43 protein-coding genes and 3 pseudogenes are annotated in these 43,642 nt (G+C 29.7%); 31 read left to right on the top strand and 15 right to left on the bottom strand.

What is annotated here, in order from left to right; translation table 11 throughout:
• Window positions 1-304 precede the first annotated feature (304 nt).
• The gene (rplT, locus tag ACOTU8_RS08065; protein WP_422342459.1) at window positions 305-658 is read right to left on the bottom strand and encodes a 50S ribosomal protein L20; all 354 of its coding nucleotides are present in this window, start codon (window positions 656-658) and stop codon (window positions 305-307) included.
• A 93-nt stretch (window positions 659-751) separates the two neighbouring features.
• Complete coding sequence (gene rpmI / locus ACOTU8_RS08060) at window positions 752-943, bottom strand: 50S ribosomal protein L35 (protein WP_002862434.1); 192 nt, start codon at window positions 941-943, stop codon at window positions 752-754.
• A gap of 155 nt (window positions 944-1,098) precedes the next feature.
• On the opposite strand from rpmI, the gene ACOTU8_RS08055 reads away from it, so the two are divergent.
• The 4 genes from ACOTU8_RS08055 (at window position 1,099) to ACOTU8_RS08040 (ending at window position 5,142) form a co-directional block, all read left to right on the top strand.
• A complete protein-coding gene (locus ACOTU8_RS08055; RefSeq protein ID WP_422342458.1) occupies window positions 1,099-2,265 on the top strand; it encodes a hypothetical protein in 1,167 nt (388 codons plus the stop codon).
• A gap of 161 nt (window positions 2,266-2,426) precedes the next feature.
• A complete protein-coding gene (locus tag ACOTU8_RS08050) occupies window positions 2,427-2,795 on the top strand; it encodes a hemerythrin domain-containing protein (protein WP_422342457.1) in 369 nt (122 codons plus the stop codon).
• Between the two features lie 184 nt (window positions 2,796-2,979).
• Window positions 2,980-4,161, top strand: a complete 1,182-nt coding sequence (gene iscS, locus ACOTU8_RS08045) for a NifS family cysteine desulfurase (protein ID WP_422342456.1) — start codon at window positions 2,980-2,982, stop codon at window positions 4,159-4,161.
• A gap of 9 nt (window positions 4,162-4,170) precedes the next feature.
• A complete protein-coding gene (locus ACOTU8_RS08040; RefSeq protein ID WP_422342455.1) occupies window positions 4,171-5,142 on the top strand; it encodes an iron-sulfur cluster assembly scaffold protein in 972 nt (323 codons plus the stop codon).
• Between the two features lie 20 nt (window positions 5,143-5,162).
• Here the strand turns inward: ACOTU8_RS08040 and ACOTU8_RS08035 are convergent, their stop codons facing one another.
• Together ACOTU8_RS08035 and cynT are read right to left on the bottom strand one after the other, a co-directional pair.
• Entirely contained in the window at window positions 5,163-7,040 is a 1,878-nt protein-coding gene (locus tag ACOTU8_RS08035) for a mechanosensitive ion channel family protein (RefSeq protein WP_422342454.1), read from the bottom strand.
• Window positions 7,037-7,672, bottom strand: a complete 636-nt coding sequence (gene cynT / locus ACOTU8_RS08030) for a carbonic anhydrase (protein ID WP_422342453.1) — start codon at window positions 7,670-7,672, stop codon at window positions 7,037-7,039. Before cynT ends, ACOTU8_RS08035 begins: the two co-directional genes overlap by 4 nt.
• 159 nt (window positions 7,673-7,831) lie before the next feature.
• On the opposite strand from cynT, the gene ACOTU8_RS08025 reads away from it, so the two are divergent.
• From ACOTU8_RS08025 to ACOTU8_RS07995, 7 genes are all read left to right on the top strand, one after another.
• Complete coding sequence (locus tag ACOTU8_RS08025) at window positions 7,832-8,527, top strand: Bax inhibitor-1/YccA family protein (RefSeq protein ID WP_422342452.1); 696 nt, start codon at window positions 7,832-7,834, stop codon at window positions 8,525-8,527.
• 102 nt (window positions 8,528-8,629) lie between these two features.
• Window positions 8,630-8,998, top strand: a complete 369-nt coding sequence (gene secG / locus ACOTU8_RS08020; protein WP_422342451.1) for a preprotein translocase subunit SecG — start codon at window positions 8,630-8,632, stop codon at window positions 8,996-8,998.
• Between the two features lie 10 nt (window positions 8,999-9,008).
• A complete protein-coding gene (gene frr, locus ACOTU8_RS08015; RefSeq protein WP_422342450.1) occupies window positions 9,009-9,572 on the top strand; it encodes a ribosome recycling factor in 564 nt (187 codons plus the stop codon).
• Between the two features lie 2 nt (window positions 9,573-9,574).
• The gene (gene pyrE, locus ACOTU8_RS08010) at window positions 9,575-10,183 is read left to right on the top strand and encodes an orotate phosphoribosyltransferase (RefSeq protein ID WP_422342449.1); all 609 of its coding nucleotides are present in this window, start codon (window positions 9,575-9,577) and stop codon (window positions 10,181-10,183) included.
• Window positions 10,184-10,594 carry an RDD family protein gene (locus tag ACOTU8_RS08005; protein ID WP_422342448.1) on the top strand — a complete coding sequence of 137 codons (411 nt, stop codon included), beginning with the start codon at window positions 10,184-10,186 and terminating at the stop codon, window positions 10,592-10,594.
• Between the two features lie 13 nt (window positions 10,595-10,607).
• Window positions 10,608-11,630: a ribonucleotide-diphosphate reductase subunit beta gene (gene nrdB, locus ACOTU8_RS08000; protein WP_422342447.1), complete on the top strand. Its 1,023-nt coding sequence runs from the start codon at window positions 10,608-10,610 to the stop codon at window positions 11,628-11,630.
• The gene (locus tag ACOTU8_RS07995) at window positions 11,617-12,990 is read left to right on the top strand and encodes a nicotinate phosphoribosyltransferase (RefSeq protein WP_422342446.1); all 1,374 of its coding nucleotides are present in this window, start codon (window positions 11,617-11,619) and stop codon (window positions 12,988-12,990) included. The genes nrdB and ACOTU8_RS07995 overlap by 14 nt, the downstream gene beginning before the upstream one ends.
• Here ACOTU8_RS07995 and ACOTU8_RS07990 read toward each other — a convergent pair.
• The gene (locus ACOTU8_RS07990) at window positions 12,959-13,507 is read right to left on the bottom strand and encodes a gamma carbonic anhydrase family protein (RefSeq protein ID WP_422342445.1); all 549 of its coding nucleotides are present in this window, start codon (window positions 13,505-13,507) and stop codon (window positions 12,959-12,961) included. The genes ACOTU8_RS07995 and ACOTU8_RS07990 overlap by 32 nt on opposite strands.
• 88 nt (window positions 13,508-13,595) lie before the next feature.
• Between ACOTU8_RS07990 and pcm the strand changes: the two genes are divergently transcribed.
• Window positions 13,596-14,225, top strand: coding sequence for a protein-L-isoaspartate(D-aspartate) O-methyltransferase (gene pcm, locus ACOTU8_RS07985; RefSeq protein WP_422342444.1), 630 nt, complete (start codon window positions 13,596-13,598; stop codon window positions 14,223-14,225).
• 296 nt (window positions 14,226-14,521) lie between these two features.
• Here pcm and ACOTU8_RS07980 read toward each other — a convergent pair whose 3' ends face one another.
• From ACOTU8_RS07980 to ACOTU8_RS07955, 6 genes and pseudogenes are all read right to left on the bottom strand, one after another.
• Window positions 14,522-15,613: a DNA adenine methylase gene (locus ACOTU8_RS07980; protein WP_422342443.1), complete on the bottom strand. Its 1,092-nt coding sequence runs from the start codon at window positions 15,611-15,613 to the stop codon at window positions 14,522-14,524.
• Between the two features lie 38 nt (window positions 15,614-15,651).
• Complete coding sequence (gene infC / locus ACOTU8_RS07975; RefSeq protein WP_422342442.1) at window positions 15,652-16,170, bottom strand: translation initiation factor IF-3; 519 nt, start codon at window positions 16,168-16,170, stop codon at window positions 15,652-15,654.
• The gene (gene thrS, locus ACOTU8_RS07970; RefSeq protein WP_422342441.1) at window positions 16,167-17,975 is read right to left on the bottom strand and encodes a threonine--tRNA ligase; all 1,809 of its coding nucleotides are present in this window, start codon (window positions 17,973-17,975) and stop codon (window positions 16,167-16,169) included. Before thrS ends, infC begins: the two co-directional genes overlap by 4 nt.
• A gap of 130 nt (window positions 17,976-18,105) precedes the next feature.
• A complete protein-coding gene (gene uppP / locus ACOTU8_RS07965) occupies window positions 18,106-18,909 on the bottom strand; it encodes an undecaprenyl-diphosphate phosphatase (RefSeq protein ID WP_422342440.1) in 804 nt (267 codons plus the stop codon).
• Between the two features lie 70 nt (window positions 18,910-18,979).
• Complete coding sequence (locus ACOTU8_RS07960; RefSeq protein WP_422342461.1) at window positions 18,980-20,977, bottom strand: OPT family oligopeptide transporter; 1,998 nt, start codon at window positions 20,975-20,977, stop codon at window positions 18,980-18,982.
• A 183-nt stretch (window positions 20,978-21,160) separates the two neighbouring features.
• Window positions 21,161-22,512 (bottom strand): annotated as a pseudogene (locus tag ACOTU8_RS07955) (CitMHS family transporter).
• A gap of 237 nt (window positions 22,513-22,749) precedes the next feature.
• On the opposite strand from ACOTU8_RS07955, the gene ACOTU8_RS07950 reads away from it, so the two are divergent.
• From ACOTU8_RS07950 to purF, 7 genes are all read left to right on the top strand, one after another.
• Window positions 22,750-23,091: a DUF4878 domain-containing protein gene (locus ACOTU8_RS07950; protein ID WP_422342460.1), complete on the top strand. Its 342-nt coding sequence runs from the start codon at window positions 22,750-22,752 to the stop codon at window positions 23,089-23,091.
• The gene (locus ACOTU8_RS07945; protein ID WP_422342439.1) at window positions 23,075-23,680 is read left to right on the top strand and encodes a YiiX/YebB-like N1pC/P60 family cysteine hydrolase; all 606 of its coding nucleotides are present in this window, start codon (window positions 23,075-23,077) and stop codon (window positions 23,678-23,680) included. Before ACOTU8_RS07950 ends, ACOTU8_RS07945 begins: the two co-directional genes overlap by 17 nt.
• Before the next feature lie 63 nt (window positions 23,681-23,743).
• A complete protein-coding gene (locus tag ACOTU8_RS07940; RefSeq protein ID WP_126222246.1) occupies window positions 23,744-24,091 on the top strand; it encodes a hypothetical protein in 348 nt (115 codons plus the stop codon).
• A 133-nt stretch (window positions 24,092-24,224) separates the two neighbouring features.
• On the top strand, window positions 24,225-25,352 hold the full coding sequence (locus tag ACOTU8_RS07935) for a hypothetical protein (protein ID WP_422342438.1): 1,128 nt from the start codon (window positions 24,225-24,227) through the stop codon (window positions 25,350-25,352).
• A complete protein-coding gene (locus ACOTU8_RS07930) occupies window positions 25,352-26,533 on the top strand; it encodes a replication-associated recombination protein A (RefSeq protein WP_422342437.1) in 1,182 nt (393 codons plus the stop codon). The genes ACOTU8_RS07935 and ACOTU8_RS07930 overlap by 1 nt, the downstream gene beginning before the upstream one ends.
• Window positions 26,534-26,595: 62 nt before the next feature.
• The gene (dapB, locus tag ACOTU8_RS07925) at window positions 26,596-27,324 is read left to right on the top strand and encodes a 4-hydroxy-tetrahydrodipicolinate reductase (protein ID WP_422342436.1); all 729 of its coding nucleotides are present in this window, start codon (window positions 26,596-26,598) and stop codon (window positions 27,322-27,324) included.
• A complete protein-coding gene (purF, locus tag ACOTU8_RS07920) occupies window positions 27,325-28,662 on the top strand; it encodes an amidophosphoribosyltransferase (RefSeq protein ID WP_422342435.1) in 1,338 nt (445 codons plus the stop codon).
• 2 nt (window positions 28,663-28,664) lie between these two features.
• Here purF and fliI read toward each other — a convergent pair whose 3' ends face one another.
• Window positions 28,665-30,044: a flagellar protein export ATPase FliI gene (fliI, locus tag ACOTU8_RS07915; protein ID WP_422342434.1), complete on the bottom strand. Its 1,380-nt coding sequence runs from the start codon at window positions 30,042-30,044 to the stop codon at window positions 28,665-28,667.
• Window positions 30,044-30,616 (bottom strand): GTP cyclohydrolase I FolE, encoded by a 573-nt coding sequence (folE, locus tag ACOTU8_RS07910; RefSeq protein WP_422342433.1) that lies wholly within the window; start codon window positions 30,614-30,616, stop codon window positions 30,044-30,046. Before folE ends, fliI begins: the two co-directional genes overlap by 1 nt.
• Before the next feature lie 142 nt (window positions 30,617-30,758).
• Here folE and tig point away from each other — a divergent pair, with 142 nt between their 5' ends.
• From tig to ACOTU8_RS07860, 10 genes are all read left to right on the top strand, one after another.
• Window positions 30,759-32,084, top strand: coding sequence for a trigger factor (gene tig, locus ACOTU8_RS07905; RefSeq protein ID WP_422342432.1), 1,326 nt, complete (start codon window positions 30,759-30,761; stop codon window positions 32,082-32,084).
• Window positions 32,084-32,668: an ATP-dependent Clp endopeptidase proteolytic subunit ClpP gene (gene clpP, locus ACOTU8_RS07900; protein ID WP_002806309.1), complete on the top strand. Its 585-nt coding sequence runs from the start codon at window positions 32,084-32,086 to the stop codon at window positions 32,666-32,668. Before tig ends, clpP begins: the two co-directional genes overlap by 1 nt.
• A 35-nt stretch (window positions 32,669-32,703) precedes the next feature.
• On the top strand, window positions 32,704-33,231 hold the full coding sequence (gene def / locus ACOTU8_RS07895) for a peptide deformylase (RefSeq protein WP_002861002.1): 528 nt from the start codon (window positions 32,704-32,706) through the stop codon (window positions 33,229-33,231).
• Window positions 33,228-34,733, top strand: a complete 1,506-nt coding sequence (locus tag ACOTU8_RS07890; protein WP_422342431.1) for a YifB family Mg chelatase-like AAA ATPase — start codon at window positions 33,228-33,230, stop codon at window positions 34,731-34,733. The genes def and ACOTU8_RS07890 overlap by 4 nt, the downstream gene beginning before the upstream one ends.
• A gap of 1 nt (window position 34,734) precedes the next feature.
• Complete coding sequence (locus ACOTU8_RS07885; protein WP_422342430.1) at window positions 34,735-35,433, top strand: NYN domain-containing protein; 699 nt, start codon at window positions 34,735-34,737, stop codon at window positions 35,431-35,433.
• Entirely contained in the window at window positions 35,417-36,787 is a 1,371-nt protein-coding gene (locus tag ACOTU8_RS07880; protein WP_422342429.1) for an NAD(P)H-hydrate dehydratase, read from the top strand. The genes ACOTU8_RS07885 and ACOTU8_RS07880 overlap by 17 nt, the downstream gene beginning before the upstream one ends.
• On the top strand, window positions 36,778-37,344 hold the full coding sequence (purN, locus tag ACOTU8_RS07875) for a phosphoribosylglycinamide formyltransferase (RefSeq protein WP_422342428.1): 567 nt from the start codon (window positions 36,778-36,780) through the stop codon (window positions 37,342-37,344). The genes ACOTU8_RS07880 and purN overlap by 10 nt, the downstream gene beginning before the upstream one ends.
• A 71-nt stretch (window positions 37,345-37,415) precedes the next feature.
• Complete coding sequence (locus tag ACOTU8_RS07870; protein ID WP_422342427.1) at window positions 37,416-38,135, top strand: TerC family protein; 720 nt, start codon at window positions 37,416-37,418, stop codon at window positions 38,133-38,135.
• Window positions 38,128-38,337 carry an alkylphosphonate utilization protein gene (locus tag ACOTU8_RS07865; protein ID WP_422342426.1) on the top strand — a complete coding sequence of 70 codons (210 nt, stop codon included), beginning with the start codon at window positions 38,128-38,130 and terminating at the stop codon, window positions 38,335-38,337. Before ACOTU8_RS07870 ends, ACOTU8_RS07865 begins: the two co-directional genes overlap by 8 nt.
• Window positions 38,338-38,346: 9 nt before the next feature.
• Complete coding sequence (locus ACOTU8_RS07860) at window positions 38,347-39,531, top strand: metallophosphoesterase (protein ID WP_422342425.1); 1,185 nt, start codon at window positions 38,347-38,349, stop codon at window positions 39,529-39,531.
• A 12-nt stretch (window positions 39,532-39,543) separates the two neighbouring features.
• Here the strand turns inward: ACOTU8_RS07860 and ACOTU8_RS07855 are convergent, their stop codons facing one another.
• Both ACOTU8_RS07855 and ACOTU8_RS07850 read right to left on the bottom strand, forming a co-directional pair.
• A complete protein-coding gene (locus ACOTU8_RS07855) occupies window positions 39,544-40,902 on the bottom strand; it encodes a hemolysin family protein (protein WP_422342424.1) in 1,359 nt (452 codons plus the stop codon).
• Between the two features lie 100 nt (window positions 40,903-41,002).
• The gene (locus ACOTU8_RS07850) at window positions 41,003-42,202 is read right to left on the bottom strand and encodes a putative transporter (protein ID WP_422342423.1); all 1,200 of its coding nucleotides are present in this window, start codon (window positions 42,200-42,202) and stop codon (window positions 41,003-41,005) included.
• A 186-nt stretch (window positions 42,203-42,388) separates the two neighbouring features.
• Here ACOTU8_RS07850 and ACOTU8_RS07845 point away from each other — a divergent pair.
• Window positions 42,389-42,516 (top strand): annotated as a pseudogene (locus tag ACOTU8_RS07845) (hypothetical protein).
• Window positions 42,517-42,537: 21 nt separating this feature from the next.
• A pseudogene (gene cfbpA, locus ACOTU8_RS07840) lies at window positions 42,538-43,498 on the top strand (Fe(3+) ABC transporter substrate-binding protein).
• Window positions 43,499-43,642 lie beyond the last annotated feature (144 nt).

The raw sequence follows: 43,642 nt of genomic DNA, 5'->3' as shown, positions 1-43,642 counted from the left end.
ATTATCTTTGGTAATATCAAAAAAGATAATACTTAGTTTAATTTAGTTTACTCTCCTACTTGTTAAAAATTTCATCCTGATAATTTTAAAATTATTGGGATGGATGTTTTTTTGGATAATTTAAAATTTAACCGTTTTAAAAATTTCAAGACATAATAAATGTGTTTTTATTGCTTCAAATTTATAAATTCAATTAATGGATAAAATAACATTAAGAAAGATTTTAAAAATAAAAATTGATATTACAGGATTTTTAGAATTTTAAGAATTTCAAGGTAAAATCTTGAAATTCTTATTTTAAAAATCAAAGTGCTTTTTTTGCAGCCTCTACAATTTTTGCAAAAGCAGCAGCATCATTCATAGCTAAATCTGCTAGAATTTTTCTATCAAGTTCAATACCTGCTTTTTTAAGTCCACTGATAAATCTTGAATAACTTAAATCATTAAGCCTACAAGCAGCATTGATACGCACAATCCAAAGACGGCGGAAGTCTCTTTTTTTGCGGCGTCTATCACGATAAGCATAGACTAGACTTCTTTCTAATTGTTCTTTCGCTTTTCTAAAATGTTTGTGGCGTCCACTATAAAAACCACGTGCTAATTTTAAAACTTTTTTGTGTCTGCGGCGTCTAACAACACCTGTTTTTACTCTTGCCATTTTTATTTCCTTTCATAAAGTGGCGTCCAAATTTGGAGCTTGCCCTTGAAATTTTATTTCAGAGGGGAGTTTGAATGACTTTTAGTCAAAAACTTAAATTCCTAGCATTTTTTCAACAGCTTTTATATTTGTGCTATGCACATATTTAGCTGTGCGAAGATCACGCATTCTTTTTGCAGGTTTTTTAGTCAAAATATGACTTCTAAAAGCTGAGCCTCTTTTGATTTTATTTTTACCTACTTTGAAGCGTTTAACTGCGCTTTTAACGCTTTTCATCTTTGGCATACGCTTTCCTTATTTAGATAAATTTTTATTTTCAAATTAAAAGAAAAGCTAAATACTATCAAATTTTTTCTAATTTTTGACTGAATTTAATTTTTAAAAAACTTGGCACACCTTTTGCTTATAAAAAAATCAGCAATATTTTGGAAAGATTTAAAATGACTATAAATTCGGCAAATCCGTATCAAAATTTTACCTTATCTAATCCTTTACAGAATAGCTCTGCTCTAAATTTGATTAAAGATAGCAAAGCTTTAGAACAAGAAGGAAATGAAAATAGCTTAGAACAATTAAGTTATATTTTTAATAATACCACTTATGCTAGTGAATTTGGATTTAGAATCAATGAAGAAGGTTTTTTTGATAAAGATTTAAATAAAATTGCCAATATACCGCAATCTTATGATATCAACATTAAAAGCATTAGAAGTATAGCAAAAGAACTCGCGAAGCAAGATGAAAATTTAAACTATAATAAAATTGATCTACCTTATCTTTTAAATAGCTATTATAGTTCATTAAAATCTATAAATTCAAAATTTTTACAAGATGATAATGCTTATTTAAGTCGCGATCTTATTTCAAAACTATCATCAGGTTTTTCAACAGATAATGGAGAATTTTTAGGCCAAATTTCAAGAATTTACAACAATCAAGAAGAAATTGATTTGGCATTAAGCAATATCACAAATTTAAATACTTTAATGTTAGATAATAAAATAACTAATTTTCATTTTGATAAAGCCATAGAAAATACTTCTTCTAATGAAATTTTAAAACCTTATTTAACTAAAAATGCAGAAGTATCAAAATCTGGTCTTTTAATGAATTTTATCTACCATGATATAAAAACTCAAAACGAAAAAGAATTTAACTTTTTTATGAAACCTGCCACTTTAGAACTAAGCTCTCATCAAAATTTGCAAAAAATTCTCAAGGGCGAAATGGATATAGAAGATTACATTAAAAAAGAAAATGAAAAAAAGATGAGTTTTGATCTTTATCTTTATGTTAATGGTATAGATAAAAAAACAAGTACTCAAGACAAACTATCTGTATTTTTTCAACAATACATTAACTACCAAAAAGATATGGATTTAAGAGAATTTGCAAATTCAAGTTCAATATTTCAAATTTATATCGATCAAAATCGCAATGATTTTGATGCTCTTAAAAAACAATATCAAAACCAAAGTCAAGACACACAAAGATTAGAAGAAGCAAATCAACTACGTTCTAGCTCTATAGAAAATTTTTTAAATCGTCGTCAAAAACAAGCAAATATAAATAAAATTTTAAACTCTTATATGTCTGTGATGATTTAAAATAATTTTTTAAAAAATATATAAATTATAAATACTTTAATAATAATTTTTATATAATTAATTAATAAAATTTTAAGTATTATAGCATTATAATCCGCTCTCAAAAAATATAAATATAAAAGTACTCAAAACCATGACTTATTAATGAAAAAATTATTTCAATGAATAATGATCTTTTAGATCATCAACATAAAGAACTTTTTGAAATTTCTAAAAAACTCTCTTTAATGAACCAACGTCATGTTGGAACAAAAGAATTAAAAATTGTTTTAAGAGAGTTGTTGATAATGATCAATAGACATTTTTCAGATGAAGAAGCCTTTATGAGAGAAATAAAATATCCTTATATCAACCATCATACAAGAATGCACAGAAAAATTATCTTAGAAATTGAAGAAATTATCATCAGTGAAGCTAAATTTATAAATGTAATGACCGAAAAATTAAATCTCGTTGTTCAAGATTTTATCTTTAAACATACAGCCAAAGAAGATTCAAAAATAGTAAAGTATTACGAAGAAAAATTCTAAGAAATAGTATTTCTCATTTTTACTATATAAAATTCACAAAATATTTCACTTTAAAATTTTACTTTAGCATTTTATTTTTGTTATAATTTTTAACCTAATTTTTATAAATTTTTGCTATTATCCGTTTTCAAATAAAGATAAAAAATATCTTAATTAAAATTAAGGATAAATTAAGGATTTTAAAGTGAAAGTATATTTAGATAACAACGCAACAACGATGCTTGATCCTAATGCTTATGAGTTGATGCTACCTTTTTTAAAGGATATGTATGGAAATCCAAATAGCCTTCATCAATATGGAAGTGCAACGCATCCTGCTTTAAGAGAAGCTTTGGACAAACTTTATGCAGGACTTGGAGCAAATGACTTAGATGATATAGTTATAACCTCCTGTGCAACAGAAAGCATTAACTGGGTACTTAAGGGTGTATATTTTGATCATATTTTAGATAAGGAACGCAATGAAGTGATTATTTCTAGCGTAGAACACCCTGCCGTTATTGCTGCTGCTTATTTTTTAAAAAGTCTTGGAGTAAAAGTTATAGAACTTCCTGTAAACGAAGAAGGGGTTTCTACTGTAAAAGATTTGCGTAAAGTGATTAGCGATAAAACGGCACTTGTAAGTGTTATGTGGGCAAATAATGAAACAGGGATGATTTTTGATATTAAAGCTATGGCAGAACTTGCGCATGAATTTGGTGCTCTTTTTCATACAGATGCTACTCAAGCAGTAGGTAAAATAAAGGTTAATTTAACTCAAGTAGGAGTTGATTTTGCTTCATTTTCGGCACATAAATTTCATGGACCAAAGGGTGTGGGTGGACTTTTTATAAAAAAAGGACTTAAACTTACTCCGCTTTTACATGGTGGAGAACACATGAGTGGTCGTAGAAGTGGAACTTTAAATGTACCTTATATAGTGGCTATGGGCGAGGCTTTGCGTATTGCAAATACTATGCTTGATTTTGAAGATTCTCATATACGCCGTTTAAGAGATAAACTAGAAGATCAAATTTTAGCTTTACCTGATACAACAGTGGTTGGAAAAAGAGAACACCGTGTGCCTAATACAATCTTAGCAAGTATTAAAGGTGTTGAAGGCGAAGCAATGCTTTGGGATTTGAACAAAAATGGTATAGCTGCAAGCACGGGTTCAGCCTGTGCAAGTGAAGCTTTAGAAAGCAATCCTATTATGGAAGCTATCGGTGCGGAGCATGATTTAGCACATACAGCTTTAAGACTTTCTTTGTCACGTTTTAACACTGAAGAAGAAATTGATTATGCAGCAAAACAAATTAAAAATGCAACTGAAAGATTAAGAGCAATTTCTTGTACTTATGCTTATAATCCAAATAATTACAAATAAGGATGAAAAATGGGAAAAAATAGTTTAATTGGTGGATCCATTTGGGATGAGTATTCACAAAAAGTTCAAGATAGAATGAATAATCCTCAACATATGGGAGAATTTAGCGAAGAAGATGCTAAAGCACGCAATGCAAAATTGATCGTAGCTGATTTTGGTGCAGAAAGTTGCGGCGATGCGGTAAGACTTTTTTGGCTTGTAGATGAAAAAACCGATAAAATTATCGATGCAAAATTTAAAAGTTTTGGTTGTGGCACGGCTATAGCAAGTAGTGACACTATGGTAGATCTTTGCATAGGAAAAACTGTAGATGAAGCGGTAAAAATCACAAATATAGATGTAGAATTTGCTATGCGTGATAATCCAGAAACTCCAGCTGTTCCACCTCAAAAAATGCACTGTTCGGTTATGGCTTATGACGTGATTAAACAAGCAGCAGCGCATTATAAAGGCATAAGTCCTGAAGATTTTGAAGATCAAATTATAGTTTGTGAATGTGCTAGGGTAAGTCTTGGAACTATCAAGGAAGTAATTAAACTTAATGATTTGCATAGCGTAGAAGAAATTACACAATATACCAAAGCGGGTGCTTTTTGTAAATCCTGTATCAAACCAGGAGGACATGAAAAAAGAGATTATTACCTTGTAGATATTTTAGCTGAAACTAGAGCTGAAATGGACAGAGAAAAACTTAAAAATACAATGAAAAACGATGTAGCTTTTGATGAAATGACTATAGTGGGACAATTAAAAGCAGTTGAAAGTGTTTTAGATACTGAAATTCGTCCTATGCTTCATAATGATGGTGGGGATTTAGAAGTGATAGATATACAAAAAGCCGAAGGTGCGGCAATTGATGTATATATCCGTTATCTTGGTGCTTGTAGTGGTTGTTCTAGTGGAAGTGGTGCAACACTTTATGCCATTGAGACTATTTTACAAGAAGAATTAAGTCCAAATATACGTGTTATGCCAGTTTAAAATAGCAAGAATTTATCTTGCTATTTTATAGTTTTTGTTTCAAGGGGTGGTAAATTTTCTATATAAATACTACGACTTGGGAAAGCAAAGGTTAAACCATTTTTTTCGATTATACGCATAAACTCAAGCATTAAGCTTTGTCTAGCTTCTCTAAAATCTTTTCCACCTATTTCTTTGGTATAAAAATAAAGCTCTATGTTAATACTACTATCTGCAAATTCACTTAAAGCGACATAACAAGCATTTTTATAACCTTCTAAATCATTGATAGATACAAGGTTTTGACGATATTTTGTTGTATGATCGCCGTATTTTAATGCACTATCTTCTTCGTGAGCTACTAAATCACTTGTATGCAAAAATTCCCTTAAATCTTTTACACATTGTTCTAATTTTTCAGGGGTAGCATCATAACCAACACCTAAATACATTCTAACATGACGACCCATGCGTCTTTTACTCCAATTTTTAATATTAGCTCCCATGATAGTTGAATTTGGTAAAAATACAAGACAATTATCAAAAGTTCTAATAGTAGTTTTTCTAAGTCCTGTTTCAACCACAGTTCCTTCTATACCTGAAACCTCTACCCAATCTCCTTGATTAAAACTATTATCAAAAAGTAAAAGTATAGAAGCAAAGAAATTTGCAATAATATCTTTTGCTGCCAAAGCAACAGCCAAACCCCCAATTCCTAAAGATGCAATAATAGCTGAAATATTAAAGCCAAGTTGAGCAAGAATATATAATAAAGCTATGATAATAATAACAAAATATAAAATTTTAATAATTAAATTTACAACTTCTTTTTTTCCACTTTTTTGAGCAAGTTTAGAAACTAATACCACTCCATAGCCATCAAGCATTCTTAAAACAAGCCATGCAATCAAAACTGCATAAATTATATGAAAAAAATTACTCAAACTTATACTTAAAGGTGCAGGATAAGTTGCTATAGTAAGACAAAGAGAAATAGCATAAATAATTAATAAAAAACCTACAGGTTTTTTAATATTTTCAATAAAAATAACTTTAATATCATCTACATCATTTTTATTTCTATAAAAAATCTGAACAAGAAAAAAGTATACTATATTAGAAAAAAAACGTCTTAAAGATACAAAAAATGCCAAAACTAAAACAGAAATTACTATTTTTCCGATATTAACAAAACTTACCCCAATTACCTCATTTATACGATCTATCCAAACTTGAAGCTCGAGTAATGAAAAAATATAATTACTTTCAAGCAAATCTGCATTTGAGCGTAAATACTTAAGAATTTCAGAATAAGAATCCACAGCATTGCTAATATATTCTTCCTTTAAAGAAATTTTTTCTAATTCTTCTGGATTTGTAATTTTGCTTTTAAAACTATCTAAATTAACATTAGAAGAATTTTGTAAATTTTCCATTGCCTTATCAACAGTAGCAATCAAATCTTCGCTGCTTGCTGTATTTTTAAAAAGTTTTTCCACTTCAAACAAAGAAGAATAAAAACTTTCCACAATATTAAAATAAACTAGATTAAGAGTGGCATCTGTATAAATATAAGGCTTATTAATATTCTTTTTTTGAACATCTAGTAATTTTTCTTTTGCTTTTAAAAATCTAGCCACTGCCTCCTCATTAATCTTTTGTCCTACTATCATATCGGGTATTTTTACTAAAATAGCCTTTTTGTCTTTTTCAAATTCACTTAAAATGCCATTAAAAGTGCTTGAATTTTCATCATTGTTTTTCTTAAATTCTTTAATTTGATTGTTAAGATCAACATATTTTTCAACTAAAGTATAAATTCCTTCATCCTCTTTACTAATATTTGCATCAATAAATTTAAATTCTTGTGCTCCAAGGTATAAAATAAAAAAACATAAACTAAAAATAATTTTTTTCATTGAACTTTCCTATCCTGTATTAAAGTAAAAATTTTTGCTTTAAAATCATACTCATAAATTTCACCTGTCTCTATAATATAATACCAAGCATGCACTTCAAGTTTTCCTTTATCCAAAGCTTCTTGCACGCCTGGATAAGTAAGTATATTTTGCAAAGAATTTACTAAATTTAATTTTTCTGTAAGCCATGAACGCATAGCTAAATCATCTCTTGTAAAAATCATCACATCTTTTTTTATCGGATCTAACATAGTAAGCCATTTTTTCACATTAGGAATTTTATTCAACTCTTCATCAGAATAATAAAGAGCATTACAACCTCCACAATTACTATGGCCACAAACGACGATATTTTTAATATGTAATGAATTTAAAGCATACTCTATTGCTGAAGTTGTCGCCAAGTAATCTTCTCCAACGCGATAAGGTGGAACTATATTTGCAATATTTCGTATTACAAAAAGCTCACCTGGACCCGTATTAGTGATCAAATTTGGAATTACTCTAGAATCAGAACAACCTATGAAAAGAGTATGGGGATTTTGCTTATTTTTTAGACTTTCAAAAAGTTCTTCATGCTCCTTAAAGTCTTCTTGCATAAACTTAATCGCACCGCTAATAAGATTATCCATAAAACCAACCTGAAACTAAAATCTTGAAATTATAACAAAATTTCAGCAAAGATTTCATTATAAGCATAAGATATTATATAAATTAACTTTTTATTTAGTCTAATATGTTAGATTTCGCTCAAGATTTTAAAAAATCTAACAATTTTGCAAGGAGAATATATGAGTCTTTATGATAGAGACTACTCAAGATCAAAAGAATTTGAAAATACACGCTCAAGCGAATTAAGTATTTTTATTAAACAAACTTATCAACTTTTTGCTGCTTCATTATTAGCTGCAACAGTAGGTGCGTATGTAGGAATTTTTGCTTTAGCATCATTTTTTATACAATCACAAGTAACTTTTTGGATCCTTTTTGCTGTTGAAATTGGACTTTTATTTGCTTTGCAATGGAAAAAAAGAGAGGCTCCATTAAATCTTGTTTTACTTTTTGGTTTTACTTTCTGCTCAGGTTTAACGCTTACACCTTTGCTTATTTCAGTTTTAGCTCTACCAGCTGGAGGAATTATCATCGCTCAAGCATTTGCTTTAACAACAGTTGCTTTTGCAGGACTTAGTGTATTTGCTATGAATACAAAAAAAGATTTTACTGTTATGGGTAAAGCTTTATTTATAGTATTAATCGTTATTGTAGCAGCATCTTTACTAAACCTTTTCTTCCAAAGCGGTATAGTTAATCTAGCTATTTCAGCAGTAGCTGCAATATTATTTTCATTTTACATTCTTTATGATACGCAAAACATTATCCGCGGAAATTATGAAACTCCAATCGAAGGTGCAGTAGCGCTTTATCTTGATTTTGTTAATCTTTTCGTATCTTTACTTAATATCTTAAGAAGCTTCAATAGCAGATAAGTTTTTGTGGGATTTTTCTCACAAAACTTTTCAAGTTTCAAAACTTTTCAAGTTTTATTTAGTTAAAATAATCATTTAAAAATTAACTTTTAGGAATTTTCAATGATCACTCTTTTAATCATTTTACAATTTATCATCGTTGTAGTTATTTGTATAGCAGTTTTACTTCAAAAAAGTTCAAGTATAGGACTTGGAGCTTATAGTGGAAGCAATGAAAGTTTATTTGGCGCTAAAGGACCGGCTGGATTTTTGGCAAAATTTACCTTTGTTATGGGAATTTTACTTATTGCAAATACTATTGGTCTTGGTTATTTATACAATAAAACTAGCAAGGACTCTCTAGCAGAGAAAATTAAAGTAGAAAACAACACTACTATTCCAAGTGCTCCTATTATACCTACTACCCCAAACACAAATTCTATCGCTCCAAGTGCACCACAACTTCCAGGCGATATTAATTCAAGTAAATAATTATAAGGAAATGATAATGCTAAATGAAATTTTTAACAAACAAAAAATCCAAAGTGAAAAATCCTTAGAAGCCTTAAAAAAAGACTTCACCACTTTAAGAACTGGAAAAGTTAATACCCATATTTTAGATCATATTACAGTGGATTATTATGGAACTCAAACCCCTTTAAATCAAGTGGCAACTGTTTTAGCAAGCGATGCTTCAACTATTAGCATCACTCCTTGGGAAAAACCTTTACTAAAAACCATAGAAAGCGCTATTGCAGCTGCAAATATCGGTGTAAATCCAAACAATGATGGCGAAAGTGTAAAATTATTTTTTCCTCCAATGACTAGAGAGCAAAGAGAAGAAAACGTAAAACAAGCTAAAGCTATGGGTGAAAAGGCAAAAGTTTCTATAAGAAATATACGCAAAGATGCCAACGATGCAGTTAAAAAACTAGAAAAAGATAAGGCAATAAGCGAAGATGAAGCAAAAAAAGCTTATGATGAAGTACAAAAACTTACCGACGCCTATACAACAAAAATTGATGAGAGTGTAAAAAGCAAAGAAAGTGAACTTTTAAAGGTTTAACTATGAATTTAGAGCAAATTTATAAAGATTGTGGTGCTTATTTAGAAGGGCATTTTTTACTAAGTTCAGGTAAACATTCGCAGTTTTATCTTCAAAGTGCAAAAATTTTAGAGAATCCAAAATTAGCAGCAAAACTTTGTGATGAACTTGCAAAAATTATTGCAAGCTATAAGATAGAATTTGATAGCATTTGTTCTCCTGCTTTAGGCGGAATTTTAGCAGGTTATGAGCTTGCAAGAGCTTGCAATAAACGTTTTATCTTCACTGAAAGAGTAAATAAAGAAATGACTTTAAGACGTGGTTTTGAAGTAAAAAAGGGTGAAAAATTTATAATTTGTGAAGATATCATTACTACAGGTGGTAGTGCTTTAGAGAGTGCAAAAATCATTGAAAGTTTAGGTGGCATTGTTGTAGGTTTTGCAGCATTGGCAAATCGTGGTTTTTGTGCAGTAGAAAATTTAAAATCTCCAAGAAAAGATAATGCGAAATTACCTGAAAATTTACCACTCTTTACTCTAGGAAATTTTGAATTTGAAATTTACGATGAAACAAATTGCCCGCTTTGTAAAAAAGGGAGTAAAGCTATAAAACCAGGAAGTCGTGGAAATTAAATGAAAACTAAAGCAAAAATTACCTCTAGATGGCTAAGATTTAGAGCTTTGCTTATAGATATTTTTCTTATTTACGTTCCTATTTTGTATTTATTTTATTTTCTATTAGGCTCTAAAGAAGCTTTTTTAAACAACCATTTTATCACAACTTTATGTACTTTTTTATTTGGTTTGATTCAAGCTATTTTTTTAACAAAAAAGGCACAAAGCCCAGGTCTTAAAGCATATGATTTATATCTTATTGATATAAAAACGGGAAAGAAACTAAGTTTTCTTAGAATTTTACTAAGATATGTGATATTTATTATAAGTTTTGGCTTACTCTTTGGTTTATTTGTCAGTTTTGTAAGAAAAGATCGTTTAAATTTACACGATATTTTAACTCAAAGTTGTATAGCTACCAAAGCATAAAGAAAGGTTAAAAATGCAAAGAAAAAGAATTTACAATCCAAGCTCAAACGAAACCCTAGGAGATCGTAAAGTTTTTGATGGTAACCCACATGGAATTTTAAATTTCACTAAGGCAAAATATACTTGGGCTTTAAAACTTTGGGATTTAATGGAGGCAAATACTTGGTTTCCAAAAGAAGTGGATACAACTAAAGATACACTTGATTATCGCTGTAACTTAACTGCAGGTGAAAAAAGAATGTATGATTTGGTTTGGAGTCAGCTTATTTCTATGGATAGTTTTCAAACCAATAATTTAGCAGATAATATCAACCCTTACATCACGGCTCCTGAAATCAATGCGGTTTTAGCACGCCAAGCTTATGAAGAGGCAAACCATTCAAAATCTTACGCTGTTATGGTAGAAGCGATTTGCGATAATACAGATTTGATTTATGAAATGGAAAAGCATGATGAAACTTTGCGTGAAAAAAATGACTTTATTTCAAGCATTTATGAAGAATTAGCAGGCGATGTAGATGATAATAAACTTCTTTTAGCTATGGTGGCAAATCAAATTTTAGAAGGAGTATATTTTTATAGTGGTTTTACTGCTATTTACGCACTTGCACGTGCAGGAAAAATGCTAGGTTCAGCACAAATGATCCGCTTTATCCAAAGAGATGAAATCACACATCTTTTATTATTTCAAAATATGATCAATTCAGTACGCAAAGAAAGACCTGATTTGTTCCATGATGAAAATATCAATAAAATTTATGATATGTTTAAAAAAGCTGGAGATCTTGAGATCAAATGGGGTAAATACATCACTCAAAATCAAATCATGGGCTTTACTGATGATATCATAGAAGAATATATCCATTATCTTGTAGATCAAAGATTAAGTGCGATCAATTTAGATAAGTTATACAATGCAAAACATCCTATTAAATGGGTAGATGATTTTTCAAAATTTAACGATCAAAAGAGCAATTTCTTTGAAAGTAAAGTAACGAATTATTCTAAGGGTAGCATAAGCTTTGATGACTTCTAAAACTTCTTTAGCCTTGCTTTGTGATTTTTATGAATTTACAATGTCTCAAGGCTATTTCAAAAACAATAAAAAAGATCAAATCTGTTATTTTGATATATTTTTTAGAAAAATTCCAGATTCAGGGTCTTTTGCTATTTTTGCAGGTCTTGAAGATGTTTTAGACTTTGTTGAAAATTTGAGTTTTGATACAGAAGATATAGAATTTTTAAGAAAACAAGGTATTTTTGATACAGAATTTTTAGATTTTTTAGCCAGCTTTAAATTTAAGGGCGAAATTTATGCTATGCGTGAAGGAGAAGTGATTTTTCCAAACGAACCTTTACTTTGTATTAAAGCTACAACCATAGAAGCACAGCTTTTAGAAACTTTTTTACTTTTAAGTTTAAACCACCAAAGTCTTATTGCTACTAAAGCAAATCGAATTGTGCGTGCAGCCAAAGAAAGTAAAATTTTAGAATTTGGCTCACGCAGAGCACAAGGAAGTGAAGCAGCCTTAAAAGGAACAAGAGCAGCTTTTATAGGAGGTTGTATAGGAAGCGCTTGTACTTTAGCAGGAAAAATTTATAATATCCCTATCAATGGAACTATGGCACATTCTTGGGTGCAAATGTTTGAAAATGAATTTGAAGCTTTTAAAGCTTATGTGAAAATTTATCCAAAAAATCCTGTTTTTTTGATCGATACTTATGATTGTTTAAATAGCGGACTTAAAAATGCGATTAAAGTTTTTAAAGAATTTGGTATCCAAGAAGGCGGTGTGAGAATAGATTCTGGAAATTTACTTGAGTTGAGTTTGAAAATCAGACAAGAACTTGATCAAGTAGGACTTCAAAAATGCAAAATTATAGTTTCTAATGCCCTTGATGAATGGAGCATTAAAAAACTCAAAGAACAAAACGCACCTATTGATATCTTTGGTGTAGGCGAAAGATTGATCACTGCTTCAAGCGATCCTATTTTTAGTTGCGTTTATAAACTCGTAGCTTTAGAAGATCAAGGCATAAAACCTAAAATCAAAATCAGTGAAAATAACGAAAAATCAACTCTACCTCATTTTAAAAAGCTTTTTAGGGTTTATGATAAAAACACAAAGAAAATCCTTTTTGATGAGCTTTATGTTTTTGACGAAAACCCAAATCAAGATGAAAATTTAGAACGCAAAGAACTTTTAGAATTAGTCTACAAAGAAAAAAGACTTCTTAAAAAGTCATCTTTAAATACTATTCAAGATTATACAAAAGAGCAAATTTCAAAACTCGATGAGAGTTTTTTAGATCTTGATCGTTTTGTGAAATTTGAAGTAAAACTCTCGCCTAAACTTCAAAATATCACTGAAGATCTTTTAAAAACTCGTTTTTAAAATCCACATAATTTAAAGCAGATTGTTTTAGAAAGCTTACTTCTTCATTGTTTAATTCACGCACAAATTTTGCAGGGTTTCCAAGTATTAAAGAGCGTGGCGGAAATTTTTTATCCTTTGTTACAACGCTTCCAGCACCCACTATGCTATCTTCTTCTATCAAAGCATTATCCATGATAACAGCATTCATTCCGATTAAAACACGATTTTTTATCACACAAGCATGGATAACGCAATTATGCCCTATGGTTACATCATCTCCTATTATCGTAGGAAAACCAGCATCTTTTAACTTTCCTTTTTCATCAAATTCCCTATGCCAAACATGTATCGTGCTAAGATCTTGAATATTGGTTCTTTTGCCAATTTTTATAAAATTAACATCGGCTCTTAAAACACAATTAAACCAAATGCTACTTTCATCTCCTATTTCTATTTCTCCTATGATTTTAGCACCCTCTGCAACAAAAACATTTTGACCTAGTTTGGGACTGTGATTTTTAAATTTTATAAGCATTTTTTTCCTTTTTATTTAAGTATAGCTAAGTTTAACTCTATTTCAACTTTTTTAGTTACAATTTTTATTTAAATTTATAGGAGAAGTAATGAACGCATTTGAACAAAAAAGATGTCAAAATATGGCTGAAGAAATTGCACAAAAAGTTTTTATCAATGAAGAACTTTTCAATGCTTTTTGTCAAATTCCGCGTGAAATTTTTTCTCCTTTAAAAGCCCATGCTTATCGCCTTGATGCTTTGCCTTTGGCAAATTCTCAATGGATTAGTTCGCCTTTAACCGTAGCTAAAATGACTATGGCTTTAGATTTTAAAAATGCTGATAGTATTTTAGAGATAGGTTGTGGAAGCGGCTATCAAGCTGCGATTTTAAGCAAAGTCATAAGGCGTGTTTTTACCATAGAACGCATAGAAAATTTAGCCAAAAAAGCCGCTCAAACTTTCAGAGAATTAGAACTTTTTAATATCAATGTAAAATTTGATGATGGACAAAATGGCTGGAAAAATTATGCTCCTTATGATAGAATTTTATTTTCTGCTTATGCGACACAAATTCCTGAAATTTTACTAGATCAATTAAGCGATGGTGGAATTTTAGTCGCTCCTATTTTACACAATGGCAAACAATTCATCACACGCATTAGAAAAAATGGCACAAATTTACAAAAAGAAGTTTTAGAAGAATGTTTATTTGTACCAATAGTGAATGGAAAAGAATAAAAATATTGTAAAATTTATCAAAAATAAAAACTCTTTAAAATCTTTCTTAGTTTTTTATTATTTTAATTAAAGCTTAATCTTTATATAAATCTTAAATATTTACATTTGTACAAAAATGAATTTTTATCCAGCATTTTAAAACTTTTTCATATAACATAAGTCTATTATTTTCTGATTTTTCTTCTTTAAAAAATTTTGAAAACTGTATTAACTCTATTGTAAATAAATATTTTACTATAAATGTATATCATTTACTTCTGAAAATTCTTCTTTTAATACATAATTTTAATACGGAATTAATTTTTAACTAAAATATAAAGTTGCTCATGGACATAAATAGATCGATTTTTAAGATTTCTACTAGCTCTAAAGGTATTGTATTTTTGTTCCAATAAAAAGCATTTTCCAAGATTTTGTAAGCGTTTTAAAAAATTTTCTTTTTGTACAAAGCCTTCACAATTATAAGATAATAAAATAATTTTAGCTTTTAAATTATAAATTAAGTCAAATAAAGCATTTTCAGCATTTTTTTGACTATTATAAATACTACGATTCCAATCTTTTGGAATTCCGCTTATATTTGAAATCTCTTTAGGTTCTTTATAGTTTGCAATTAAATTTAGCATAAAATAATTTGAACTATAAGGATGTTGATTATAAGGAGGATCAAGATAAATTACATCTATATCATCAAGTTCTTTTGCAAGTATATTCGCATCTTTTTGTATAACTTTAAATTCACAAAAAAAATTTGAAAAAATAGGCATTTTAAGTTTTATTTCACCTTTTATACGTTTAAGAGCATTTCCAGCTTCTCCTCCAAATTTTCCTATGCCATTTTTTCCTTTGTAAAAACCTTTAAAAACTCCACTCGTATTAGAATGAACACTTGCTTCATAGATTAAAGGTGCTATAAAAAAACGCCTTAATTCTTCTGGAATTTCATTTTCGATTTTTTGCCTTATGGTATCAAGGTATAAAGCATTTTTAAAAGTATAAAAAACCCTTTCATTTTTTTTAATATCATCATCATCTTTTGGAGCATAAAGCTCACTGATAAAACCTTTTTGAAGTTCTAAATTTTGAGTTAAATTTTTGTGATATTTTTTTATAAGTTCATTTAAATTTTTATTTTTATTGCTAAGATAACATTCGTTAATAACCCTCGAATAATCTTCTAAATCATTAGCTATAATGAAATTTGAGTGCGCCTTTGCAAAACGACTTACAACACCTGAGCCACTAAATATATCACAAAAGCTAAATTTATCTTTACCAAGTTCTTTTTTAGCTACCTTAAAGCCCTTATTTAAAAAACTTAAAAGTGCTCTTTTATTTCCAAGATAAGTTATAATTTGCTCTTTTAAAAAAGAAGGATTTTCTTTCAAAATTTAAAACCTTTAAAAGCCTTATCCACAAAAGTGGATTAAGCTTTTTTTGGAGTTACAAGCATATTTACATAACGACCTTCAAAATTTGGCTCTTTGTCACGATTAGCTTCATTTTCTATCATAGTCCAAATTTTTTCAAGCAAAGCTACACCTGCTTCAGGAGTTGCCATTTCACGTCCTTTTAAGAACACACGAAATCTCACATGCTTACCTTGTTCTAAAAATTCTAAAGCATGTTTTACCTTGTAATTAATATCATTTTGAGCAATTTTTACAGAAAGTTTGATTTCTTTTATATCAATCACTTTTTGTTTTTTCTTTGCTTCTTTTTGTTTTTTTTCTTGTTGATAACGGAATTTACCATAGTCCATGATCTTGCAAACAGGTGGCTTAGCATCTGCAGCTATCATTACAAGATCAAGTCCTAAACGATTTGCAATTTCTAAAGCTTCATCACTACTGATAATACCATAAACCTTGCCATTATCGCCAACACATCTGATTTCATCCGCTCTTATTTCTTCATTGAGCAATACTTCTTTTTCTTTACTCAAAAGTGTACCTCACTCATTTTCTCCTTAACTAATTTAATAAATTCATCCAAGCTAAGATTTTTTTGTTCTTTAGCTCTTCTATCTCTTAAAGCAACGCTACGCTTTGCCACCTCATCATCACCTAAAACTAAAATCATAGGTAATTTTTGTTTTTCAGCGATACGAATTTTTTTACTTAAACTCTCATTTTTTTCATACACCTCGCTATCGATATTAAGCTCTAATAATTCTTTTTGAATTTCTTTTGCGTAAGCAATATGTGCTTCGCCTATTGGCACTATACCCACCGCAGTTGGTGCGATAAAAAATGGAAACTCACCCGCACAATGTTCGGTTAAAATTCCTATAAATCTTTCAAAAGAACCCAAAATCGCACGATGCAGCATTACGGGTTGTTTTTTTTCATTATCACTATCAGTGTATTCAAGTTTAAAACGATTTGGTAAGTTAAAATCTACTTGTATAGTTCCACATTGCCATTTTCTTTTTAAAGCATCAGTGATTTTAATATCGATCTTTGGCCCATAAAAAGCCCCGCCACCTTCATCAATGCCATATTTTAAACCTTGTTCATCTAAAGCTTCTTTTAAAGCCTTAGTCGCCACTTCCCAAATTTCATCATCGCCTATAGCTTTTTCAGGTTTAGTTGAAATTTCCATTTCATAGCTAAAATCAAATAATTTCATCAGATTATCTACAAAAGCTAAAATTTCTAAAACCTGCTCTTTAATCTGACTTGGCATACAAAAAATATGTGCATCATCTTGAGTGAATTCTCTCACTCTAAAAAGTCCATGCAAAACGCCACTTTTTTCATGACGATGCACCACGCCATATTCAAAAAATTTCAAAGGCAAATCACGATAACTTCTTACATCACTTTGATAAATTTTAATATGCCCTACACAGTTCATAGGCTTAATACCATATTCTTGTTCATCAATTTGTGTAAAATACATATTTTCTTTATAGTTTGCATAATGCCCACTGATTTTCCATGCATCTGCTTTTAAAAGTTCAGGCCCACGCACAGGCTCATAACCACGCAAACGATGAATTTTATAAAGCATATGTTCAAGTTTAGATCTAAGTCTTGCACCATTACTTAACCAGATAGGAAGACCTCCTCCAATCTCATCATCAAAAGTAAAAAGTTTAAGCTCTGTTCCAAGCTTTCTATGATCGCGTTTTTTAGCTTCTTCGATAATGGTTAAATACTCTTTCAAACTTTCCTTATCTGCAAAAGCAGTACCATAAATTCGAGTAAGCATTTCTCTTTTTTCATCGCCACCTAGATACGCTCCTGCAACACGAGTGAGTTTAAAAAAGCGTAAAAATTTCGTATTTGACACATGAGGACCACGACACAAATCTTCAAATTCACCTTGCTTATAAATACTTACAGCTCCATCAGGAATACGCAATAAAACTTCTTGTTTTAAATCATCATTTTGAAATTTAGCCAAAGCTTCGTTTTTTGTGATTTCATATTTTGAAATTTCAATCTTTGCTTCGGCAAGTTCTTTCATCTTTTTTTCAATTTTTACTAAATCTTCTTCGCCAATCTTACTTTTCACACGAAAATCATAATAAAATCCATCTTCTATAACAGGACCAACGAAAAATTTAGCCTCAGGATACAAGCTTTTAATTGCCTGTGCCATTAAGTGTGCACAAGAATGACGGATTACCTCTAAACTTTCTTTAGAATTATCAAAATAAATTTCTTTTAGATTTGTATCTTTCACGCTTTGAGAGTCAATTATTATCTCATTATCCAAATACGCAATAACTTCTTTTTCCATATTTTTAACCCTTTGTCGCTCACTTACCCTGTGAGTGTTTATAAAGTTCTAATTTTAACTTTCTAAGACTTAATTATTTTTGAAATTCAGCTTATTTTTAAAAAAATCTTAGAATAAATTTAATATTTATTTATAGCTTAAATTCACTTCCAGCATTTAAAATCCCACTATAATATAAATAAAAGAAAACAAATCCTAAAATAATACGATAAATTCCAAAAGGGATAAAGTCAAATTTAGAAATAAATTTTAAGAAAAATTTTATAACTAAAACTGCAACAACAAAAGCAGTGATAAAACCTATACCTAAAGGAATTAAAGAATTTGTATTACTAAGCAATTCAGGCTCTTTATAAATGCTATAAGCTGTAGCAATAATCATCGTTGGAATGGCAAGCAAAAAGCTAAATTCAGCAGCCACTTTTCTATTAAATCCTAACAAAAGCCCACCAATAATACTTGCTCCACTTCTTGAAGTTCCAGGAATCATGGCTAAAGATTGAAAAATACCTATACAAAAAGCTTGTTTAAAACTTATTTCTTCTAAGGAATTGATACGATATTGTTTATTTTTATGTGCAAGTTCTATAAGAATAAGCACAACACCACCGAAAATAAGCATTCCAACCACAACCCAACCATTAAATAAAGTGCTTAAGTATTTTGCCACAAAAAGCCCTATAACTCCAGTAGGAAAAAATCCCGCTGCAAGTTTTAACCAAATATCAAGCCCTTGAAACAATTTACGCCAAAATACAAAAATTACCGCCAAAATAGAACCAAGCTGGATGATAATCAAAAAACTTTTCCAAAACTCATCTATATCAATACCTAAAATAGTCGTACCTAAAATCATATGTCCTGTTGAAGAAACAGGTAAAAACTCAGTCAGACCTTCTATAATTCCAAGTATTAAAGCATATAAATTTTCCATTTTAATCCTTGAATGATAATTGAAGAAAAATTATATCAAAATGAATTAAATGGGGTTTTAACCCCAAAAATTAAGCATCTTTTTTAACAATACGTTTAATGAAATATAATACAACTCCCACAAAAAAGATAAGTGCGAAAAGCTCGCTATCATGAAAATTTGTTAAATTTAAAGCTAAAGGATTTTCACTACCACCCATGCTTACTGAAAATACAGTAATTCCTGCGATAATTACCCCAAAAATACTTTCACCCACTATAAGCCCTGAAGCAAAAAGCGTGCCTCTTTGCTCACAACTCGCAAGTTTTTCTTCTTTATGAGAATTTTTTGCATATTTTTTAGTCAAGTATTGCATTACAATATATTTTAAAATTCCGCCCATAACTAAAGGTATATTTACAGCGGGAGGAAGGTAAATACCTATTCCAACGGCTAAAGGTGGCAAAGACATTTTCTGCGTTCTTCTTAAAATTTTATCTATAATAATCATTAAAATTCCTACAAATACACCAAAAGCCATATAACCCCACTCTATATTGTGATGAAAAATTCCTTGAGCGATAGTACTCATTAAATTTGCTTGTGGAGCTGCTAAAGCCGATGAAGCATCCATACCTTCTCTTGGCATTGCTCCGACAAAACCATAAGCTTGATAAAGCAAATTTAAAACAGGAACTATAGCCAAAGCACCAAAAACACAGCCTATCAGTAAAGCAACTTGTTGCTTCCAAGGAGTAGCTCCGACTAAATGTCCTGTCTTTAAATCTTGTAAATTATCATTCGAAATAGCAGCTGTAGCCAAAATAACACTAGTAGTAAAAATAGCTAATGCTACAGCAAATTTAGAAAGCATAGGATCTTGAAAAAGTTCCATACCTAAAACCAAAAAAACAATAGAAGAAATAATAACACCAATAAGTCCGATTCCAGAAATAGGACTAGAAGAAGATCCTACAAGTCCTGCCATATATCCGCAAGCTGCTGCAACAAAAAAACCTATTAAAACAGAAACTAAAGTTCCAACAAATGAAAATAGCATTTGATAATAAATGCTTAAGTTAGCATCTTCAACAAAACTATAAAAAGTAATAAATAAACCCACAACCATTAAAACAAAAAGTATAAAAATACTTTTTAAAGAAAGATCTGTATCAGTTCTTTTATTTTTTTCTTGATTAGTAATTTTAACATTTTTAACAATTTCTTTAATACCTTTAATAACAGGTTTTAAAAGTTCTATTAAAGTCCAAAGCGCTGCTATAGCAATAGCTCCTGTTCCTATAAGCCTTACTTTGGAACTCCATACACTAGAAGCTAAATCTACGGCATTTTTTGCACTATCAAATTCAAAATTTGAAAGATAAGAAGTAAAAATACCCCAAGCTAAAAACATACCTACAAAAAGAGCTATAGCACCTGCTAAACCAACTAAATAACCCGCTCCTAAAAGTGCCAAAGAATATCCCATAGAAAAACCAAAAGCCATTTTATTCCAAATAAAAGCAAAATTACTCTCACTTGCAACGAGTTTAAAACCATTGCTTAATAAACTAAAAATAGCAGCTATAAAAGAGCCTAATGCTATTTCTTTAATACCTTGTTTTCCTTTTTTATTACTCTGATCTTTATTGGCTACTTTTAAAATTTCAGCTGCGGCTCTACCTTCAGGATAAGCAAGTTTACTTTCAACCACCATAGCCCTTCTTAATGGTATGGTAAAAAGCACTCCAAGTCCGCCACCACAAAGACATATCATAAAAGTTTGCCAAAGTGGAAATTCACTCCAATACCCACACATAAAAAGCCCTGGGATAACAAAAATAACTGATGATAACGTTCCTGCTGCTGAAGCTTGAGTTTGAACCATATTATTTTCTAAAATATTTGAAGTCTTAAAAAGACTCAAAACCGCCATGGAGATGACCACAGCTGGAATTGATGATGAAAAAGTAAGTCCCACTTTTAACCCCAAATATACATTTGAAGCTGTAAAAATAATAGTTAAAATACTTCCCAAAATCAAACCCCTTAAGGTAAGTTCTGGTAAATTTTGTTTTTTGTACATTATTTCTCCGTTTTAAAATTTACTTTACAACTTAAAAAATATTCTCATAAGTTTAAATTTATAATTTTTCTCTAAAGTAAAATAAAATAATACAAAAAAACGCTTATATTTTTATAAATTTTTGACTCAAAAATATCATAAAACAACGAACCAATCATTGAAAAATCAAAAGTTCTTTTATTTTAATTATATTATCCCAGCTACCTCAGCAAAAATCAAGCAAATAATACTTATACCCCATATATAAAAAAAGCTTCTTTTGATATGATCTTTAATATTAACCTCTGCTAAACCACAACCTAGCAAAGTTGCAGGCACAACAGGAGAAATAAATGTCGCACAATTTCTTGCTATCACCATGATAATAGCTATAGTCAAAGGTTCAGCGCCAAAAGCCTTAGTTACACTCAAAACTATAGGCATCACTCCATAAAAATAAGAATCTGTACAAAAAATAATTGCCATTGGAACAGCCAATATCCCTACCATCAAAGGAATATAAGTACCTAAATAATCTGGAACAAAATTTAAAATCAAAACACCCATTTTTTCCATAATACCACTTTTATCAAATACACCTATTAATATCCCAGCACCGATTAAAGTAATATACATAAGCATTGCACCGCCACTTGCATGATCTAAAACTTTTTTAGCTATTTTTAAATTAGGATAATTAAGCGGTAAAACTATTGCAAGTCCTATCATAAAGCAAATATAACTAGGAATAATACCACTAATTAAAAGCCCAATAACCCCAATAGCTACAAGTAAATTTAACCAAAACCATTTTTCATTATGGTGTTCGCTTTTTTCTATATTTAAATTTATTCCTGATAAATTACCTGCACCTGCACCTCTTTTTATTTCTATACTTAGCAATCCAAATTGCCAAAAGAAGAGATAATACCAAACCTACAATCTGAATTGGTATGATATGGTGCCAAAGCAAATTTGCATCCATTCCTATATTAGTAGCCGCTCTTAAAGTAGGACCACCCCAAGGAATAACATTCATAACCCCCATAGCTGAAGTAATAATCAATAACATTGAAGTCTTTCTTATACCTAAACGCTCATAAATAGGTAATAATGCAGGTATTACAATGAGAAAAGTAGAAGCACCTGAACCATCTAAATGTACAGCAGCAATAAAAACAGTAAGAATGCAAACTTGATATACATTGGCTTTCATTTTTGATAAAAATGCATTTAAAATTTTAGTAAAAAAACCACTTGCATTTAAAACACTAAAAAAGAGTATAGAAAAAACAAACAAAGCTGCCGTATCCGTTACGCTTTTGACTCCATCTTTAATAAAAGCAACCAATGTTTTAATATCAAAAACACCTCCTTTAACCCCTAAAGCTGTTCCTACCCCAAAGCCAAGTTGTTCGAGAATAAGCAAAAATACAGCTATACTAATACTTACACTTATAAAAGCTAATGCTGGAGTAGTATAATCTTTTAGCAAAAGCCAAACTATCAATCCTAACGAGAAAAAAACCCAATAAAGCTAAAAAATTTCCATATCCTATCCTTTTGTATCATTTTTATTCGATAATAAAATAGGATATTTTAAATCCAACTTATATGTGTTTAAATTTATAGCTTCTTGAAAAAAATATATTTTCTAGTGTAACCATTTTAAACAAGAATAAAAAAATAATTTTGAATTATTTTGCTATAATTATAAGTATTTTAATTTATACTATCAAAGGAAAAAAATGAAATTTTTCAAACTTTCTTTCTTAACTTTAGTTGCCTTTTTTGTAGTGGCTTGCGGTTCTTCAAATCCTGAAGATTTAGCTAAAAATTTTACAAAAGATCTTTACAGTGGTGATGCTAAATCTGTTATGAATTACATTGATCTTAGCGAAGCTAAAAGTGATGAAGAAAAAACATTTGTTAGTGGTAAAATCACTCAAGTTGTTACTGAAAATGCAGCCAAAGCAAAAAGAATGGGCGGTGTTAAAGATATTCAAATTGAAGAAAAAACAATCAATGAAGATTCTGCTAAAATCAGAGTTTTAGTGTTATTTAATAATGATAATAATCAAAGCAGCAATGTTTTTCTTGCTAAAAAAGATGGAAAATGGCTTGTTTTACTTAAATAAAATTTTATATTTTTTCTTAATTTTATTTTTATTGATTGGAATTTGGGATTTCTTTCTAAATTCCAATCCTTCAAATCAAATCATCAAAAAATCCCATCTACCTTCTCTTGAAATAGGTGATCTTGTCTTTCGTGCAGGAATAGGAAGTGAAAGTTTTTTAATAGAAAATTTAAGTCAAAGCTCTTATTCTCATATCGCTATGGTAGTTAAAACTTCTCCAACTATACTCATACATGCTACAATAGATGATGACAAAAATGCTAAAAACCAAGTCATCTTAAGCTCTATAGATGATTTTTTAAAACTGAGTCATAAAATTGCTATTAAAAGATTAAAATTTGATGAAAAAACCAAACAAAAAATAGTTACTAAAGCTTTGGAACATTTAGGCAGAAAATTTATCATAAGTACAAACAAAGATGCTTTTTACTGCACTACTTTTTTAGAGCAATCTATTAACTCCATTACCCCATTTCATCTTCAATATACCCTAATTAAAGCTCCTTTTAATGAAGGTTTATATCTTTTTCCACAAACTTTTTTTGAAAATAATCAAAGCGTATTAATTTATGAAAGTCAAAATTTTTAATTTCACATTCACTTCACTTAAAAATTTTATAATGTCATCACTTTACATTAAGGAGAAATAATTATGAAAAAAAGTATTTTATTTGCATCAGCACTTTTAACTAGCTCAATGCTTTTTGCAGATAGTCTAAAACTTGAAGGTACTATTGCACAAATTTATGATAACAATAAAACCTTGCTTATTGACTCAATTTATGGCGGACAAATGGCTATAAAGGTTCTACCAAATACCGAAATAGAAATGGATGATTGTGGTATTTTTGGAACAGATAAAGATGGAACTTTTAAAGATTTACAAGTTGGAAATTTTTTAGAAAGTAAAATTTCTTATGGAGCACCTGCTACACCAAATACTCAAGCTATTCCAGTAGCTAGAAAAATTGAAATTCAATGTTATAAAAAAGCTTATTAATATAAATCCCTTAACAAGGGATTTATAAAATCATTCTTTGCTAAGCTACTTCATCACTCTTAAATAAAAATTTAAACTCTTTTTTAACAAGCAATTTATAAAATAACACTTATATTTTCATCTAAGGCAAATAATGAAAAAATGGATTTTTATTGTTTTTTGTTTTATATTAGGTTTTATTATTCATATATTTTATATAGGATACACTAACGAACTTTTATTTAATAAATTTATTAAAAACAGCAATCCTGATTATACAATTACAGATATTTACTTCAAAAAAGGTTTTTTAACTTCTAAGGGAAGTTTTACTTTAAATCACTCTCATACACAGCTTTCAACCAAAATTAACCTTAAATTTAATAATTATTTTTTCTTAAATAAAATTATAAAAGGAAATTTTACAAATCCTTTTGATTTTTTAGATGAAGTGTTAAAAAACAATAAATTAGGAACTTTTACTCTCAAATTACACGATAACAACTCTAAAGTATTTCTAAATATCAAAGATATAAATTTAAGCAATGAAGGCGGAGATACCATCATAAACGGCGGATATATTGAAGCTTTAATGAATAAAAATTTAGAAATTAAAAACATTAAAATACATTTTAATATGATTGATTTTTCTCAATTTTATACTAAATTTGTATTACAAAATTTAAATTACGAACAATTTTTTAACAATCCTGTACAATTTTATGAGTTAAATTTATTTAGCGATAGCCAACAAGAGATCAACTTTGATTATCTTGTGCTAGGTAACAATAAAATCAATTCTTTTTATAGTAAAAACCAAGTAAATTTTAATGAAGAAAATTCAACAGTAAACTTAAACATACAAGGAAAATCCAATGAAATTGATATTGATCTTAAATCTTTATTGGGTCAGAATTTGAATTTTGACAAAACAAAATTTAATATAACCATAAATAAATTTCTTAATACAAATTTTAATATCTCTCATTTTATTCAAAAAAATCTTGATCTAAAAATACAAAATTTAATCCTTGAAAAAAATAAACAAAATATCAGTCTACAAGGCAATTTAAGTATTAACAACTCTTATCAAGCAAAATTACAAGTTATCAGTTCAGATGAGCCTGATGAAATTTTTCCTTGGACAAAGGATTATGGAGGTTTAAATCAATATTTTTTAAAAGAAAATAATAACTTTTTTCTAAATTTATCCTATGATAGCTTAGCCAATCCTCAGCTAAAAATTAATGGTAGTGAATTTTCAAATATGGATTTAAATTAATGAGCCTAGCTTTGACCTTTCGCCCTGAAAATTTTGATGATATTTTAGGACAATATGAGCTTATAGAAATTTTCAAAAAATTTACTACTTTACAAAAACTTCCTCATAGTATTTTTTTTGGAACAGCAGGTTCTGGAAAAACAACTTTTGCTAGAGTTGTAGCAAAAGAATTTGGCTTAGATTTTTATGAATTTGATGGAGGAAATTTTAAACTCGAAGAACTAAGAAAAATTTTAGACAATTATAAAAATAGTCTTTATAAGCCTTTAATTTTTATTGATGAAATTCACCGCCTTAGCAAAACCCAACAAGAAATGCTTTTAATTCCTATGGAAAATTACCGTTTAATTTTAATCGGTGCAAGCACTGAAAATCCCTATTTTGTTTTAAGTTCTGGTATAAGAAGTCGTTCCATACTTTTTGAGTTTAAATCTTTAGGGGTAAAAGAACTTGAAACTTTACTCTTGCGTGTGCAAGAAAAAATGAAATTTAGTATTGATAAAGAAGCTAAAGATTTTCTACTTAAAAGTGCTGATGCAAGAGCTATGCTAAATTTGCTTGAATTTGTCTTGGTTTTAGATGAAAAACATATCAGTCTTGAAAATCTTAAAAAACTTCGCAACACCATAAATAGTGAAGGTGTTAGCTCAAAAGATACACATTATATTTTAGCAAGTGCAATGATAAAAAGTTTACGTGGAAGTGATGTTGATGCAGCACTTTATTATCTTGCAAGACTTATTGATGCAGGAGAAAGTGCGGATTTTATCGCCAGGCGTTTGGTGATTTTTTCAAGTGAAGATGTCGGAAATGCCGATCCAAATGCTTTAAATTTAGCAGTTTCGACTCTAGAAGCTGTTAAAAATATAGGTTATCCTGAAGCAAGAATCATGTTAGCCCAATGTGTGATTTATCTAGCAAGTGCGATAAAATCAAATGCAAGCTACAAGGCCATCAATAAAGCCTTAGCTTATGTAAGAAATAACGAGCCTTTGGAAATACCCAATTATCTTAACAATCATCATCAGAAAAAACAAAATTATCTCTATCCACATGATTTTGGTGGCTGGGTAGAGCAAAAATATCTTAATAAAAATTTAAAATTTTATCATAGCAAGGGCTTAGGAGAAGAAGCAAAATTGTTAGATAATTTATATAAATTAAAAAACCATAAAGCTTAATTTTATTATTTAAAATTTACAAAATAAATGCTAAAATCAACATTTTATTTTCAAGGAAAAAGATGATTAAAATAGGAATTTATGGCGCTAAAGGACGCATGGGAAAACAGATTGAAGAATGTTTAAAAAGCGAAACACAAGCACGAATTTCGATACTTTATGATAAGGGCGGAAATTTAAAAGAGCTTTTTGAAAAAAGTGATGTGATTATTGATTTTTCTTCTCCAAGTGGAACTCATGAGCTTTTAAATTATGCAAGAACTATGCCTAAACCTTTGGTAATAGGTACAACAGGACTTGATGAAAAAATTTTACATTTGATGCAAAGTGCTAGTGAAGTGATGCCGATTTTTTATGCAACTAATATGTCTTTAGGCGTTGCAGTTTTAAATTATCTTGCTAGCAAGGCGAGTCAAATGTTAAAAAATTTTGATATAGAAATTTTAGAAATGCATCATCGCCATAAAAAAGATGCACCAAGTGGTACAGCTATGACTTTAGCCCAAAGTGTAGCAAAAGCTAGAAATTTAGAACTTGAAAAAGTAAGAGTAAGTGGAAGAGATGGCATTATAGGTGAAAGAAGCAAAGATGAAATTGCTGTGATGAGTTTAAGAGGAGGCGATATAGTAGGACGCCATATGGTAGGTTTTTATGAAGATGGAGAATTTTTAGAACTTAATCATACCGCTACTTCAAGGGCGACTTTTGCTAAAGGTGCGATTAAAATCGCTATTTGGCTTAGTAAGCAAAAAGCAAAAATGTATTCAATCAATGATTTTTTAGGAATTTAAATGTGTGCAGTTGTAGGAGTTATCAATTCAAAAAATGCTAGCACTTATGCGTATTATGCACTTTTTGCTATGCAACATCGTGGTCAAGAAGCAAGCGGCATTAGTGTAAGCAATGGTAAAAATATTAAGACCATTAAAGCCAAAGGTGAAGTAAGTCAAATTTTTAATCCTGATAATCTAAAAACTTTAGAGGGTGAAATCGCTATAGGGCATAATCGCTATTCTACAGCGGGAAATTCAAGCTTAAACGATGCACAACCTATAGCAGCCACTTCAGTTTTAGGTGATATTGCTTTAGCGCATAATGGAAATTTAGTTAATAAAGAAGAAGTAAGATTAAGTTTGATTCAAGATGGGGCTATTTTTCAAACCAATATGGATACAGAAAATGTGATTCATCTTATTGCAAGAAGCAAGCAAAAAAGTCTAAAAGATAGATTTATTGAGAGTTTGAAAGAATGTATAGGGGCTTATTGTTTTGTTTTAGCAAGCAAAGATAAACTTTATGTTGTAAGAGATCCTCATGGGGTACGTCCTTTGTCTTTGGGTCGTTTAAAAGATGGAGGCTATATAGTCGCTAGTGAAACTTGTGCTTTTGATCTTATAGAGGCTGAATTTATTCGTGATGTTAAACCAGGAGAAATGCTGATTTTTACTCAGGGAAATGATAAATTTGAAAGCATAGAACTTTTTTCTCAAACTCCTAGAATTTGTGCTTTTGAATACATTTATTTTGCTAGACCTGATAGCATAGTAGAAGGTAAAAGCGTATATGAAGTGCGTAAAAAAATGGGCGAAGCTTTAGCTAAAAAATTTGCTTATAAAGCAGACTTTGTTGTGCCTGTACCAGATAGTGGAGTAAGTGCGGCCATAGGTTTTGCGCAATATTTACAAATCCCTCTTGAAATGGCAATAGTAAGAAATCATTATGTAGGAAGAACCTTTATAGAACCTACTCAAGAGCTTAGAAATTTAAAAGTAAAATTAAAGCTTAACCCTATGCGTAAGGTTTTAGAAGGCAAAGAAATCGTAGTCATTGATGATAGTTTGGTGCGTGGTACTACTTCTAAAAAAATAATTTCTTTACTTCGTACTGCAGGAGTGAGCAAAATCCATCTTGCCATAGCTTGTCCTGAGATCAAATTTCCTGATACTTATGGCATAGATACTCCAACTTTTGAAGAACTTATCAGCGCAAATAAAAATGCTGAAGAAGTGCGTGAATATGTAGAAGCTGATACGCTAAGTTTTTTAAGCATAGAAGAGCTAACTCAAAGCATAGGCGATGAAAGAAAATATTCTTTAATCAGTTTTGATGGAGATTATTTTATTAAATAATTTTATTTTAAATTAGGATTAGGCAAGGTTGCACTTGCACTTCCTGTATTTATATTTTGGGGTGGAGGAGTATTTGGTGTATCAATTTGACTTAAAAGCTCTAAAGTTTGATTAAATTCAAAGCTTTCTTCAGGGTTTTGTCCTAAGAATTTTTGCATAAATTCTTTTTTAGAAATAGCTTCATCAAGCTCTTTATCACTTCCTTTTTGATAAGCACCGATGCGAAGCAATACTTCATTTTCTTTTAAAAGCGAGTTTAAACGCTTGAATTTTCTTACCCAAAGTTTGTGTTCAGGACTTATAATATCGCTCATTACCCTTGAAGCAGAGTTTTGTATATTAATAGGAGGATAAATTCCAAAGTCTGTTAATTCACGACTTAAAACAATGTGTCCATCTAAGATAGAACGACTTTGATCAGCGATTGGATCGCTCATATCATCTCCATCCACCAAAACGGTAAAAAAGGCTGTTATAGTGCCTTTACCTTCTTCTTTACCCGCTCTTTCCATAAGTTGAGGCAATAGACTTAAAACACTTGGTGGATAACCCTTTGTTGTAGGAGGCTCTCCTAATGCTAATCCAATTTCTCTTTGCGCCATAGCAAAACGCGTTACACTATCCATGATAAAAAGTACATCTTTGCCTTGTTCTTTAAAATATTCTGCCACACTCATTGCGCAAAAAGCGCCGTATTTGCGCATCAAAGCACTATCATCACTTGTAGCAACGATAAGCACTGTATCATCGAGCTTTCCACCTAAATTTTTTTGTATAAATTCAGGAATTTCACGCCCCCTTTCTCCTATGAGTGCAACAACTTTAATAGGAGCTTTGGAATTTTTAACTATCATACCCATAAGAGTGGATTTTCCTACCCCACTTCCTGCAAAAATACCAAGTTTTTGCCCTACACCACAAGTTAAAAGTGCGTCTATGGTTTTAACCCCTACAGGAAAAACTTCTTCTATAAGCCCTCTTTTCATCGCATCAATAGGTGCACGCATTATAGGCATGTATTTACTTACTTCTATAGCTCCTTTACCATCTTTTGGACGCATAAAAGGATCTACTACCCTGCCTAAAAGTTCATCGCTAACGCCTATTTGCATACCTGCATCACTTATGAAAGCACGATCGCCTATTTTAAAACCTTCTATAAAAGAAAATGGGCTTAAATAGCTAAATTGTTCTTTAATTTCTACGACCATAGCTAGAGTGTTTAAATTTTCATTTTCATTGGAAACTAACTTCACTATATCTCCAACCCCTGTTTTAAGCCCACGAATTTCTATACTTGTAGCAGAAATTTTTGTAATCTCTCCAAAAATAGCACTTAAATTTTCTTTGCCAAGTTTGGAGCGTAGTTTTTCAAGATTCATTAAAATCTTACCTGTTTAGCAGAATTAATAAGAGAAAAAAATTCTTCTCTAGTTTTTTCATTTTTCAAGAAAATTCCACGCAAAGCTGAAGTTGTGGTAGTAGAATTTGCTTTTTGAACTCCACGCATTTCAACGCACATATGTCTTGCTTCTATGACTACACCTACGCCTTTTGCATTGACATTTTCCATTAAAGCTTGTGCGATTTGTTCAGTAAGTTGCTCTTGGATTTGAAGTCTTCTTGCGAATACTTCTACAAGGCGTGGAATTTTACTTAAACCCACCACTTTCTTATTAGGAATATAAGCTACATGAGCACGTCCAAAAAAAGGTAAAAGATGATGTTCACAAAGACTATAAAATTCTATATCACGCACCAAAACCATTTCATTATTAGAGCTTTCAAATAAAGCATCATTTAAAATGTCTTTGACATTTTGCGTATAACCACTAGTAAGAAATTCATAAGCTTTAAAAACACGATTTGGTGTTTTAATCAGTCCTTCACGATTTGGATTTTCTCCTATAATTTCAAGCATGGTTTTAACACAATCTTCAAATTTTTTTTGCAAATTTTTCTCCAAAAATATTTTTATATTTTAATGATAATGTAATATTGCAATTTTATCATAAATTACTTTAAAATTTTATGCAAGTAATAAGGAAAAATTTGCTATCATTGAAAGCAAATTTTATTTTATAAGGAAAAAAACTATGGAAGTAAAGGCAAAGCAACTAGATTCTGTTAATGCGACTGCTAGTGTAAAAATTCCTTCGGGAATGATCAAAAGTGAAGTAGAAAATTTAGCAAAAAAAGCTTCTAAAAGTGTAAAAATGGATGGGTTTAGACCAGGAAAAGTTCCTGTAAGTGCTGTACTTAAAAGATATGAAAGAGAACTCACTCAAGATGCAGAACAAAATCTTTTTAAATCCGCTGTAAATAGTGCTTTACAAGAACTTAAAAAAGAAAGTAAAGAGCTTGTAGGTGAGCCATATTTTGAAAAATTTGATCGTAAAGATGGAGAAATTATTGCTGAGTTAATACTTTCTTTTAAACCTGAAATTAAACTTGATGGTTATGAAAAACTCATCCCTGAATACCAAACTCCAAAAGTAAGCAAAAAAGAAATTGATGAGAAAAAAGATGAACTTTTAAAGCGTTTTGCTACTCCTGAAGCTATAAAAACAAAAAGAGCTTTAAAAGAAGGTGATTTTGCAAAATTTGATTTTGAAGGTTTTGTGGACGATAAAGCTTTTGAAGGTGGTAAGGCTGAAAATTATGTTTTAGAAATTGGTTCTAAGCAATTTATTCCAGGTTTTGAAGATGGTATGGTGGGAATGAAAATAGGTGAAGAAAAAGATATTAAAGTAACCTTCCCTAAAGAATATGGTGCAGCGCACTTAGCGGGTAAAGATGCCGTATTTAAAGTAAAACTACATGAAATTCAAGAGCTTAAAATTCCAGAACTTGACGATGAAATGCTTAAAAAACTTTTACCAGGAGAAGAAAAAGCTAGTGTTGAAGTTTTAGATGAAAAATTAAAAGAGCAAATTAAAAATGAAAAACTTTTCAAACTTGTAAATGATGAATTAAAAGGCAAATTTGCAGATGCCTTAATTGAAAAATATAATTTTGATTTACCTAAAGGCATAGTAGAACAAGAAACTGATATGCAAATGCGTGCAGCTTTTAATACTTTTAGTGAAAAAGAAATTGAAGAGCTTAAAGCAAGTAAAGAAAAATATCAAGAAAAACGTGATTCTTTTAAAAAAGAAGCACAAAAAAGCGTAAAACTTACCTTTATTATCGATGAGCTTGCAAAATTGCGTAAGATTGAAGTAAATGATCAAGAATTGATTCAAGCAATTTATTTTGAAGCATATCGCTATGGTATGAATCCAAAAGAGCATTTAGAAAACTATAAAAAACAAGGAGCTTTGCCTGCTGTGAAAATGGCTTTAATTGAAGAAAAACTTTTTAATGATATTTTTATGCCAAAAGCGGAAAAAGCGAGCAAAAAAGAGAAAGAAGATAAATAATGTTTATTCCTTATGTTATTGAAAAATCTAGTCGTGGTGAAAGAAGTTATGATATTTATTCGCGTCTTTTAAAAGATAGGATTATTATGTTAAGTGGCGAAATTCATGATGAACTTGCTGCTTCTATCGTGGCGCAACTTCTTTTTTTAGAAGCTGAAGATCCTACAAAAGATATTTATCTTTATATCAATTCTCCAGGTGGTGTAATTACAAGTGGTTTTAGTATTTATGATACTATGAACTATATCAAACCTGATGTTTGTACGATTTGTATAGGACAAGCTGCTTCTATGGGAGCATTTTTGCTTAGTTGTGGTGCAGAAGGAAAGCGTTTTGCTTTGCCTAATTCACGCATTATGATTCATCAACCTTTAGGTGGAGCTAGAGGTCAAGCCACAGATATTGAAATTCAAGCCAAAGAAATTTTAAGACTTAAAACTATACTTAATGATATTTTGGCAAAAAATACTAAGCAAAAAGTTGCAAAAATAGCAAAAGATACAGAAAGAGATTTTTTCATGTCAGCACAAGAAGCTAAAGAATATGGGCTGATTGATAAGGTTTTGGAAAAAAGTTTTAAATGATTTCTTTAGAGATCATTTAAAATAAAGGTTTTTTAATGGTTAGAAAAATCATCACTTATCCTAATCCTAGACTTTTTTTAAACTCTGAAATTGTAAATAAATTTGATACAGAACTTCATACCTTGCTTGATGATATGTATGAAACTATGATAGCAAGTAATGGAGTAGGTTTAGCAGCTATTCAAGTAGATATTCCTTTGCGTGCTTTACTTGTAAATATTTTTGATGAAAATGATGAACAAAAAAAAGAAGATTTGCTAGAGATTATCAATCCTGAAATTATTCCTTTAGATGAAGAAATGATTACTTGCACAGAAGGGTGTTTGAGTGTGCCAGATTTTTTCGAAGAAGTAAAACGCTATAATCATATCTTACTTAAATATCAAGATCGCTTTGGAGAATTTAAAGAACTTGAAGCAAAGGGTTTTTTAGCTGTGGCTATTCAACACGAAAATGATCATTTAAACGGACATTTATTTATAGAAAAAATTTCTTTTGCTAAGCGTCAAAAATTCGATAAAGAATTTAAGAAAAAGAAGAAAAATCATAAAAAAGAGAAATGAAAAAACTAAAGTGCATAAGCTTTCATGAAGGCTTAGACATTATAGAAGTAGAATCCACTTTTACAAGAGGTTTGCCAAACTTAAGCATAGTAGGGCTTGCAAGTGTAGCGATTAAAGAAAGTGTCGAACGCATCAAAGCCACACTTTTAAGTTGTGATTTTGCTTTTCCTGCTAAAAAAATTACTATCAATCTTAGTCCTTCAGGCATCCCAAAAAAGGGATCGCATTTTGATTTGGCTATTGCTTTATTAATCCTTTTGCAAAATGAAGAATTAGATGACTTTTTTGTAGTAGGAGAATTAGGACTTGATGGAAGCATTAAAAGCACTAATGAGCTTTTTTCTTTGCTTTTGTTTCTTTCTGCTAAAATTGAAAAAGCTAAAATCGTTGTTCCAAAAAGTATAGCACAAAAAGCTTCTATGATACCAAATTTAGAGGTTTATGGACTTGAAAATTTAAATGAAGCAATAGAGTTTTTTAAAGAAAAAAATTATGAAAATTTTCGCTTCTCGCGCAATCATCCTTTATTTACCAATCCCTTACAAATAGAAAATGAAATTTTTTTACAAAATATGGATTTTAAACTTGATTTTAAAGATATTAAAGGACAAGAAAAAGCCAAAAGAGCTTGTATGATAGCTGCTTTAGGTATGCATAATATCTTATTTGAAGGAAGTCCAGGAAGTGGTAAAAGTATGTGTGCTAAACGCCTTGTTTATATCATGCCTCCTCAAAGTTTAAGTGAAATTTTAATGCAAAATGCTTATATGTCTTTAAATTCAAAAGATTGTGAATTTACTAAAATTCGTGCTTTTCGTCATCCTCATCATACTTCTACAAGAGCAAGTATTTTTGGCGGAGGAATAAAAAATGCTAGAATTGGAGAAGTAGCACTTGCAAATGGTGGAGTATTGTTTTTTGATGAATTTCCACATTTTAATAAGCAAATCATAGAAAGTTTAAGAGAGCCTTTAGAGGATCATAAAATTCATATTTCAAGAGTAAATTCTAAAATCACTTATGAAACAAAATTTAGCTTTATAGCTGCTCAAAATCCTTGTCCTTGCGGAAATTTATTTTCTAAAAACCTTTCTTGCACTTGCAGTGAAAATGAGATTAAAAAATACAAAAATCACATTTCAGCTCCTATTATGGATAGGATTGATCTTTATGTAGCTATGGATGAGATCAACAAGGATGATAAATCAAGCATAAGTTCTAAAGAAATGAGTGAAAAAATTTTACAAGCTTTTATTTTTGGTAAAAAACGGGGGCAAAAAGAATTTAACGGTAAATTAAAAGATGAAGATTTGAGTCGTTTTTGTGTATTGGAAAAAGATGCTAAAGATACACTAGATTTAGCAATTTCACGTTATAATCTTTCTTTGCGATCACTCAATAAAATTTTAAAAGTTTCAAGAAGTATAGCGGATTTAGAACAAAGTCTTAATATTAACAAAACCCATATTTTAGAAGCTTTAAGCTTTAGGGCAAGGAATTAAAATGGAAAATAAAAGTATAGCTATCTTTATAGATGCAGAAAATATCCCAGCAAAATATGCTAAAAGTATTTTTGATATCGCTTCAGATTATGGAGAAGTTATCATTAAACGCATTTATGGAGATTGGACTCAAAAAAATATACAAGGTTGGAGAGAGCAAATTGCTGAATATTCTTTAATTGCTATGCAACAATTTAATTTTGTAGCCAATAAAAACTCAAGCGATATGTATTTAATCACTGAAATCATGTCCATATTTTATGAAAAAAACATAGACATTTTTGTTATTGTTTCAAGCGATAGTGATTATACTTCACTCATACAAAAATTAAGAGAAAATAAAAAACAAGTTATAGGAATGGGGCTTGAAAAATCTATAAAATCCTATGTAAATGCCTTTAGCGAATTTTTTTATTTAGATAAAAATGAAAACAAAAAAGAAGATATTTTAAGTAAGGATTATTTAAGAGCTTTAATCAATATCACCGAACAGCTCATCGATGAAAAAGGACGTGCCGAATACGCACAAATCCGCACTAATATGAACCGCAAATACTCAGATTTTCATCCGCAAAATTATGGTTTTAAGAATTTTCGTGCTTTGATCCAGAAATTTTTACCTAAAATGAAAAAATTTGAAGAAGAAAGAGAAAAAAATATATATTTTTTAGTAAAAAAAGACTATGAAAGCTATTATTGATAATATAAAAATTTTAGAACAAAATGCTATAAATAAAGGCTTAGATGAGCTTATTTTAATGGAAAATGCGGGATTAAATTTAGCTAAGCTGATTAAAAAAGAAGCTAAAAAAATCCGCATTCAACGTAAGATTAAAAAAGTAAAAATACTTTTTTTATTAGGCGGGGGCAACAACGCTTCAGATGGCTTAGTGGCTTTAAGAAATTTAAAACACGCTAAAGCTTATAAAATAGGATTTAAAGAAAATACGCTTTTTAAAAAACAAGAGCAAATTTTACAAAATTATGCTTTTAAATTTTGTAAAAAAGAACCTGATTTTAAAGATTTTCATATTATAGTTGATTGCATCTTAGGTACAGGTATAAACCGTGGAGTAGATGAAAAAATAAAGCAAATTTTAAAAAAAGTAAATAAAAGCAAGGCTTTAAAAATAGCTTATGATATACCTACAAATTTGGGATTTTATCCTTGTTTTAAAGCTGATATTACCCTTTGTATGGGAGCGTTAAAGGAAATTTTACTTGAGGATTTTGCTAAGGAATTTGCAGGAAGGATTAAAATAGCAAATTTAGGCATTAGCTCTAAGAAATTTCATCATAATTCTCAAGCTTTTTTACTTGAAAAAAAAGATTTAAAAACTATAGATAGAAAAATCAACGCCAATAAAGGAAATTTTGGCCATATTTACATAGTTGCCAATGCAAGTGCTGGAACTTTAGCAGGACTTGCAGCCTTAAATTTTGGAGCAGGTCTTGTTTCTTTAGTGGCACAAAAAAGTTTCTCGCCTCTTTTGATGTTAAAAGAAAAAATTGAAAATAATGCAAGTGCTATTGCTTTAGGTATGGGACTTGAAAATTTGGATTTTCTAAAAGATGAAATTTTGCAAAACACTCCTTTAATCTTGGATGCAAATTGCTTTTTAAGTGAAGCTTTGCTTTGGTATTTAAACAGAAAAGATGTTGTTATAACCCCTCATCCAAAAGAATTTATAAGACTTTATAAAATGTGCTTTGATGAGGATTTAGATATAGAAACATTGCAAAAAAATCGCTTTTTCTATGCTAGAAAATTTTCGCAAAATTATGATTGTGTTCTTGTTTTAAAAGGAGCAAATCCTATTATTGTGCAAAAAGAAAAATTATTTGTTGTAAATTTAGGAAATCAAGCCTTAGCTAAAGGTGGGAGTGGCGATGTTTTAAGCGGTATGATTGCTGCGCATTTAGGCTTTGGTTTTAATGCTTTAGAATCAGCAAAAAATGCTACTTTAGCTCATGGACTTGTTGCAAAAAAGTATAAATTTAATAAAAATAGTTTTGATGCTTTAAAACTTATCAAAGGATTAAAATGCTTATAAAATTAGCTGTACTCTTTAGTGGAAATGGAAGTAATTTAGAAAATATTTTAGAAAAACTTCATAAAAAAACTATAGGGATAAATACCTATGAAGTAGTACTTTGCCTTTGCAATAAAAAAGATGCTTTTGGTATACAAAGAGCAAAAAAATTTGGTCTTGATACTGTAATTGTTGATCATAAGGCTTATAGTACTCGTGAAGAATTTGATACGATTTTAGTGCAAAAAATCAAAGAAAGTGGAGCTAATCTTACTGTATTAGCAGGTTTTATGAGAATTTTAAGTCCTATTTTTACAAAAAATATTAAAGCAATTAACCTTCATCCTTCTTTGTTACCACTTTTTAAAGGAGCACATGCAATTAAAGAAAGTTATGAAAGCGATATGAAAGTGGCTGGTGTGAGTGTGCATTGGGTCAGTGAAGAACTTGATGGTGGAATGATTATAGCTCAAAAAGCTTTTGAGAAAAGAAATTTAAGTTTTGAAGAATTTGAAGAAAAAATTCATAGCCTAGAACATGAAATTTTACCCTTAAGTGTGATTGAAATTTTTTCTTAAAAAATTAAAGGTATTTGCTTTAAAACTATAAAATATCGCTTTTAAAAATTTTAAAATTTTCAAGGAAATTTATGTTTGAATGGATATTTAGTATTGATGCTTGGATTACTTTAGCTACTTTAAGTGCTCTTGAAATTGTACTAGGGATAGATAATATCATTTTTTTAGCTATTTTGGTAAGCAAACTACCCCCTGAACATCGTGATAAAGGACGCATTTTAGGTTTAGCTTTTGCAATGATTACAAGAATTTTACTTCTTTTATCTCTTTTTTGGGTGATGAAACTTGTAACACCTTTGTTTAGTGTATTGGGCAATGAAATTTCAGGAAGAGATCTAGTTCTTTTATTAGGTGGGCTTTTCTTGATTGTAAAGTCTATTAAAGAAATTAAAGAGCAAATTTCTCATCAAGAAGAAAGTGAGAGTCATTTTAAAGCAAGTAATAAGCTTTGGATAGTTGTAGCTGAAATTGCTGTGATTGATATAGTGTTTTCACTTGATAGCGTTATTACTGCAGTAGGAATTGCTCAAGATGTAACCATCATGATTATCGCTGTTATTATTGCAGTAGCTGTGATGCTTTTTGCTTCTAAACCTATAGCAGATTTTGTTGAAAAACATCCAAGCATTAAAATTTTAGCCTTAGCTTTTTTGGTACTAATAGGCGTAGTTTTAGTTGCTGAAAGTTTTAATATTCATATTGATAAAGCATATATTTATACTGCTATGGCTTTTGCTTTAGTAGTTCAAATTTTAAATATTTTAGATCAAAGAAAGGAAAAAAATGGCTAAAGACGCTAATGGAGCAGAACTTAACACAGGTGATAGCGTGAGTGTAATAAAAGATCTTAAGGTTAAAGGAATAAGCACAACTTTAAAACGTGGAACTACTATAAAAAATATTAAGCTCACTTCTAAAGAAAATGAAATTGAGGCTAGAGTAGATAAATTTGGCGTTATTGTTTTAAAAACTGAATTTTTAAAGAAAATCTAGGCAAAGAATGTGCGAATCTTACTTGTTTTAAGAGGGAATTATTACGCAGGACAAAAAGAATTTATCAAAAATAATAAACTTCAAAATTATACACTTGATTTAAATGCTTTGCGTCTTTTATCAGGAAACGTTAAAAATATAGTCAGTGAATATAAAATTTTAAATGTTAAAAATGATGAAGATTTGAGTAAAATTTTACTCAAACTTCTAGAAATGCGTATGCAAAAAGGTGAGTTTTGCATCATAAACACTTACAATGAAACATTAAAAATTTACAAAGACTTAGCTAAACAATATCGCTATAAAATGTATGTTATTGTTTTTGATAGCTCTTTAAGACAATGTCAAGAAAAAAATCTTTTAGAAGCTAAAAAAAATGGATATATCATCCCTTATGCTCTTTTAGAAAAAACTCAAGATTTACTCAAAAAAAATCTAAAAAAATACCCAATTTTAGACTCAAATGACTGGAAAAAATGTCTTTACCAAATGCCAAATTTAAGCAAATACAAAAAAATTCATCATATAGGAGATTTACAAGGTTGTTATAGTGTTTTAAAAGAATACATTAAAACAATCAAAGAAGATGAATTTTATATATTTTTAGGAGATTATATCAATAGAGGTATAGAAAATGGCAAAGTAATAAAATTTCTTTTAAAAATTTGCGAAAAAGAAAATGTATGCTTATTAGAAGGAAATCACGAAAGACATCTTATAAAATGGGCTAATGGAGAATTGTCAAATTCCAAAGAATTTAATGAAAATACTTTAAAGGATTTTAGAAAAGAAAAACTTACTCCAAGAGATGCTAGAAAACTCTATCCTCATCTAAAAGAATGTTTATACTACAAATTCCAAAATAAATTCATATTTTGTTCACATGGAGGAGTAAATTTTATACCCTCCAAACCTGAAAAAATAAGTTTTATACCAAGCCATGATTTTATTTATGGTGTGGGTGGATATGAAGACAGTCAAAAAGTAGCAAATCAATTTTGTAATTTCACCTCAGACAATCTTTATCAAATCTTTGGACACAGAAATAAAGAAAAACTTCCTATGAAAATAGCCAAAAGAGTATTTTTATGCGAGGGTAAAATAGATGATGGTGGATATTTACGCGTAGTTACACTAGATAAAAAAGGTTTTGAGTGTATTGAAATTAAAAACCAAATTTACAAAAAGAAATAAGCCTAAAGAGGCTTATTCTTCATCTTTATTTGTTTTTTTAACCACCTTAACACGCTCTATAGAATTCCCGTCCATTTTTTTAACTTCATAGTAACAAAGTTCATCTTCAATGCGATCTCCTACCATAGGCAAGCGTCCTAAAAGATTAAATACATATCCACCTATAGTAACTTGTTCTAAATCCTCATCATAGTTTATTACAAGCATTTCTTCAACAGTTTCTATATCACAGCGTCCTTGAAATTCATAGATATTTTCAGCAAGCTTTTTATAGCTGTCTTCTTCATGCTCACTTTTAATTTCACCAATAATTTCTTCCATGATATCTTCCATAGTTAAAATTCCAGCAGTTCCACCATACTCATCAACCACTAATGCAGTATGAGAGCGTTCTTTATTCATCATTACAAGTACTTTTGAAATACTAATATTTTCAGGAACCAAAATCAAAGGTTTAACAAAAGTATCTAAATTTTGACTTTTATGGTTTAATTCATTTTGTATTATATCTCGTATGTGTATTACCCCTAAAATAGTATCCTTAGAACCATCAATATAAGGAAAGCGAGTATGTTTATGTTCACAAATGATTTGCATATTTTCTTCGTAACTTTTTTGTTTATTTAGACAAATCATATCTTTTCTAGGAGTCATAATCTCTTTAGCAACAGTATCTGAAAAATCAACAGCATTGCGTATGATCTCTGTTTCAAATTCATCTAAAACTCCACCTTTTTGACTCTCACTTGCTATGATTTTAATTTCTTCTTCGCTATGAGTTAGCTCGCTTTCTTTAGCAGGTTTTATTCCAAAAAGTTTCAAACTTATAGCTGCTAAAAAATCGAAAATTTTAATACAAGGTAAAAAGAGCATCCAAAACCAATGAAGAGGTCTAGCTATAAATAAAACCGCTTTATCTGCAACTGCAATAGCTATACTTTTTGGCACAAGTTCTCCTAGAACCACATGTAAAAGAGTAATAATACTAAAAGCAATAATGAAAGCTATAGTATGGATAATAACAGTGCTAAAACCAAGATTAATAAGCGGAATTTCTAGCATTTTTGCAATAGCAGGCTCACCTATCCAACCAAGAGCTAGAGAACTTAAAGTAATTCCTAATTGACAAGCACTAAGATAAGTATCAAGTCTTGAAGTAACCTCCAAAGCTTTCTTAGCACCAGCTTTTTTTTCTTTTACCATTTCTTCAAGCTTGGAACGACGTACTTTAACAATACTAAATTCAGACAAAACAAAAAAACCATTTAAAAACACTAGAGCAAGTGCAACAACAACCATAAGTATAGAATATCCTGCATCAAAAGATGCTGTAGAAGTTTGGTTTAAATCCAAAACCTGACTGGGGTCCAATGAAGCTCCTTAAGAAATAAAATAATTATTAAACCTTATTATACACAATTAAAAGTAAATTTAATATTTGAATTTCTTCTTGTATTTTATAAGATAAAAACTAAGACTTATAAGAAATATTTTTCTCAAATTCTTTTAAACGCTTATATATACTTCTAAGTTGAGTGATAGTTGTCCAGTTTGTGATAAAAACACTAAAAGAGCTTCGCACTTGATCAAAAGCATTGTTAATCTGCATTACAATACCAAGTCCTATAGCTCCAGCAAAAAGCCCTGGTGCCATGATTAAAAATGGCACTATAACTATCATTTGCTCAAATAAAATAAGCCAAATATTAAAATATCCATAATGTAAAAAAAGTCTTTTATAGTTAAATTTAAGCCCCGTAAAAAGCTCTATCATAGTCTCATTTTTAGCGTATTCTTTGCGATTATCCTCAGCATAAACAAGCTCTTTTCTAAAAGCTGCTTCAGCTTTTTGATTGTTATATTCAAGTCCAGGAAGCTTAATACCTACAAACCATGACACAACCAAACCTCCTAAAGAAATCAAAAGTGCAATATAAACAAGCAAACCATCAATGTTTTTTAAAAAATAAAAAGAAGAATTTTCACTTAAATTTGCAAATAAAGCTTTACTCACAACATCACTTAAACTCCATAAAATCGGAATAAATGCTACAAGAGTCATCAAAGCTTTTATAAAACTAAGTCCTAAACTCTCTACGATTTTAGAAAAATTATAAGTATCTTCTTGAATTCTTTGCGAACTTCCTTCTATATTATCATCTTTATTTTTCCAAAATTTTAAATAAGAAAAAGTCATAGCCTCACGCCACTTAAAAGCATAGACACTAGCAAAATAGATATTAATCGTAGCGATTAAAACATAAGGAATAGCAATAGCCAAAAAAACTAAAATCAAAGCATAAAAATCATTTGCTGAATAATTCGGCTTTTCAATCATAGCTCTAGAGTTGAAAAAATATTCTAATAAATTTTGATAATAATACAATGCACCTTTATTGATAAAATTAGCTTTTTGGAAATTTTGCTCAGCTCTTTGATTAGCCTCTTGGATTAAAGTGGTATTATTTTCAAAATTAGTTTCTATTTTTTGTGTTAAATTTGAATCTAAAATTTCTATTTTAGGTTTTTGCAAGACATTATAAAAATCACTATACCATGAATTTATAGCAACATTAAGATTTGTTTGAATGAAAAGAAAAAATAAGAGTAAAAAAAGTCCTAAATAAGCCCATAAAGCCCATTTTTTACTTGCAAAAAATGAAGAAAACATGTTACCACCTTTTAAAAGAAAAATTTTAATCAACTTTATTTAATCAAGAGTTTATTAAAAATCATAAATTTATCAACACATGTGTCAAAAATAAACCTCTTTATTCTTAAAAAAAATATAAAGATTACATCATATTTACTTTTTAATGTTGATATTTCTTATCAAAATATCTAAAAAGGAATTAATATCTATGAAAAAATAATTTTATTTTTACTATGTGTTGGCTTTACTTTTACTTGCTCTGAACATTCTCATATCGATTTTAAAGATCTTAATAAAACCGAGTATAATTCTCAATAAAGGATAAGATATAAAAAATCTTTTCTATATTTTTAATGGTTTTTTCATTTTTAGGTGCCAATGAGCTTAATATTTACTCAGCAAGGCATTATGATTCCAATTTTGAAATCATAAAAAATTTGAAGAAAAAACAGGCATTAAGGTTAATCATACTCAAGCTAAAGCTTCAGAACTTATAAAAAGACTTTCTCTTGAGGGAAGTAATTCTCCTACTGATATTTCAAATCTTACAGAAGCTAAAAACTTAGGACTTTTATCTCCTGTTTCATCAAAAATTTTTAGAAGAATTTATACCTGCTCATTTAAGGGATAAAGATAAAGAATGGTTTGCGATCACAAAAAGGGCAAGAATTATTGCTTATAATAAAAATGCAAATATTGATATTAGTAAAATGAAAAATTATGAAGATTTAGCAAAACCTGAATTTAAAGGAGAAATTGTTATGAGAAGTGCCACAGCTCCTTATAGTAAAACTCTTTTGGCATCTATTGTAGCTAATGATGGAAATGAAAAGGCTAAAATATGGGCCAAAGGTTTGCTTGATAATCTTGCAACAAATCCAAAAAGTGGAGATAGAGATCAAGCTAAATAAGTATTTTCAGGTGAGGCTAAATTCGCAGTTATGAATACTTAGTTATATAGGACTTTTAAAGAATTCTAAAAACCCAAAAGATGCAGAAGTAGGTAATTCTTTAGGTATTATTTTCCCTAATCAAGACAATAGAGGAACGCATATTAATATTAGTGGTATTGCTATGACAAAATCAAGTAAAAATCAAGAATCAGCTAAAAAATTTATGGAATTTATGCTAACTCCTGAAATTCAAAAAATTCTTATTGATAGCAATTATGAATTTCCTATAAGAAATGATGTAGAATTAAGTCAAACGGTGAAAGATTTTGGAACTTTCAAAGAGGATCAAATACCTGTGAGTAAAATAGCAGAAAATATTAAAGAGGCTGTTAAAATTTACGATCAAGTCGGTTTTAGATAATACAAAAAAAACTTAAAATACTACAAATTTGGAGCAATTTTACCAAATCTAGCCGTAAAGCCCATAGCTTTAGCTACGGGGATATAAGACTTTAAAAAATTTTAATTTTTTAATATTGAATTATTTAAATGTATTTTGCATAAT

It is taken from the genome of Campylobacter jejuni (genome assembly GCF_049221745.1).
Taxonomy (GTDB): domain Bacteria; phylum Campylobacterota; class Campylobacteria; order Campylobacterales; family Campylobacteraceae; genus Campylobacter_D; species Campylobacter_D jejuni_E.
This window is presented reverse-complemented; position numbering and strand designations above follow the sequence as displayed.

Coding starts and splice junctions, on each gene's coding strand:
- frr (WP_422342450.1), top strand. CDS start 9,009: ATGATAATGCTAAATGAAATTTTTAACAAACAAAAAATCCAAAGTGAA.
- ACOTU8_RS07890 (WP_422342431.1), top strand. CDS start 33,228: ATGAAAAAACTAAAGTGCATAAGCTTTCATGAAGGCTTAGACATTATA.
- ACOTU8_RS07940 (WP_126222246.1), top strand. CDS start 23,744: ATGAAAAAAAGTATTTTATTTGCATCAGCACTTTTAACTAGCTCAATG.
- ACOTU8_RS07935 (WP_422342438.1), top strand. CDS start 24,225: ATGAAAAAATGGATTTTTATTGTTTTTTGTTTTATATTAGGTTTTATT.
- pcm (WP_422342444.1), top strand. CDS start 13,596: ATGAACGCATTTGAACAAAAAAGATGTCAAAATATGGCTGAAGAAATT.
- ACOTU8_RS07850 (WP_422342423.1), bottom strand. CDS start 42,202: ATGTTTTCTTCATTTTTTGCAAGTAAAAAATGGGCTTTATGGGCTTAT.
- fliI (WP_422342434.1), bottom strand. CDS start 30,044: ATGAATCTTGAAAAACTACGCTCCAAACTTGGCAAAGAAAATTTAAGT.
- ACOTU8_RS07880 (WP_422342429.1), top strand. CDS start 35,417: ATGAAAGCTATTATTGATAATATAAAAATTTTAGAACAAAATGCTATA.
- ACOTU8_RS08050 (WP_422342457.1), top strand. CDS start 2,427: ATGAATAATGATCTTTTAGATCATCAACATAAAGAACTTTTTGAAATT.
- rpmI (WP_002862434.1), bottom strand. CDS start 943: ATGCCAAAGATGAAAAGCGTTAAAAGCGCAGTTAAACGCTTCAAAGTA.
- cynT (WP_422342453.1), bottom strand. CDS start 7,672: ATGGATAATCTTATTAGCGGTGCGATTAAGTTTATGCAAGAAGACTTT.
- ACOTU8_RS07865 (WP_422342426.1), top strand. CDS start 38,128: ATGGCTAAAGACGCTAATGGAGCAGAACTTAACACAGGTGATAGCGTG.
- pyrE (WP_422342449.1), top strand. CDS start 9,575: ATGAATTTAGAGCAAATTTATAAAGATTGTGGTGCTTATTTAGAAGGG.
- purN (WP_422342428.1), top strand. CDS start 36,778: ATGCTTATAAAATTAGCTGTACTCTTTAGTGGAAATGGAAGTAATTTA.
- ACOTU8_RS08025 (WP_422342452.1), top strand. CDS start 7,832: ATGAGTCTTTATGATAGAGACTACTCAAGATCAAAAGAATTTGAAAAT.
- ACOTU8_RS07870 (WP_422342427.1), top strand. CDS start 37,416: ATGTTTGAATGGATATTTAGTATTGATGCTTGGATTACTTTAGCTACT.
- ACOTU8_RS08055 (WP_422342458.1), top strand. CDS start 1,099: ATGACTATAAATTCGGCAAATCCGTATCAAAATTTTACCTTATCTAAT.
- nrdB (WP_422342447.1), top strand. CDS start 10,608: ATGCAAAGAAAAAGAATTTACAATCCAAGCTCAAACGAAACCCTAGGA.
- purF (WP_422342435.1), top strand. CDS start 27,325: ATGTGTGCAGTTGTAGGAGTTATCAATTCAAAAAATGCTAGCACTTAT.
- def (WP_002861002.1), top strand. CDS start 32,704: ATGGTTAGAAAAATCATCACTTATCCTAATCCTAGACTTTTTTTAAAC.
- ACOTU8_RS07990 (WP_422342445.1), bottom strand. CDS start 13,507: ATGCTTATAAAATTTAAAAATCACAGTCCCAAACTAGGTCAAAATGTT.
- dapB (WP_422342436.1), top strand. CDS start 26,596: ATGATTAAAATAGGAATTTATGGCGCTAAAGGACGCATGGGAAAACAG.
- ACOTU8_RS08040 (WP_422342455.1), top strand. CDS start 4,171: ATGGGAAAAAATAGTTTAATTGGTGGATCCATTTGGGATGAGTATTCA.
- clpP (WP_002806309.1), top strand. CDS start 32,084: ATGTTTATTCCTTATGTTATTGAAAAATCTAGTCGTGGTGAAAGAAGT.
- ACOTU8_RS08035 (WP_422342454.1), bottom strand. CDS start 7,040: ATGAAAAAAATTATTTTTAGTTTATGTTTTTTTATTTTATACCTTGGA.
- uppP (WP_422342440.1), bottom strand. CDS start 18,909: ATGGAAAATTTATATGCTTTAATACTTGGAATTATAGAAGGTCTGACT.
- ACOTU8_RS08005 (WP_422342448.1), top strand. CDS start 10,184: ATGAAAACTAAAGCAAAAATTACCTCTAGATGGCTAAGATTTAGAGCT.
- tig (WP_422342432.1), top strand. CDS start 30,759: ATGGAAGTAAAGGCAAAGCAACTAGATTCTGTTAATGCGACTGCTAGT.
- secG (WP_422342451.1), top strand. CDS start 8,630: ATGATCACTCTTTTAATCATTTTACAATTTATCATCGTTGTAGTTATT.
- rplT (WP_422342459.1), bottom strand. CDS start 658: ATGGCAAGAGTAAAAACAGGTGTTGTTAGACGCCGCAGACACAAAAAA.
- thrS (WP_422342441.1), bottom strand. CDS start 17,975: ATGGAAAAAGAAGTTATTGCGTATTTGGATAATGAGATAATAATTGAC.
- ACOTU8_RS07885 (WP_422342430.1), top strand. CDS start 34,735: ATGGAAAATAAAAGTATAGCTATCTTTATAGATGCAGAAAATATCCCA.
- ACOTU8_RS07930 (WP_422342437.1), top strand. CDS start 25,352: ATGAGCCTAGCTTTGACCTTTCGCCCTGAAAATTTTGATGATATTTTA.